The sequence below is a fragment of the Streptomyces sp. PH9007 genome (genome assembly GCF_059813725.1).
The window spans coordinates 5,228,092-5,283,315 of sequence record NZ_CM187440.1; the positions used below are offsets into that span (position 1 = coordinate 5,228,092).

The 55,224-nt window shown below is 73.0% G+C and carries 55 protein-coding genes and 1 pseudogene (2 of these 56 cut by a window edge); 25 read left to right on the forward strand and 31 right to left on the reverse strand.

Features of this window, described 5'->3' with window-relative positions:
• Positions 1–1,557 carry the 3' portion of a 1-deoxy-D-xylulose-5-phosphate synthase gene (gene dxs, locus ACTFAP_RS24085; RefSeq protein ID WP_390121700.1) on the forward strand. It extends 348 nt beyond the left edge of the window, so 1,557 of the gene's 1,905 nt are visible here — the last part of the coding sequence; its start codon lies off the left edge, out of view; the stop codon is at positions 1,555–1,557.
• 78 nt (positions 1,558–1,635) lie between these two features.
• On the opposite strand, the gene ACTFAP_RS24090 is transcribed toward dxs, so the two are convergent.
• The 7 genes from ACTFAP_RS24090 to ACTFAP_RS24120 all read right to left on the reverse strand — a co-directional run bounded on the left by ACTFAP_RS24090 (position 1,636) and on the right by ACTFAP_RS24120 (position 9,737).
• Positions 1,636–2,049 (reverse strand): VOC family protein, encoded by a 414-nt coding sequence (locus ACTFAP_RS24090; protein ID WP_390121701.1) that lies wholly within the window; start codon positions 2,047–2,049, stop codon positions 1,636–1,638.
• A 128-nt stretch (positions 2,050–2,177) separates the two neighbouring features.
• Positions 2,178–3,110 (reverse strand): LCP family protein, encoded by a 933-nt coding sequence (locus tag ACTFAP_RS24095; protein ID WP_500467364.1) that lies wholly within the window; start codon positions 3,108–3,110, stop codon positions 2,178–2,180.
• Positions 3,111–3,209: 99 nt separating this feature from the next.
• Positions 3,210–5,348, reverse strand: a complete 2,139-nt coding sequence (locus ACTFAP_RS24100) for a 3-hydroxyacyl-CoA dehydrogenase NAD-binding domain-containing protein (protein WP_500467365.1) — start codon at positions 5,346–5,348, stop codon at positions 3,210–3,212.
• 85 nt (positions 5,349–5,433) lie between these two features.
• A complete protein-coding gene (locus ACTFAP_RS24105) occupies positions 5,434–6,648 on the reverse strand; it encodes an acetyl-CoA C-acyltransferase (protein ID WP_495682290.1) in 1,215 nt (404 codons plus the stop codon).
• A gap of 247 nt (positions 6,649–6,895) precedes the next feature.
• On the reverse strand, positions 6,896–8,155 hold the full coding sequence (locus ACTFAP_RS24110) for an HRDC domain-containing protein (RefSeq protein WP_390121705.1): 1,260 nt from the start codon (positions 8,153–8,155) through the stop codon (positions 6,896–6,898).
• 136 nt (positions 8,156–8,291) lie between these two features.
• Positions 8,292–8,957 (reverse strand): response regulator transcription factor, encoded by a 666-nt coding sequence (locus tag ACTFAP_RS24115; RefSeq protein ID WP_026047480.1) that lies wholly within the window; start codon positions 8,955–8,957, stop codon positions 8,292–8,294.
• A gap of 189 nt (positions 8,958–9,146) precedes the next feature.
• On the reverse strand, positions 9,147–9,737 hold the full coding sequence (locus ACTFAP_RS24120; protein ID WP_500467366.1) for a DUF3000 domain-containing protein: 591 nt from the start codon (positions 9,735–9,737) through the stop codon (positions 9,147–9,149).
• 196 nt (positions 9,738–9,933) lie between these two features.
• Between ACTFAP_RS24120 and hemE the strand changes: the two genes are divergently transcribed.
• From hemE to hemQ, 3 genes are read left to right on the forward strand one after another with little or no spacing between them, the layout of a single operon-like run.
• Positions 9,934–10,959, forward strand: a complete 1,026-nt coding sequence (gene hemE, locus ACTFAP_RS24125; protein ID WP_451747548.1) for a uroporphyrinogen decarboxylase — start codon at positions 9,934–9,936, stop codon at positions 10,957–10,959.
• A 2-nt stretch (positions 10,960–10,961) separates the two neighbouring features.
• The gene (hemG, locus tag ACTFAP_RS24130; RefSeq protein ID WP_500467367.1) at positions 10,962–12,377 is read left to right on the forward strand and encodes a protoporphyrinogen oxidase; all 1,416 of its coding nucleotides are present in this window, start codon (positions 10,962–10,964) and stop codon (positions 12,375–12,377) included.
• Positions 12,378–12,389: 12 nt separating this feature from the next.
• A complete protein-coding gene (gene hemQ / locus ACTFAP_RS24135; protein ID WP_386541765.1) occupies positions 12,390–13,106 on the forward strand; it encodes a hydrogen peroxide-dependent heme synthase in 717 nt (238 codons plus the stop codon).
• A 10-nt stretch (positions 13,107–13,116) separates the two neighbouring features.
• Here hemQ and ACTFAP_RS24140 read toward each other — a convergent pair whose 3' ends face one another.
• Positions 13,117–13,605, reverse strand: a complete 489-nt coding sequence (locus tag ACTFAP_RS24140) for a PH domain-containing protein (RefSeq protein ID WP_500467368.1) — start codon at positions 13,603–13,605, stop codon at positions 13,117–13,119.
• Positions 13,606–13,651: 46 nt separating this feature from the next.
• Between ACTFAP_RS24140 and ACTFAP_RS24145 the strand changes: the two genes are divergently transcribed.
• Positions 13,652–14,515: an ATP-binding cassette domain-containing protein gene (locus ACTFAP_RS24145; protein ID WP_500467369.1), complete on the forward strand. Its 864-nt coding sequence runs from the start codon at positions 13,652–13,654 to the stop codon at positions 14,513–14,515.
• Positions 14,516–14,540: 25 nt separating this feature from the next.
• Entirely contained in the window at positions 14,541–15,218 is a 678-nt protein-coding gene (locus tag ACTFAP_RS24150; RefSeq protein WP_500467370.1) for an ABC transporter, read from the forward strand.
• 40 nt (positions 15,219–15,258) lie between these two features.
• Here ACTFAP_RS24150 and ACTFAP_RS24155 read toward each other — a convergent pair whose 3' ends face one another.
• Together ACTFAP_RS24155 and zapE are read right to left on the reverse strand one after the other, a co-directional pair.
• A complete protein-coding gene (locus ACTFAP_RS24155) occupies positions 15,259–16,101 on the reverse strand; it encodes a PPK2 family polyphosphate kinase (protein ID WP_495682297.1) in 843 nt (280 codons plus the stop codon).
• A gap of 75 nt (positions 16,102–16,176) precedes the next feature.
• Positions 16,177–17,274: a cell division protein ZapE gene (gene zapE, locus ACTFAP_RS24160; protein ID WP_500469550.1), complete on the reverse strand. Its 1,098-nt coding sequence runs from the start codon at positions 17,272–17,274 to the stop codon at positions 16,177–16,179.
• Between the two features lie 60 nt (positions 17,275–17,334).
• Here zapE and ACTFAP_RS24165 point away from each other — a divergent pair, with 60 nt between their 5' ends.
• The 5 genes from ACTFAP_RS24165 to ACTFAP_RS24185 all read left to right on the forward strand — a co-directional run bounded on the left by ACTFAP_RS24165 (position 17,335) and on the right by ACTFAP_RS24185 (position 21,269).
• Entirely contained in the window at positions 17,335–18,111 is a 777-nt protein-coding gene (locus ACTFAP_RS24165) for a dihydrofolate reductase family protein (RefSeq protein ID WP_495682298.1), read from the forward strand.
• Positions 18,112–18,242: 131 nt separating this feature from the next.
• Positions 18,243–18,710 (forward strand): indole-3-glycerol phosphate synthase, encoded by a 468-nt coding sequence (locus tag ACTFAP_RS24170; RefSeq protein ID WP_390121713.1) that lies wholly within the window; start codon positions 18,243–18,245, stop codon positions 18,708–18,710.
• Positions 18,711–18,819: 109 nt separating this feature from the next.
• Positions 18,820–20,223, forward strand: coding sequence for a UDP-N-acetylmuramate--L-alanine ligase (gene murC, locus ACTFAP_RS24175; RefSeq protein ID WP_495682299.1), 1,404 nt, complete (start codon positions 18,820–18,822; stop codon positions 20,221–20,223).
• A 27-nt stretch (positions 20,224–20,250) separates the two neighbouring features.
• Positions 20,251–20,676, forward strand: coding sequence for a peptide-methionine (R)-S-oxide reductase MsrB (gene msrB, locus ACTFAP_RS24180; RefSeq protein ID WP_390121715.1), 426 nt, complete (start codon positions 20,251–20,253; stop codon positions 20,674–20,676).
• Positions 20,673–21,269, forward strand: coding sequence for a short chain dehydrogenase (locus ACTFAP_RS24185; protein WP_495682300.1), 597 nt, complete (start codon positions 20,673–20,675; stop codon positions 21,267–21,269). The genes msrB and ACTFAP_RS24185 overlap by 4 nt, the downstream gene beginning before the upstream one ends.
• Here the strand turns inward: ACTFAP_RS24185 and ACTFAP_RS24190 are convergent.
• On the reverse strand, positions 21,256–22,203 hold the full coding sequence (locus ACTFAP_RS24190) for a PfkB family carbohydrate kinase (protein WP_495682301.1): 948 nt from the start codon (positions 22,201–22,203) through the stop codon (positions 21,256–21,258). The genes ACTFAP_RS24185 and ACTFAP_RS24190 overlap by 14 nt on opposite strands.
• Positions 22,204–22,367: 164 nt before the next feature.
• On the opposite strand from ACTFAP_RS24190, the gene ACTFAP_RS24195 reads away from it, so the two are divergent.
• Positions 22,368–23,474: an AAA family ATPase gene (locus ACTFAP_RS24195; protein ID WP_500467371.1), complete on the forward strand. Its 1,107-nt coding sequence runs from the start codon at positions 22,368–22,370 to the stop codon at positions 23,472–23,474.
• Positions 23,468–24,337, forward strand: coding sequence for a DUF7192 family protein (locus tag ACTFAP_RS24200; protein ID WP_500467372.1), 870 nt, complete (start codon positions 23,468–23,470; stop codon positions 24,335–24,337). The genes ACTFAP_RS24195 and ACTFAP_RS24200 overlap by 7 nt, the downstream gene beginning before the upstream one ends.
• A gap of 54 nt (positions 24,338–24,391) precedes the next feature.
• On the opposite strand, the gene treZ is transcribed toward ACTFAP_RS24200, so the two are convergent.
• On the reverse strand, positions 24,392–26,158 hold the full coding sequence (treZ, locus tag ACTFAP_RS24205) for a malto-oligosyltrehalose trehalohydrolase (protein WP_495682304.1): 1,767 nt from the start codon (positions 26,156–26,158) through the stop codon (positions 24,392–24,394).
• 28 nt (positions 26,159–26,186) lie between these two features.
• Positions 26,187–27,101, reverse strand: coding sequence for a GNAT family N-acetyltransferase (locus ACTFAP_RS24210; RefSeq protein WP_500467373.1), 915 nt, complete (start codon positions 27,099–27,101; stop codon positions 26,187–26,189).
• 226 nt (positions 27,102–27,327) lie between these two features.
• Here ACTFAP_RS24210 and ACTFAP_RS24215 point away from each other — a divergent pair, with 226 nt between their 5' ends.
• On the forward strand, positions 27,328–27,882 hold the full coding sequence (locus tag ACTFAP_RS24215) for an FHA domain-containing protein (protein ID WP_495682306.1): 555 nt from the start codon (positions 27,328–27,330) through the stop codon (positions 27,880–27,882).
• A 227-nt stretch (positions 27,883–28,109) separates the two neighbouring features.
• On the opposite strand, the gene ACTFAP_RS24220 is transcribed toward ACTFAP_RS24215, so the two are convergent.
• A complete protein-coding gene (locus ACTFAP_RS24220) occupies positions 28,110–31,067 on the reverse strand; it encodes an alpha-amylase family glycosyl hydrolase (RefSeq protein ID WP_500467374.1) in 2,958 nt (985 codons plus the stop codon).
• 123 nt (positions 31,068–31,190) lie between these two features.
• On the opposite strand from ACTFAP_RS24220, the gene ACTFAP_RS24225 reads away from it, so the two are divergent.
• From ACTFAP_RS24225 to ACTFAP_RS24235, 3 genes and pseudogenes are all read left to right on the forward strand, one after another.
• Positions 31,191–32,420: an SAV2148 family HEPN domain-containing protein gene (locus tag ACTFAP_RS24225; RefSeq protein ID WP_495682308.1), complete on the forward strand. Its 1,230-nt coding sequence runs from the start codon at positions 31,191–31,193 to the stop codon at positions 32,418–32,420.
• A 62-nt stretch (positions 32,421–32,482) separates the two neighbouring features.
• The gene (locus tag ACTFAP_RS24230; protein ID WP_495682309.1) at positions 32,483–33,577 is read left to right on the forward strand and encodes a CDP-alcohol phosphatidyltransferase family protein; all 1,095 of its coding nucleotides are present in this window, start codon (positions 32,483–32,485) and stop codon (positions 33,575–33,577) included.
• Positions 33,574–34,856 (forward strand): annotated as a pseudogene (locus ACTFAP_RS24235) (macrolide family glycosyltransferase). Before ACTFAP_RS24230 ends, ACTFAP_RS24235 begins: the two are co-directional and overlap by 4 nt.
• Here the strand turns inward: ACTFAP_RS24235 and ACTFAP_RS24240 are convergent.
• Positions 34,825–35,508: a TetR/AcrR family transcriptional regulator gene (locus tag ACTFAP_RS24240; RefSeq protein ID WP_500467375.1), complete on the reverse strand. Its 684-nt coding sequence runs from the start codon at positions 35,506–35,508 to the stop codon at positions 34,825–34,827. The pseudogene ACTFAP_RS24235 and the gene ACTFAP_RS24240 sit on opposite strands and share 32 nt — an antisense overlap.
• Here ACTFAP_RS24240 and ACTFAP_RS24245 point away from each other — a divergent pair.
• Together ACTFAP_RS24245 and ACTFAP_RS24250 are read left to right on the forward strand one after the other, a co-directional pair.
• A complete protein-coding gene (locus ACTFAP_RS24245) occupies positions 35,482–35,778 on the forward strand; it encodes a hypothetical protein (protein WP_500467376.1) in 297 nt (98 codons plus the stop codon). The genes ACTFAP_RS24240 and ACTFAP_RS24245 overlap by 27 nt on opposite strands.
• 9 nt (positions 35,779–35,787) lie before the next feature.
• Positions 35,788–36,363 (forward strand): DUF1697 domain-containing protein, encoded by a 576-nt coding sequence (locus tag ACTFAP_RS24250; RefSeq protein ID WP_500467377.1) that lies wholly within the window; start codon positions 35,788–35,790, stop codon positions 36,361–36,363.
• A gap of 119 nt (positions 36,364–36,482) precedes the next feature.
• Here ACTFAP_RS24250 and ACTFAP_RS24255 read toward each other — a convergent pair whose 3' ends face one another.
• From ACTFAP_RS24255 to ACTFAP_RS24270, 4 genes are all read right to left on the reverse strand, one after another.
• The gene (locus ACTFAP_RS24255) at positions 36,483–37,025 is read right to left on the reverse strand and encodes a GNAT family N-acetyltransferase (protein WP_500467378.1); all 543 of its coding nucleotides are present in this window, start codon (positions 37,023–37,025) and stop codon (positions 36,483–36,485) included.
• Positions 37,026–37,050: 25 nt separating this feature from the next.
• Entirely contained in the window at positions 37,051–37,476 is a 426-nt protein-coding gene (locus tag ACTFAP_RS24260; protein WP_500467379.1) for a gamma-glutamylcyclotransferase family protein, read from the reverse strand.
• A 64-nt stretch (positions 37,477–37,540) separates the two neighbouring features.
• Entirely contained in the window at positions 37,541–38,008 is a 468-nt protein-coding gene (locus ACTFAP_RS24265; RefSeq protein WP_500467380.1) for a rhodanese-like domain-containing protein, read from the reverse strand.
• A 33-nt stretch (positions 38,009–38,041) separates the two neighbouring features.
• Positions 38,042–38,524: a cysteine dioxygenase gene (locus ACTFAP_RS24270; RefSeq protein ID WP_500467381.1), complete on the reverse strand. Its 483-nt coding sequence runs from the start codon at positions 38,522–38,524 to the stop codon at positions 38,042–38,044.
• A gap of 333 nt (positions 38,525–38,857) precedes the next feature.
• Here ACTFAP_RS24270 and ACTFAP_RS24275 point away from each other — a divergent pair, with 333 nt between their 5' ends.
• From ACTFAP_RS24275 to ACTFAP_RS24285, 3 genes are all read left to right on the forward strand, one after another.
• The gene (locus ACTFAP_RS24275; RefSeq protein WP_354341493.1) at positions 38,858–38,941 is read left to right on the forward strand and encodes a putative leader peptide; all 84 of its coding nucleotides are present in this window, start codon (positions 38,858–38,860) and stop codon (positions 38,939–38,941) included.
• A gap of 205 nt (positions 38,942–39,146) precedes the next feature.
• Positions 39,147–39,710 (forward strand): NADPH-dependent FMN reductase, encoded by a 564-nt coding sequence (gene ssuE, locus ACTFAP_RS24280; RefSeq protein WP_386536863.1) that lies wholly within the window; start codon positions 39,147–39,149, stop codon positions 39,708–39,710.
• 31 nt (positions 39,711–39,741) lie between these two features.
• Positions 39,742–40,272, forward strand: a complete 531-nt coding sequence (locus ACTFAP_RS24285) for a winged helix-turn-helix domain-containing protein (protein ID WP_390121733.1) — start codon at positions 39,742–39,744, stop codon at positions 40,270–40,272.
• Here ACTFAP_RS24285 and ACTFAP_RS24290 read toward each other — a convergent pair.
• From ACTFAP_RS24290 to ACTFAP_RS24340, 11 genes are all read right to left on the reverse strand, one after another.
• A complete protein-coding gene (locus tag ACTFAP_RS24290) occupies positions 40,245–41,114 on the reverse strand; it encodes a sirohydrochlorin chelatase (protein WP_500469553.1) in 870 nt (289 codons plus the stop codon). The genes ACTFAP_RS24285 and ACTFAP_RS24290 overlap by 28 nt on opposite strands.
• The gene (locus tag ACTFAP_RS24295; protein WP_451747461.1) at positions 41,111–42,052 is read right to left on the reverse strand and encodes an ABC transporter permease; all 942 of its coding nucleotides are present in this window, start codon (positions 42,050–42,052) and stop codon (positions 41,111–41,113) included. Before ACTFAP_RS24295 ends, ACTFAP_RS24290 begins: the two co-directional genes overlap by 4 nt.
• Entirely contained in the window at positions 42,039–42,848 is an 810-nt protein-coding gene (locus tag ACTFAP_RS24300) for an ABC transporter ATP-binding protein (protein WP_500467382.1), read from the reverse strand. Before ACTFAP_RS24300 ends, ACTFAP_RS24295 begins: the two co-directional genes overlap by 14 nt.
• A 40-nt stretch (positions 42,849–42,888) precedes the next feature.
• Positions 42,889–43,995, reverse strand: coding sequence for an ABC transporter substrate-binding protein (locus ACTFAP_RS24305; protein ID WP_500467383.1), 1,107 nt, complete (start codon positions 43,993–43,995; stop codon positions 42,889–42,891).
• Between the two features lie 219 nt (positions 43,996–44,214).
• The gene (locus ACTFAP_RS24310) at positions 44,215–45,540 is read right to left on the reverse strand and encodes a sulfate adenylyltransferase subunit 1 (RefSeq protein ID WP_390121737.1); all 1,326 of its coding nucleotides are present in this window, start codon (positions 45,538–45,540) and stop codon (positions 44,215–44,217) included.
• Positions 45,540–46,451 (reverse strand): sulfate adenylyltransferase subunit CysD, encoded by a 912-nt coding sequence (gene cysD / locus ACTFAP_RS24315; RefSeq protein WP_500467384.1) that lies wholly within the window; start codon positions 46,449–46,451, stop codon positions 45,540–45,542. The genes ACTFAP_RS24310 and cysD overlap by 1 nt, the downstream gene beginning before the upstream one ends.
• Complete coding sequence (cysC, locus tag ACTFAP_RS24320; protein WP_500467385.1) at positions 46,448–47,011, reverse strand: adenylyl-sulfate kinase; 564 nt, start codon at positions 47,009–47,011, stop codon at positions 46,448–46,450. Before cysC ends, cysD begins: the two co-directional genes overlap by 4 nt.
• Before the next feature lie 61 nt (positions 47,012–47,072).
• Positions 47,073–47,774: a phosphoadenylyl-sulfate reductase gene (locus ACTFAP_RS24325; protein WP_500467386.1), complete on the reverse strand. Its 702-nt coding sequence runs from the start codon at positions 47,772–47,774 to the stop codon at positions 47,073–47,075.
• Entirely contained in the window at positions 47,771–47,950 is a 180-nt protein-coding gene (locus tag ACTFAP_RS24330) for a hypothetical protein (protein ID WP_030730543.1), read from the reverse strand. The genes ACTFAP_RS24325 and ACTFAP_RS24330 overlap by 4 nt, the downstream gene beginning before the upstream one ends.
• Positions 47,947–49,641 (reverse strand): nitrite/sulfite reductase, encoded by a 1,695-nt coding sequence (locus ACTFAP_RS24335; protein ID WP_500467387.1) that lies wholly within the window; start codon positions 49,639–49,641, stop codon positions 47,947–47,949. The genes ACTFAP_RS24330 and ACTFAP_RS24335 overlap by 4 nt, the downstream gene beginning before the upstream one ends.
• A 326-nt stretch (positions 49,642–49,967) precedes the next feature.
• Positions 49,968–50,585 carry a GNAT family N-acetyltransferase gene (locus tag ACTFAP_RS24340; protein WP_500467388.1) on the reverse strand — a complete coding sequence of 206 codons (618 nt, stop codon included), beginning with the start codon at positions 50,583–50,585 and terminating at the stop codon, positions 49,968–49,970.
• A 152-nt stretch (positions 50,586–50,737) separates the two neighbouring features.
• On the opposite strand from ACTFAP_RS24340, the gene ACTFAP_RS24345 reads away from it, so the two are divergent.
• The gene (locus tag ACTFAP_RS24345) at positions 50,738–51,937 is read left to right on the forward strand and encodes an RNA-guided endonuclease InsQ/TnpB family protein (protein ID WP_500467389.1); all 1,200 of its coding nucleotides are present in this window, start codon (positions 50,738–50,740) and stop codon (positions 51,935–51,937) included.
• Between the two features lie 55 nt (positions 51,938–51,992).
• Here the strand turns inward: ACTFAP_RS24345 and ACTFAP_RS24350 are convergent, their stop codons facing one another.
• A complete protein-coding gene (locus tag ACTFAP_RS24350) occupies positions 51,993–53,645 on the reverse strand; it encodes an acyl-CoA dehydrogenase family protein (protein WP_495682325.1) in 1,653 nt (550 codons plus the stop codon).
• Between the two features lie 17 nt (positions 53,646–53,662).
• Between ACTFAP_RS24350 and ACTFAP_RS24355 the strand changes: the two genes are divergently transcribed.
• Positions 53,663–55,123 (forward strand): YhjD/YihY/BrkB family envelope integrity protein, encoded by a 1,461-nt coding sequence (locus ACTFAP_RS24355; RefSeq protein WP_495682326.1) that lies wholly within the window; start codon positions 53,663–53,665, stop codon positions 55,121–55,123.
• A protein-coding gene (locus ACTFAP_RS24360; RefSeq protein ID WP_500467390.1) for a Sco1979 family transcriptional regulator crosses the window boundary here: on the forward strand, positions 55,098–55,224 show its 5' portion. 773 nt of this gene lie beyond the right edge of the window; 127 of the gene's 900 nt are visible here — the first part of the coding sequence; it begins with the start codon at positions 55,098–55,100; the stop codon falls past the right edge of the window. The genes ACTFAP_RS24355 and ACTFAP_RS24360 overlap by 26 nt, the downstream gene beginning before the upstream one ends.

The following is a 55,224-nucleotide window of genomic DNA, read 5'->3' on the forward strand; positions in this document are numbered from 1 at the left end:
ACGGTGCTGGGCTGGGCGGACGGCCTGGCCAAGGCCAACGAGCTGCGCGGCCGCGACCAGCACGTGGTGGCGGTCACCGGCGACGGGGCGCTCACCGGCGGCATGGCCTGGGAGGCGCTGAACAACATCGCCTCCGCCCAGGACCGCCCGCTGGTCATCGTCGTCAACGACAACGAGCGCTCGTACTCCCCGACCATCGGCGGCCTCGCCAACCACCTCGCCACGCTGCGCACCACCGAGGGCTACGAGCGCTTCCTGGCCCGCGGCAAGGAGATGCTCAACCGCACCCCGGTGGTCGGCAAGCCGCTGTACGACACGCTGCACGGCGCCAAGAAGGGCCTCAAGGACGTCATCGCCCCGCAGGGCATGTTCGAGGACCTCGGCCTGAAGTACGTCGGCCCCATCGACGGCCACGACATCACCGCCCTGGAATCGGCCCTCAAGAGCGCCAAGCGGTTCGGCGGCCCGGTGATCGTGCACTGCATCACCGAGAAGGGCCGCGGCTACCAGCCCGCCCGTGACGACGAGGCCGACCAGTTCCACGCGGTGGGCGTCATCCACCCGGACACCGGCCTGCCGGTGGCCGCCCCCGGCGCCGACTGGACCTCCGTCTTCGGCGAGGAGATCGTCAAGCTCGGCCGCGAGCGCGAGGACATCGTGGCCATCACCGCCGCGATGCTGCGGCCCGTCGGCCTCCAGGCGTTCGCCGAGGAGTTCCCGGACCGGGTCTTCGACGTCGGCATCGCCGAGCAGCACGCCGCGGTCTCCGCCGCCGGCCTGGCCACCGGCGGACTGCACCCGGTGTTCGCCGTGTACGCGACCTTCCTGAACCGCGCCTTCGACCAGCTGCTGATGGACGTGGCGCTGCACAAGCTCGGGGTCACCTTCGTGCTGGACCGCGCCGGAGTCACCGGCACCGACGGCGGCTCGCACAACGGCATGTGGGACATGTCGATCCTCCAGGTGGTGCCCGGGCTGCGGATCGCCGCCCCGCGCGACGCCGAGGAGGTGCGCCGCCAGCTGCGCGAGGCGGTGCAGGTCTCCGACGCGCCCACCGTGGTCCGTTACTCCAAGGGCTCGGTCGGCAAGAACGTGCCCGCCGTGGGCACCGTCGGCGGCATGGACGTGCTGCGGCACGCCGGCACCGACCGCCCCGATGTGCTGCTGGTGTCCATCGGCGCGCTGGCCCCCGTCGCCCTGGAGGCGGCGGCGCTGCTGGAGCAGCAGGGCATCACCTCCACCGTGGTGGACCCGCGCTGGGTCAAGCCGGTGGACGCGGCGCTGCCCGGCCTGGCGGCCGAGCACCGGGTGGTCGTCACCGTCGAGGACAACAGCCGCTCCGCGGGTGTCGGTTCGGCGATCGCGCAGGCGCTGCGCGACGCCGACGTGGACATCCCGCTGCGCGACTTCGGCATCCCCGAGCGTTTCCTGGACCACGCCTCCCGCAAGGAGATCCTGGCCGAGATCGGGCTGACCGGCCCGGACATCGCCCGGCAGGTCACCGGTCTGGTGGCGCGTGTCGACGGCCGTTACGACCCGGCCGGAGCCGGGGCCTGAGCCGTTCGGGAGGCTCGCGGTGAGGCCCTTCGAAAGGTCCCACCGCGAGCCTCCCGCCTCCCGTCGCGGGTGAACCGGTCAGCCGTTCTGCAGGGCCGCCGGGTCCATCCACATGACCTCCCACAGGTGACCGTCGGGGTCCTGGAAGCTGCGCCCGTACATCGGGCCCTCCTCCATCGGGTCCTTCGAGTGCTTCCCGCCGGCCGCCAGGGCGCGGTCGGCCAGGTCGTCCACTCCCTGCCGGGTGTCGGCCGACAGCGCGGTGATGACCGCCGCGGTCCGCTCGGTGTCCGCGAGCTCCTTGTCGGTGAACTTCGCGAAGAACGGCTTGACCAGCAGCATCACGTAGATGCTGTTCTCCTCGATCACGAAGCAGGCCGCGTTCTCGTCCGAGAACTGCTCGTTCTGGGTGAACCCGAGCCGCTTGTAGAACTCCTTGGACCGGTCGAGATCCTGGACCGGGAGATTGACGAAGATGTTCGTGTTGGCCATGGCCGTTGCCTCCTGAATCGTGCGGTCGTGGTGCCGCGGTGCGGCCCTCGTGAGTACAGACCCGGGCGCAGCGCGGAACTCATCGCCGCGCACCGGGGGATTTCCCGGCCGCCCTCCTGGGGCCGGTGTCACGGCGCCTGTCCGGCGGTGTCCTCCTCCACCGGGGCCCCGGTGCGCAGTGCCTCCCACACGCTGTCGGCCGCCGCGCCGGGGGCGGGCAGGGCGACGGTGCGCAGCTCGCCGGTGTTCGCCCCGCTCAGCCGCTGGGCGAAGTCCAGCAGGTCGGTGAGCGAGCCCAGCTCCGCGTCGGTGGTCAGCGATTTGGTGGCGGCGTCCGCCAGCCGGTAGAGCTTGGCGGGGCTGGAGAGCATGCCTTCCGAGTCGACCTCGGTGAGCAGCGCGAGCAGCATCCGTTCGCGCAGTTCGGGGTCGCCCTCGGCCGGCTGCGCGGCGCGCGCGGCCTCCAGCGCCTGCGCGCCGCTGAGGGTGTGGGTGCCGCTGTCGAGGACGAGGCCGCCGTCCGCCGCGTACACCGGCTCGGGGAGGTCGAGCGTCACTCCGCCGACCGCGTCGGCGAGCTGACCGAAGCGCGCGAAATCGACTTCCAGATAGTGGTCCATCCGGATGTCGCTCATCTTCTCGACGCTGCGGACCACGCAGCTGGGGCCGCCGAGTGCGTAGATGTCCCCGAACTCCAGTTCCCCGCCGGCCGCCTGCCCGTCCGTTCCGGCGCAGTGCGGCCGGGGCACGAGGGCGTCGCCCGGCAGGGCGACGACGGTGACCGCGCCGCCGTCGTCGGGCAGATGTACCACCATGGCGGACTGCCGGCCGGCCTCGGAGTCCGCGCTGAGCACGAGGATGTCCTGGGCGGGCTGTTCCGGGTCGGGCTGCGGCCGGTCCTGTTCGCCGAGCTCGGCGTTGATGTCGACACTGCGCAGATTGCCGTTGATCTGGCGGTAGAGCCAGAACCCCGTGCCTGCGGCGACCACCAGCAGCCCGGCCAGGGACCAGCCGAGGATGTGACGCAGCCTGCGCGACAGACGGAACGTGAGGTATGGCATGTCAACCGATGATATGTCCGGCTCGCCGGATTGCCAGGCCCCACGCGCGAAGGCGCCCGGCCGGTCCGCGGACCGGCCGGGCGCCTTCGCGCGTTCCCGTTACTGCGGTACCGAGGCCACGCCCCGGGGCAGCAGCCGCCGCCCCAGTACCCGCTCGGACACCCCGGCCCGGTCCAGGTACGGGGTGATGCCGCCCAGGTGGAACGGCCAGCCCGCACCCGTGATCAGGCACAGATCGATGTCCTGCGGCTCGGCCACCACACCCTCGTCGAGCATCAGCCCGATCTCCTCGGCGATGGCGTCCAGCGCCCGGTCCCGTACCTGCTCCTCCGTCAGCGCCGCGTCGGCCACCTCGAACAGGGCCAGCACCTCCGGGTCCAGCTCCGGGCTGCCCGACTCGTGACGGTAGAAGGTCTTCTTCCCGGCCTCCACCACCCGGCCCAGGTTCGCCGAGACCGTGAACCGGTCCGGGTACGCCCGCTCCAGGGTGCCCGCCACATGGTGCGCCACCGCGGGGCCCACCAGCTCCAGCAGCTCGATCGGCGACATCGGCAGCCCCAGCGGCGCCAGCGCCCGGTCGGCCACCGGCACCTCGGTGCCCTCGTCGATCGCCCGCAGCACCTCACCCATGAACCGGGTCAGGATGCGGTTCACCACGAACGCCGGCGCGTCCTTCACCAGCACCGAGGTCTTCTTCAGCTTCCGGCTGACCGCGAACGCCGTCGCCAGCGCCGCGTCATCGGTACGCTCCGCCCGCACGATCTCCAGCAGCGGCAGGATGGCGACCGGGTTGAAGAAGTGGAAGCCCACCACCCGCTCGGGGTGCTCCAGCTTGGCGGCCATCTCGGTGACCGACAGCGAGGAGGTGTTGGTGGCCAGGATCGCGTGCGGCGGCACCACCGCTTCCAGCTCCGCGAACACCTGCTGCTTGAGGCCCATCTCCTCGAAGACCGCCTCGATGACGAAGTCGGCGTCCGCGAAGGCGGTGGCCTTGTCCAGTGACCCGGTGACCGAGGCCTTCAGCCGGTTCGCCCGATCCTGCGTGAGCCGGCCCTTGAGCAGCAGCATGTCGATCTGCTCGTGCACCCAGCCGACACCCTTGTCCACCCGCTCCTGGTCGATGTCGGTGAGCACCACCGGCACCTCGAGACGGCGGGCGAACAGCAGTGCGAGCTGCGAGGCCATCAGCCCCGCGCCCACCACGCCGACCTTGGTGACCGGCCGGGCGAGCGACTTGTCCGGTGCCCCGGCCGGCCGCTTGGCGCGGCCCTGCACCAGGTTGAAGGCGTAGATCCCGCTGCGCAGCTCGTCGCCCTGGATGAGGTCGGCCAGCGCCCGGTCCTCGGCGTCGAACCCGGCGGCGATGTCGCCGTCGCGCACCTGGTCGATGATGTCCAGCGCCCGGTAGGCGGCCGGCGCCGCCCCGTGCACCTTGGAGTCGGCCAGCGCCCGGCCCCCCGCCACCGCCTCGTCCCAGGCCTCGCCGCGGTCCGGCTCCTGGCGCGCCACCACCAGCTCGCCGCGCAGCACGGCCGAGGTCCACACCAGCGACTGCTCCAGGAAGTCCGCGGCGTCGAACAGGGCGTCCGCGATCCCCAGCTCATGGACCTGGGGGCCCTTCAGCTGCCGGTTCTGGTTGAGGGCGTTGCCGATGATCACCGAGACGGCCCGCTCGGCGCCGATCAGCTGCGGCAGCAGCGTGCAGCCGCCCCAGCCGGGCACCAGACCGAGGAAGACCTCGGGCAGCGCGAACGCGCCGATCGCGCGGGAGACCGTCCGATAGGTGCAGTGCAGCCCGATCTCGACCCCGCCGCCCATCGCGGCGCCGTTGTAGTACGTGAAGGTGGGCACCGGCAGCGCGGACAGCCGCTTGAACACCTCGTGTCCGCCGCGCCCGATCGCCAGCGCCTCCTCGTGGGTGCGCAGCTCGCTCACGCCCTTGAGGTCGGCGCCCACCGCGAACACGAACGGCTTGCCGGTGATCCCGACCCCCACGATCGAGCCGTCGGCGGCCTCCGCCGCGACCTGGTCGATGGCCGCGTCGATGTTCGCCAGCGAACGCGGCCCGAAGGTGGTGGGCTTCTTGTGGTCGAAGCCGTTGTCGAGCGTGATCAGCGCGAACCGGCCGCCGTTCGACGGCAGATCCAGATGACGTACCTGCGCCTGGGTGACCACTTCACCCGGAAACCGCTCCGCGGCGCCCTTCAGCAGCTCGGACGTGGCGACGGTGGTGCTCACAGCATCTCCCTGTTCGCTTCTCCGCCCGCCGGGCGAAGGTACGGCATGTCGGTCGTCTGACTCCTGTCGGCCCGGCGTGCGGCGCTCACTCAACCCCCCACAGCGGGTTCTCCCAGATCACGGTGCCGCCCATGCCGAGCCCCACGCACATGGTGGTCAGCCCGTACCGGACCTGCGGCTGGTCCTCGAACTGCCGGGCGAGCTGGTTCATCAGCCGGACGCCCGAGGACGCCAGCGGATGACCGTAGGCGATCGCCCCGCCGTACTGGTTGACCCGCGGGTCGTCGTCCGCGATCCCGAAGTGGTCCAGCAGCGCCAGCACCTGCACCGCGAACGCCTCGTTGACCTCGAACAGCCCGATGTCCCCGATGGACAGGCCCGCCTTGGCCAGCGCCTTCTCGGTCGCCGGGACCGGGCCCACGCCCATCACCTCGGGGTCAACCCCGGCGAAGGCGTACGACACCAGCCGCATCCGCGTGGTCAGCCCCAGCTCCCGCGCGGAGTCCTCGTCGGCCAGCAGCGAAGCGGTCGCCCCGTCGTTCAGGCCCGCCGAGTTGCCCGCGGTGACCCGGCCGTGCGGGCGGAACGGCGTCTTGAGCCCGGCCAGCCCCTCCAGCGTGGTGCCCGGGCGCATCGGCTCGTCCTCGGTGGCCAGGCCCCAGCCCAGCTCACCGCCCTCCGGGCTGGTGCGGCGCACCGAGACCGGCACCAGGGAGTCCTGGATCTTTCCGTCCGCGTACGCCTTGGCCGCCTTCTCCTGGCTGCGCACCGCGTACGCGTCCGCCCGCGCCCTGGTGAGGTGCGGGAAGCGGTCGTGCAGGTTCTCCGCCGTCATGCCCATGAACAGTGCCGACTCGTCGACCAGCCGTTCGGAGACGAACCGCGGGTTGGGGTCCACGCCCTCACCCATCGGGTGCCGGCCCATGTGCTCCACGCCGCCGGCCACCGCCACGTCGGCGGAGCCGAACGCGATCGCCCCGGCCGCCGTGGTCACCGCCGTCATCGCGCCCGCGCACATGCGGTCGATCGAGTAGCCGGGTACGGACGAGGGCAGTCCGGCCAGGATCGCGGCGCTGCGGCCCAGCGTCAGCCCCTGGTCGCCGATCTGCGTGGTGGCGGCGATCGCCACCTCCTCCACCCGCTCGGGCGGCAGCCCGGGGTTGCGCCGCAGCAGTTCCCTGATGCACTTGATCACCAGGTCATCGGCGCGGGTCTCGTGGTAGATCCCTTTCGGGCCCGCCTTGCCGAACGGGGTGCGGACGCCGTCGACGAAGACGACATCCCTGACGGTACGGGGCACGTTGGCTCTCCTCCACGCGTGGGATCCCGGCCGGGGTCAGCCAGTACGGGGCTCGGCGACGTGCCCCGGCGGGAGTGTGCGGTCCACCACCCATGCTACTCGCGGGTAACTGCCTGGCAAGGGCGATCCGCACCTCAATGCCCACGGAATCCGCGATCCCCGGGAACGCCGGGCCGGCGACACGCCCCGGGGTACGGGAGCGCGTTCGGGCGCCGTCAGAGCCGCACGCGCCGGGGGCGCGCGCCGATCAGGCGCCGGCCGCCAGCGCCTGGGTCAGCAGCGGCACCGTCTGCTCGATCTGCCACTCCCGCGCGCCCAGCGAGCGCAGCGACTGCGCCACCAGCTCCGGCTCGGCACCGGCCGGCGGCTCCCAGCACAGCCGGCGCACCGTGTCGGGCGCCAGCAGATTCTCCTGCGGCAGCCGCAGCTCCTCCGCGTGCGCCGTCACCGCCGCCCGCGCCGCCGCCAGCCGCGCCGCCGCCGCCGGATCCTTGTCCGCCCACGACCGGGGCGGCGGGGGCCCCGTCACCGGCTGCCCCGGCTGCGGAAGCTGCGCCTCCGGCAGCCGCTTCGCCCGGTCGACCGCCGCCTGCCACTGCTGCAGCTGCCGCCGCCCCATCCGGTGCCCGAAACCGGGCAGCGCCGCCAGCGCCGTCACATCCGCCGGCACCGCCAGCGCCGCCGCCACGATCGCCGCGTCCGCCAGCACCTTGCCCGGGGACAGATCACGCCGCTGTGCCACGTGGTCGCGGGTGGTCCACAGCTCCCGCACCACCGCCAGCTGTCTGCGGCGCCGCACCTTGTGCACCCCCGAGGTGCGCCGCCAGGGGTCCTTGCGCGGCGGCGCCGGGGGAGCGGCGACGATCGCCGCGAACTCCTGGTGCGCCCACTCCAGCTTCCCCTGCTTGGTCAGCTCCTCCTCCAGCGCGTCGCGGAGATCGACGAGAAGCTCCACGTCCAGCGCCGCGTACCGCAGCCACGGCTCGGGCAGCGGACGGGAGGACCAGTCCACCGCCGAGTGCCCCTTCTCCAGGCTGTAGCCGAGCACGTTCTCCACCATGACGCCCAGACCCACCCGGGCGAACCCGGCCAGCCGGCCCGCCAGCTCGGTGTCGAACAGCTGCTCGGGAACCATTCCTATGTCGCGCAGGCACGGCAGGTCCTGGGTCGCGGCGTGCAGCACCCACTCCGTACCGGACAGCACCGAGCCCAGCGCGCTCAGATCGGGGCAGGCCACCGGGTCGATCAGGACCGTACCCGCGCCCTCGCGCCGCAGCTGCACCAGATACGCGCGCTGCCCGTACCGGTAGCCGGACGCCCGCTCCGCGTCCACTGCCACCGGCCCGCTCCCGGCCGCGAAGGCGGCCACCACCGACTCCAGCGCCGCGTCCTCGGCCGTGACCTCGGGAACACCCTCCCGGGGGGCCAGCAACGGCACCGCCGCCGGACCGGTCTCCTCGGTGGTCGGTGGGGCGGCGTCATCGGCGGTTTGCTGAGCGTCGGTCACCTGTCAAGGGTAACGGTGTGCGTACGGTGCGCGGTGTCGGACCGTATCCGACCGCAAACGCCCCGCTGCCCGCCGGCGTCCCGACCGGGACACCGCGGGCAGCGGGGCGAAGGCCGGCGGCCGGGCCGCCGGATGTTCAGTGAATGATGCCGGTGCGCAGCGCCACCGCCACCATCCCGGCCCGGTCGCCCGTGCCGAGCTTGCGGGCGATCCGTGCCAGGTGGCTCTTGACCGTCAGCGCCGACAGGCCCATGGAGACACCGATGGCCTTGTTGGACTGGCCCTCCGCCACCAGTCGCAGCACCTCCACCTCACGCCCGGACAGCTCGCGGTAGCCGCCCTGGTGGGCGGGCGCGCCCGGCGGTCGGCGGTGGTGGTGCATCCGGGCGGCGGCGCCGATCTGCGCCGCGCCGTGCCGGGCCGGCGGGCCCAGGTTGTTGCGGGTGCCGGTGACGACGTACCCCTTGACGCCGCCGGCCAGCGCGTTGCGGACGGCGCCGATGTCGTCGGCGGCGGACAGCGCCAGGCCATTGGGCCAGCCCGCCGCCCGGGTCTCCGACAGCAGGGTCAGCCCCGAACCGTCGGGCAGGTGGACATCGGCGACGCAGATGTCACGGGGATTGGCCACCCGCGGGCGCGCCTCCGCGATGGACGACGCCTCGATCACGTCGCGCACCCCCAGCGCCCACAGATGGCGGGTCACGGTGGAACGGACACGCGGGTCGGCGACGACGACCATCGCGGTGGGCTTGTTGGGGCGGTAGGCCACCAGGCTTGTGGGGTGCTCGAGGAGAACTGACACCGGGCCTCCGGGCTGGATGGGGACGGAGCCGACTTATCTGGTGAAGCCGGGGCGATCCGGATGGAAGGGTCATTGACTCCTTCGGCATGAACTCCTTGGTCCTTTAGAGAATGATCACGAACCGGTGATTCGTCGGTTTCTCCTTCGGTTCTCCTTGTCATACGGCCCGTTGTGCGCTTTCCTGCCTCCCTACACCGGGCGGGGCCCCCGCCGGCGGGGAAAAGCCGCCACCGTGCCCCCCGCCGTCTCCGGCGGCAGCCCCGCGCACTGCGCCAACAGCGCGCACCAGGCAAGGAGATGGCCGCCCGCCTCCTCCGGGTCGCGCGGGGTCCACGACGCCCGCAGCTCCACCTCGGTACGCGGTGGCCGGTCACCGAGCCCGCCGAAGAAGTACGAGCCGGCCCGGGTCACCGTGCCGCTCTCCTCCAGCGGGGCCAGACCCCGCCCCTCCAGCGCCTCCATCAGCCACGACCAGGCCACCTCGGGCAGCAGCGGATCAGCGCCCAGCTCCGGGTCCAGATCGGCCCGGGCCAGGGTCACCACCCGGAACTCCCCGCGCCAGGTGTCGTCGCCCTGCGGACTGTGCAGCAGGATGAACCGGCCGTCCGCCGTCTCCGCGCCGTCGACCGTCACCTCCGCCTCCAGGGCGTGCGCGTACGGGGCCAGCCGGCGCGGGGCCGGCATCGGCGCCAGCCGCACCTCGGGCCGCGGCCGTGCGGCGCCGAGCGCCGCCACCGCCCGCCGGAACGCGTAAGGAGCCTCAGCGCCGGGGCCGTTCATGTCTCCGGAATCCTCCGTCGGCTCAATTCGTGACGCTGCCATGGCCGGTAACCCTAGGTCCTCGCCGCGCCGATCACCGCGAGGCCACGCCGCCCGCGCCCCGTACCGCGAAGCACACCCCGGGGGTGCGGGTCAATCCGCGCGTCGTGCGAAACTTTCCCGTGTGACCCACAGCAGCCAGTCGCAGGACCGCGCCCTGACCGATTCCCCGTTTCTGCGGGCCTGCCGCCGGGAACCGGTGCCGCACACCCCGGTGTGGTTCATGCGCCAGGCCGGGCGCTCGCTGCCCGAGTACCGCAAGCTGCGGGCCGGCACCACGATGCTCGACTCCTGCGCGCGGCCCGACATGGTCACCGAGATCACCCTCCAGCCGGTGCGCCGGCACGGCGTGGACGCCGCCGTCTTCTTCAGCGACATCGTCGTCCCGCTGAAGGCCATCGGCGTCGACCTCGACATCAAGCCGGGCGTGGGCCCCGTCGTGGCGAGCCCCATCCGGGACCGTTCCGACCTGGAGCAGCTGCGGCCCCTGGAGCCCGACGACGTCCCGTACATCACCGAGGCCATCGGGCTCACCACCGCCGAGCTCGGCGCCACCCCGCTGATCGGCTTCGCCGGAGCGCCGTTCACCCTCGCCAGCTACCTCATCGAGGGCGGGCCCTCCCGCAACCACGAGCACACCAAGGCCATGATGTACGGCGACCCGCAGCTGTTCCACGCGCTGCTGGACCGGCTCGCCACTATCGCCTCGGCCTTCCTCGACGTGCAGATCAGGGCCGGCGCCTCCGCCGTCCAGCTCTTCGACTCCTGGGTGGGCGCGCTGTCCCCCGCCGACTACCGCGCCCACGTGCTGCCGCACTCCGCCAAGGTCTTCCGGGCCGTCGAGCACCACGGCGTGCCCCGCATCCACTTCGGCGTCGGCACCGGCGAACTGCTCGGGCTCATGAGCGAGGCCGGCGCCGATGTCGTCGGCGCCGACTGGCGCATCCCGCTGGACGAGGCGTCCCGCCGCATCGGCGGCGGCAAGACCGTCCAGGGCAACCTCGACCCCGCCGTGCTGTTCGCCCCGCGCGCCGCCGTCGAGGCCCAGGCACAGCGGGTGCTGGACGCCGCCGCCGGGCTGCCGGGCCACATCTTCAACCTCGGCCACGGCGTCCTGCCGGACACCGACCCGGACGCCCTGACCCGGCTGACCGAGTACGTCCACGAGCGCACCGCCCGCTGACCATGCAGGTGATCGTCATCGGCGGCGGCATCGCCGGACTCGCCGCCGCGCACCGGCTCAGCGGATCCGGCGTCCGCGTCACCGTCCTGGAGGCGGACAGCCGCTTCGGCGGCAAACTGCGCACCGGCGAGGTGGCGGGCCTGCGCGTCGACCTGGGCGCCGAATCGATCCTCGCCCGCCGCCCCGAGGCCATCGACCTCGCCGAGGCGGCCGGCCTGGGCGGCGCGCTGCACCCGCCCGCCCCCGTCGGCGCCGCGATCTGGACCGGCGGCGCGCTGCGCCCCATGCCCAAGGGCCATGTGATGGGCGTGCCCGGCACCGCCGCCGCCCTCACCGGGGTGCTCTCCGACACCGGTCTGGCCCGCATCGCCCGGGACAGCGAACTGCCACCGCTGCGGGTCGGCGAGGACGTCGGCATCGGCGCCCTGGTCGCCGAACGGATGGGCCCCGAGGTCGTGGACCGGCTGGTCGAGCCGCTGCTCGGCGGCGTCTACGCGGGCGACGCCTACCGCATCTCGCTGCGCGCCGCCGTTCCCCACCTCTACGAGGCCGCCCGCACCCACGACTCGCTGCTGGCCGCCGTGCGCGCCGTGCAGCGCCGGCAGGAGGAGGCCCGCGAGGGCAAGCCCGCGGGCCCGGTCTTCAACGGCATCGAGGGCGGCGTCGGCCGGCTCCCCGAAGCCGTCGCCGCCGCCTGCCGGGCGGCCGGCGCCACCCTGGAGAGCGGCGTCGCGGTGACCGGCCTGCGCCGTACCGCGCGCGGCTGGGCCGCCCAGCTCGCCGACGGCCGCTCGCTGACGGCGGACGGCGTGATCCTGGCCGTGCCCGCGAGCGCCGCCGCCCGGCTGCTGGCCGCCGAGGCACCGGCGGCCGGCCGTGAACTCGCCGCCCTGGACTACGCGTCGATGGCCCTGGTCACCCTCGCCTTCCGGCGCGCCGACCTGGCCCGGCTGCCGCGCGGCAGCGGCTTCCTGGTGCCCGCCGTCGACGGCCGCACCATCAAGGCCGCCACCTTCACCAGCGCCAAATGGGGCTGGGCCGCCGCGGCGGACCCCGAACTGTTCGTCCTGCGCGCCTCCATCGGCCGCTACGGGGAGAGCGCGCCGCTCCAGTGGGAGGACGCCGACCTGGTCCGCGCCGCCCTCGCCGACCTCGGCGCGGCGACCGGACTGGCGGCCGAACCCGTCGACTCGCTGGTCACCCGCTGGTACGACGGGCTGCCGCAGTACCAGGTCGGCCATGTGGCCTGGGCGGCCCGGGTGCGCGGATATCTGGCGGCACTGCCCGGAGTACGGCTGTGCGGCGCCTCGTACGACGGGATCGGCATCCCGGCGTGCGTGGCGGGCGGGACACGGGCCGCCGAGGAACTGCTGCGCACCGTGGATCCGGGCGGCCCGCGCGAGGACACAGGAGAGTAGGAGATGACGGACATGACGACTGCATCCGACAAGACCCCCAACGCGGGCAAGCGCGCCAAGGACCTCAACGAGGTCATCCGCTACACACTGTGGTCGGTGTTCCGGCTGCGCGACGTGCTGCCCGAGGACCGCGGCGGCATCGCGGAGGAGGTCACGGAGCTGTTCGAGCAGCTGGCCGGCAAGGACATCACCGTACGCGGCACGTACGACGTCTCCGGGCTGCGCGCCGACGCCGACGTGATGATCTGGTGGCACGCCGAGACCTCGGACGCCCTCCAGGACGCGTACAACCTCTTCCGCCGCACCCGCCTGGGCCGCGCGCTGGAGCCGGTGTGGTCGAACATGGCGCTGCACCGCCCCGCCGAGTTCAACAAGTCGCACATCCCGGCGTTCCTCGCCGACGAGCAGGCCCGCGACTACGTGAGCGTCTACCCGTTCGTGCGCTCCTACGACTGGTACTTGCTGCCGGACGAGGAGCGGCGCACGCTGCTGGCCGAGCACGGCAAGATGGCGCGCGGCTACCCCGACGTCCGGGCGAACACCGTCGCCTCGTTCTCGCTGGGCGACTACGAGTGGATCCTGGCCTTCGAGGCGGACGAACTGCACCGCATCGTCGACCTGATGCGCCACCTGCGCGGCTCGAAGGCGCGGCTGTACGTGCGTGAGGAGATCCCGTTCTACACCGGGCGCCGCAAGTCGGTCTCCGAGCTGGTGGCCTCGCTCGCCTGAGCGGCGTACGTCAGGGGGACGGCCGCCGGTACGGGTTGGTGGCCGTCCGCCACCGCTGGACGATCTCGTGGAACGCCTGCGGGAAACCGGGATCGGGCGCGGCGGTGTAGTCGCGCGGCGCCGCAAGCTTCAGCGGCCGGCCGTCGGTGCGGGTGACGACGATCTTCAGCTCCTCCCGCCCCGGCAACCCGCTGCGCCTGATCCCTATGTGGGCGACGTCCTGCCAGGGGCAGAAGCGGTGCCGCAGCGGGCGTGAGGTGCGGATGCCGTGGGCGTCGACGACGGTGCGGCCGAGCGCGAGCCAGATGATCCACGGGATCGCCGGGCTCATCATCACCGGGAAGCTGCACATGACCAGGACCACCGGCCACTCCCGCTCCCGCCCCGTGGCCAGCAGCACGGTGATCACCGCGAGCGACAGCAGCCCGGCGCTGCCGAGCACCCAGGCGATGATCAGTGAGGACCGGCGCTGCCGCAGCTGATATTCGATCTCCCGCACGAGGGGGAAGTGTAGGCGGGGCAGCGCGATGGCGTACCGTTCCGCCATGCGACTCGAAGGGGTGGGGCGCCGCCGGGGACGTGTGGGGCCCTGGACCCTGCGTGAGGTCGAACTGGCACTGCCGGCAGGCACGTTGATCCGCATCGAGGGCGGCAACGGCAGTGGCAAGTCCACCCTGCTGCGGCTGATCGCGGGCGTCGACCTCCCCACCACGGGCCGGATCACCGGCCGGCCGGCGCGGACCGGGTACGTTCCCGAACGCTTCCCGCCCACCCTGCCCCTGACCGCGCGCGGCTATCTGCGGCACCTGGGCCGCGTCCACGGACTGCGCGGCCGGGCCGCCGCCCGCGCCGCCGACCACTGGCTGGAGCGGCTGGGCGCGGACCCCTACGCGGACGAACCACTGCGCGAGCTGTCCAAGGGCAGCGCCCAGCGGATCGCTGTCGCCCAGGCGCTGCTGGCGGAACCCGCGCTGCTGGTCCTGGACGAGGCCTGGACCGGCCTGGACCGCGCGGCCCGGCGGACCCTGGACGAGGTGGTGGGCGAACGCGGGGCGGCCGGCGCGACGGTGGTCTTCGTGGACCACGACCCCGCCCGCCTGACGGCGGCGCGACCGCTGCGGTACGGGCTCGCCGGGGGCGCCCTGAGCGCCCTGGCGGAGCGGACCGGGGAGGGTGACCCCGCCTCCGAGGGGTGCGCCGCAGAGCCTGGCCGGGTGACGATCGAGGCCCAGGCGCCGCCCGGGGCGGCACCGCTCACCGCCGCCTGGCCCGGCGCCCCGGACCTGCGCCGGCTGCCGGACGGCACCCTGCATCTGACGGTGTCCGCGGCCCACTCGGACGCGCTGCTGCGCACCCTGCTCACCGCGGCACCCGGCTGGCACATCCGCGCCGTACGGCACCACCGTTGACCCCCGCGCCCGCCCGAGGAGAACGATGAGCGTCCTCATCGCCCTGACGCGCTATCAGCTGGCTCTGCTGCTCCGTTCGCAGCGCTGGCTGCCCCCGCTGCTGCTCTACGCGATCCTGCTGGTCATCGGCGTGTGGCCCGGCGAGCCGGTGCTGGACGGCCTGGGGTTCGCCGCCGCCGCGCTGCTGCCGGTGGCCGTGTGGCTGACCTGGGTGTGCCTCACCGGTGAGCCCGCCGCCGCACGGGCCTGCGCGGTGGCCGCGGCCGGCGCCGTACGGGTGCGGCTGGGGGCCGCGCTGGCCGGGCTGCTGGCCTCCGCCTCCCTCGGGGTGGTGGCCTGCGCCGTCGTGCTGTGGTCCGGCACGGCGCACGGCGCGGACCGCCGTACCGCCATCCCGCTGGGCTCCGCCGCCCTCGCCGCGCTGCTCGCCGTGGTGTGCTGTGCGCTGCTCGGTACGGCCGTGGGCGTGCTGGGGCAGCGGCTGCCGCGCGGCGCCGTGTGGTCCGTTCCGGTGATGTCGATCGGCGCGCTCGTCCTGCTGGTCTCCTCGGCCTCCCCGGCCAACGCGGCGGTGGGCACCCTGGTCACCGGCTCCCGGGAGGGCCGGGTGGGGCTGCCACTGCTGCCCGCCCTGCTCGCTGCCCTGATCGCGGCGGCGGTGTTCGCGGCGGTGGCCCGGCGCTCCGCGCAGCGCGCTGGCTGAACCGGCCGCGTCACCCCGTACCCGCACCACCCGCCCGGCCTCACTCGGCGAGCAGCCGGCGCCGGGCCTCCTCCACATCGAAGTCGCCGGGCGGGAAGCGCGGGTCGATCTCCCGCAGATGTTCCAGCAGCAGCCGGCTGACCGCCCAGTTGCGGTACCAGCGGCGGTTGGCCGGCACCACGTACCAGGGCGCGGCCCGGGTCGAGCAGCGTTCGAGCGCCGCCTCGTACGCCTTGCGGTAGTGCGGCCACAGGCCGCGCTCGGTGAGGTCGTTGCGGCTGAACTTCCAGTGCTTGTCGGTGCGGTCCAGGCGCCGCAGCAGCCGGTCGCGCTGTTCGTCCCGTCCGATGTGCAGGAAGACCTTCACCAGCACCAGGCCGTCGCGGGTCAGCGCCTCCTCCCAGGCGTTGATCTCCGCGTACCGCCGCGACCAGACGTCCTTGTCGACCAGGTGGTGCACCCGCACCGCCAGCACGTCCTCGTAGTGCGAGCGGTCGAAGATGCCGACCTCCCCGGCGCCCGGCAGGCCGTTGCTGATGCGCCACAGGAAGTGGTGCCCCAGCTCCTGCGGGGTGGGCGCCTTGAACGCCCTGATCCGGCAGCCGGCCGGGTTGAGATGCCCGATCACATGCTTGACGGTGCCGCCCTTGCCCGCGGTGTCCATGCCCTGGAGCACCAGCAGCACCCGGTGCCGGTCGCCGCCCGTGCTTGCCGCGAACAGCCGTTCCTGGAGGTCGGCCAGGACCGGCGCCATCGCGTCGAGCTCGGTGCGCGCCTTGGCCTTCTTGCCCTGGAATCCGGGGGTGTCGTCCGGGTCACGGCCGGCCAGCTCCGCCGTGCCGCCCGGCGTCACCCGCAGCAGATCACGCAGCTGGGTCGCCATGCCCCGATGATGGGCCCGCCCGCGCGGGCCCGCCACCGGGGCCGGACGGTGGCGGCCGGGCGGTGGCGGTGGCGGTCAGGCGGTGGGCACCAGGCGTCCGGCGTCGCGGGCCAGCGCGGTCAGCCGGGAGATGGCCCGGAAGTACTTCTTGCGGTACCCGCCGCGCAGCATCTCCTCGCCGAACAGCTCGTCGAACGGCACCCCGGACGCCAGCACCGGGACCTCCCGGTCGTACAGCCGGTCGGCGAGCACCACCAGGCGCAGCGCCGTGGACTGGTCGTCCACCGGCCGTACGCCGGTCAGCGCGACCGCCGTCAGCTCCTCGCACATCGCCCCGTACCGGCTGGGGTGCACCCGGGCCAGGTGGTCCAGCAGATCGCCGAAGTCGTCCAGCGAGGCGCCGGGGGTGGCGTACGCGGCCCGCGTCACCTCGTCGTCCGTGCGCGGCTCCGGTGCCTTGGGGAGCCCCCGGTGCCGGTAGTCCTCGCCGTCGATGCGCAGCGGCGTGAAGTGCGCCGACAGGCCCTGGATCTCGCGCAGGAAGTCAGCCGCGGCGAACCGGCCCTCGCCCAGCTTGCCGGGCAGCGTGTTGGAGGTGGCGGCCAGCGCCACGCCCTCGCCGACCAGCTTGCCCAGCAGCGAGGACACCAGCACGGTGTCGCCCGGGTCGTCCAGCTCGAACTCGTCGATGCACAGCAGCCGGTGCCCGGACAGGGTCTTCACCGTCTGCTGGAAACCGAGCGCGCCCACCAGGTTGGTCAGCTCCACGAAGGTGCCGAACGCCTTCAGCTCGGTGGGGGCGTCGGTCGCGTGCCACAGGGAGGCGAGCAGATGGGTCTTGCCGACGCCGTAGCCGCCGTCCAGGTACATACCGCGCGCGCCGGAGCGCGCCGGGGTGCGCGGAGCGCGCCGCCACAGGCCACGCCGCCCGCCGGCCTTGGCGGCCGGTGCGCCGAGCCCGGCGGCGAAGCCACTCAGCCCCTCCACCGCGGCGGCCTGGGAGGGCTGCCCGGGGTCCGGTACGTAGGTGGCGAAGCGCACCGCGTCGAAGCGCGGCGGCGGGACGAGCTCGGCCACCAGCCGGTCGGCGGGCACCTGGGGCGCGCGGTCGGCAAGCGCGGCGGGGGCGGTCGTCCCGCTGCTGGACTCGGGTATGGCGGTGCTGGACACAATCCTCCATTTTACGGGGCGTGCGCGCCGGCCGTGCTGGGACCGTATGTCACACTGCGCCCCATGCGACGCCTGCTGCCTCCCGCCCTCGATGTCCCGGATGACGCCCTCGACCGTCCGTGGGAGCCGGCCGAGCTGGCCGGGGTCTACGCCTACCCGCCGGAGCATCTGCACGGGCAGGGCTGGCTGCGCGCCAACATGGTCACCTCGGTGGACGGCGCGGCCCATCACGGCGGGCGTTCCCAGCCGCTGTCCCACCCGGCGGACATGCGGATCTTCGGGGTGCTGCGGGCGCTGGCCGATGTCGTGATCGTGGGCGCCGAGACCGTACGGCAGGAGCGTTACCGGCCCGCGCGGGAGCGTGCGGAGTTCGCCGCGCGCCGGGCGGAGGCGGGGCAGACGCCGGTGGCGGCGATCGCGGTCGTCTCGGCGAGCCTGCACCTGGATTTCTCGCTGCCGCTGTTCACGGAGCCGCTGGTGCCCACGATGCTGATCACCGGTCCCGCCGCCCCGCGGCACGGCCTGGACGCCGCCCGGGCGGCCGGCGCCGAGGTGATCACGGTGGGGGAGGGGGCCGAGGTGGATCCGCTGCGGGTGAAGTCCGAGCTGGTCAGGCGGGGCTACACCCGGCTGCTGACCGAGGGCGGCCCGCGGCTGCTGGGGGCCTTCGCCGAGGCCGGGGCGCTGGACGAGCTGTGTCTGACGACCTCGCCGCGGTACGCGGTGGGTACCGCCGGGCGGGTGATGAGCGGCCCGGGGATCGAGGTGCCGCGCGAGCTGGAGCTGACCTCGCTGCTGGAGGAGTCCGGCTTTCTGTTCGGGCGATACCGGAGGGTCTGACAATCTGCGGAATGGAACGTTCCGCTTATCCTGATGTGGGCAGACTGATGGCGCGACACCCCGTGCGTCCACGGGGAAGGATGGTTTCTGCTGCACCGGGCGGGGCCCGGCCGCGAAGAAGGGCGCTGACCATGTTCACGAGCATCCTCATGATCGAAAAGCCACTGGTGCCCACCGATGTCGAACTCGTCACCACGCTGCACGGGGACGAGGAGATGTCCTTCATCGTCCTCATGCAGCCGCGCGGCGACCAGGACCGGCTGCTGCGCGCCCTCGACGACGTGGCCCTCGGCGAATTCGGCGACGCCGGACGCGAGGCCGACGAGCCCGAGGACGAGGCCGCCCGCGAACCGGCCGAACGGGCGCTGAACCACTCCATCGCCGCCCTGCGCGAGGCCGGCGCCCACGCGGTCGGGCAACTCGTCGACAGCCACCCGTTGCAACTGCTCACCGCCGTGGTCGCCGAGACCTCGGCCGACGAGGTCATCGTCCTGACCGCACCGCACCTGGTCGAGGAGTTCTTCCACCGCGACTGGGCCTCCCGCGCCCGGCACAAGGTCGACGTGCCGGTCCTCAAACTCTTCGCCCACGCGGAGTGACCCGCGCGGTGCGCCCGCCCCCGGGCCGGAGTGCGACAATCGAGCGGCAGCGCGGACCAGGGATGATCGGCGCAGACCAGGGATGATCAGGGACAAGGGAGACACACGCATGACACCGGCGATCCCGCCCGCCATGGAACGGCCCCACTTCATCGGCATCGGCGGCGCGGGCATGTCGGGCATCGCGAAGATCCTCACCCAGCGCGGCGCCCTCGTGGCCGGCAGCGACTTCCGTGAATCGGCCACCGCCGCCGCCCTGCGCGAGCTGGGCGCCACCGTCCGCATCGGCCACGACGCCGCGCACCTGGCCGACGGCACCAGCTGCGTGATCATCTCCAGCGCCATCCGCGACGACAACCCCGAGCTGGCCGCCGCCCGCTCCCAGGGCATCCCCGTGGTGCACCGCTCCGAGGCGCTCGCCGCCCTGATGACCGACAGCCGCGCCATCGCGGTGGCCGGCACCCACGGCAAGACCACCACCACCTCCATGCTCGCCGTCGCGCTCGGCACACTGGACCTGCACCCCTCCTACGCCATCGGCGGCGACCTGGACGGCCCGGGCAGCAACGCGCACCACGGCAAGGGCGAGCTGTTCGTCGCCGAGGCGGACGAGAGCGACCGCAGCTTCCACCGCTACACCCCCGAGGTCGCGGTGATCCTCAACGTCGAGCTGGACCACCACGCCAACTACGCCTCGATGGACGAGATCTACGAGTCCTTCGAGACGTTCACCGCCGCCGTGCGCCCCGGCGGCACCCTGATCATCAACGCCGACCAGGAAGGCGCCCGCGTCCTCACCGCCCGGCTGCGCGGCCGCGAGGACCTGCGGATCGTCACCTACGGCGAGTCGGCCGAGGCGGACGTCCGCGTCCTGGACGTCGTCCCGCACGGCCTGACCAGCACCGTCACCGTACGACTGGCCGACGGCTCCGAGCTGGCCTTCGGCGTCTCCGTACCCGGCCGCCACTACGCCCACAACGCGGTGGCCGCGCTCGCCGCCGGCATCGCGGCCGGGGTCCCGGCCGCCGCACTGGCCACCGCGCTCGGCTCCTACACCGGCGTCGGCCGCCGCCTCCAGCTCAAGGGCGAGGCGGCCGGAGTGCAGGTCATCGACTCCTACGCCCACCACCCCACCGAGATGACCGCCGACCTGGAAGCGGTGCGCGGCGCGGCGGGCGAGGGCAAGGTGCTGGTCGTTTTCCAGCCGCACCTGTTCAGCCGCACCCGGGAACTGGGCACCGAGATGGGCCAGGCCCTCGCCCTGGCCGACGCCTCCGTGGTGCTGGAGATCTATCCCGCCCGCGAGGACCCCATCCCCGGCGTCACCAGCGCGCTGATCACCGACGCCGCCACCCGGCACGGCGCTCGGGTGCACCCCGAACCGGAGGGCGGCAAGGACGCCGTCCCCGAGGTCATCGCGGGAATGGCCGGGCCCGGCGATCTCGTTCTCACCATGGGAGCCGGGGACGTCACCGACCTGGGACCGAAGATCCTGGACCGGCTGGCGCGGTAATCGTTTGTGAATGAGGAGAGCGGAACCATGGGTTACGAGGTCGAGAAGACCGACGCGCAGTGGCGCGAGGAACTGAGCGACGAGGAGTACCGGGTCCTGCGCGAGGCGGGCACCGAGCGGGCCTTCACCGGCGAGTACACCGACACCAAGACCGTCGGCGTCTACAACTGCCGCGCCTGCGGCGCCGAGCTGTTCCGCTCCGGAACCAAGTTCGAGTCGCACTGCGGCTGGCCCTCGTTCTACGACCCGGCCGACAGCGACGCCGTGGAGACCAGGGTCGACACCTCCCTGCCGGGCCGCCCGCGCACCGAGGTGCTGTGCGCCACCTGCGGCTCGCACCTGGGCCACGTCTTCGAGGGCGAGGGCTACGGCACCCCCACCGACCTGCGGTACTGCATCAACTCCATCGCCATCCGGCACGTGGAGGCGGACGCGGGGACGGACGCCGGGTGACGCTCGACGTCATCGTGATCGGCGCGGGCGGCACCGTGGGTGCCGCCGTCGCCGGCGCGCTGGAGGCACACGGCCACCGGGTGGTCCGTGCCTCCCGGCGCGGCCCGGCGCGTGTGGACCTCACCGAGCCCGCCACCATCGACGCGCTGCTCGCCGCGCACGGGCCGGTGGACGCCGTGGTGTGCTGCGCCGCCAGCGGCGGCACGGCCCCGGTGGCCGGCTCCACCGACGCCGCGTTCTTCAGCGGCCTGGACGGCAAGCTCACGGGGCAGGTCGAGCTGGTCCGCAGGGCCCTGCCCCATCTGCGTGACGGCGGCTCGATCACCCTCACCAGCGGCAGCATCCCGGACACGCTGCGCGACGCGGCGCTCGGCCGCCTCATCAACGCCGGGATCGAGGCCTTCGTCCCGGCCGCCGCCAGGGAGCTGCCGCGCGGCGTACGGCTCAACACCGTCAGCCCCGGCTGGATCCGCGAGACCCTGATCGCCCTGGAGATGGACCCGGCCCCCGGCACCCCGCTGGACGAGGTCGCCGTGTGCTACCTGGAGGCCGTGGAGGGCAGCGCGCGCGGCCGGGTGTTCACGCTGGACTGACGGCCGCCGTGCCACCCCCGCCGGCCAGCTCCGCCGCCAGCTCGGCGGCGGTCATCTGCCGCTCGTGGGTGCCCACCTGGGTGCACGCGAACGCCCCCGAGACGGTGCCCGCCCGCGCGCACCGACCGAGATCCCCGCCCGCGAACAGCGTGGACAGGAACGCCGTCACGAACGCGTCGCCCGCCCCGTTGCTGTCCACCACCGGCGCCGCCGGTGTCACCGCCGGGAAGTGCCGTACGGCCCCGTCCCCCTCCCGGCTCAGCACATGGCAGCCGCGCTCCCCGTCCGTGGCCACCGCCAGCCGCGCCTTGCCCCGCTCCAGGATCAGCCGCAGCGTCTCCTCGATCCGGCCCCGCACCCCGGCCGCGCTGAGGAACACGTAGTCGGTGCGGAACGCCCAGGGATGGCTGTCCGGATTGACCCCGTCCCAGGCGTGCAGATCGGTCGAGGACGGCAGCCCGCGGCGCTCCAGCTCACCGAACAGCTCCCGGTTGAACCCGGAACGGCACACGTGCACATGGCGCGCCCGGTCCAGATGCGGCCCCACGAACTCCGGGGGCAGCAGCAGATCCGCCGGATGCCGGCCGTCGTAGAAGGAGAACCTGCGCCCCGCCTCGTCCACCAGGTTTACGCTGCGCGGGGTGCCGTGGGGCGCGGGCAGCACATCGAAGCCGAGCCCGGCGGAGGTGAAGCGGCGCCGGATCAGGTCGCCCTGGAGATCCTCGCCGAGGAAGTCCAGGAAGTGGGTGCGCAGCCCCAGCGCGTGGAAACCGAGTGCGGCGCCGGTCCCGGTGTGCGCCACGTAGTCGCGGATCGGCGGGACGTGCAGCAGGTCGGCGTCCGGCACCTCCAGACGCGGCACCCGGACGATCGTGTCCACCCCGGCGGCACCCACCACCAGTACGTCGTACGGCGGTTCGTTCGTGTTGCCCATGTCACCGATGATGCCAGCGAAACGGCTCGGGCGAGGCAGCGGCGGCCGGGGTGCGGCGGTGGCTCTCCCCTCTCCGACGGCGCCGGCCGGAGGTCCGGAATACTGCTCGGTAGCCATGACGGCCAGGTCACGGCGCCGAACAACAGGGGGAAGGGGGAACCGCCATGCGGAGGAAGACCCGTGAACAGGTGGAGCGCCTCGTACAGGAGATGGCGACCGAGCTCGCCGAACTGCGGTCTCCGGGGATACGGGAAGCGGTGCACCGGGAGGCGCAGCGGATCGGGGAAGCCGCTGCCCACGAAGCGATCGAGACCTACCGGTCCAGGATGGACAACAGGCTCCACTCCATCCGCGACACGGCGGTGAAGCAGGCCACCGAGGCCGTGCTCGACCGCACACGTCAGACACTGGAGGACGCGAACCGGACATACCTGGAGCAGGCGAAGGAGCAGGCCCGGAAGATCTTCCACGATTCCGTACCACCGGTCATCAGCGTGCAGATCGACCACGCCCCACCCGTCCAGGTGACGGAGAACTCGCACGAGGTCCTGCCGGACGTGATCCTGGTGCTCAAGGCCCGCTGCCACGCGTTGCTGGTGGGCCCGGCGGGAACGGGCAAGTCGACGATCGCGCAACAGGTGGCCAGGACACTGGACCTGGAGTTCCACGCTCTGTCGCTCGGGCCGACCACCCCGATGAGCAAGATCTTCGGCTACTACGACGCCCACGGCACCTACCACGACACCCCCTTCCGCCGTGCCTTCGAGGAGGGCGGGCTGATGCTGCTCGACGAACTCGACAGCGGCCACCCGGGGTTGCTCTCCGAACTCAACCAGGCGCTCTCCCTCGGCGTGTGCGCCTTCGCCGACGACATGGTCACGGCCCACCCCGACTTCCGGGTGATCGCGACGGCCAACACCTACGGCACCGGCCCCGACCGGCAGTACACGGGCCGTCAGGCGCTGGACGCGGCGACACTCGACCGCTTCGTCATCCTCGACGTCCCCGTGGACGAGGCGCTGGAGGAACGCCTGGCGCTCTCCCAGGCACCGACCCGCGAAGCGGAGGCGCTGGAGGTCCTGCAACTGGTGCGGAAGCTGCGGGCCACGGCGCGCGAGAAGCGACTGCCGGTGATGTTCTCACCGCGTGCCAGCATCGACTCCGCCAAACTGATCCAGGCCGGCGCCTGTGTGGAAGAAGCCGTGGAGTGGCGGGTGTTGCGTGGTATCTCGCAGGCCCACCGGTCCGCGCTGGGAGCGGACGCGTGGTGAGCGCCCCGGACACCCAGGAGAAGCGGCCCGAGACCCGGTACGAGCTGCCACCCATGTGGTCCTGGCAGGAGTTCGTGGACCGCGCCCGGGCGCCCCTCCGGGTCCCGGTCAGCCGCGCGCGCCGGGAGGACACCACCTTCGCCGACGCCGGCTGGGAGGAGACGCTCCGGATGGCCAGGGACGGGTGGTCGGCGCAGATTCCCGACATCGAGGTCAGTGTCGCGGCTCTGCGCACCCGTTCCGGCAGAATGCGGACGACCGTGCTGGTGCCCCAGTGGGACGTCACGGGCAGCGAGGTCGACATCGGCGCGTATCTCGCCGGTGAACCCGAGTGCATGATCGACGCCGTACCGCAGCGCGCCACCACGCATGGCCGGGTGGTCTCCTTCCTCATCCCCGCCTCGTACTCGCACCGCGTTCCGCACCACGTGATCCGTAACCGAGGGCTGGCCCTGAGCGCGCTGTGCTCGTCGATCATCATGGCCGGTCACAGCGTGGAGATCTGGTCCGGTTTCGGCGGCCTCGTGGCGGACTCCCGCGCCGCCGCCGTCGCCCGGGTGATCTCCCCGGCCGAACCGCTGGACATGGGCCGGCTGATCTTCGCCCTGGCCCATCCCGCCATGCTCCGCAGGCTGTGGCACGGCGTCTGGGAAACCGCGCCCGAGGAAGTGGCCCGGCTGCTCCAGGACAACCAGTTCGCCTACTCCCCTTTCACCAGTTACCACGACGACCTGCCGGACGGCATCGAGGAACCGTACGTCCTGCCGTTCCTGGAGCGGGGCGACGACCAGTGGGACACGCTGCATTCGTCCCTCGCCCGGTGCCAGGAGATCTTCGCCGACCTCGGCCTGCTGGTCGCCTGAGGGTTGTCGTCCCGGGCCGGCGGCGCGACGCCGCCGGCCCCTTTCCGGGCGCGCTCACCACGCGCCGGGCACCTCCCGGCCGTCGGCCGGGGTCAGGATCGCCGCCGACTCCGGCGGCAGCCGCAGGCCCGCCTCCGGGGCCGCCGGGGGCACGGGGTGGGTGGCCGCCAGCAGTGTGAGCGGATACCGGGGGACGGCCACGGTCGCCGGGCGGTCGGGCGCGAAATTCACCGCCACCACCAGCGGACCGTGGCACACCGTCAGCCACCGCTCGTCCTCGTCGTACCGGACCGACACCGCCGACAGCGGCTGCCCCGGCGTCAGCAGTGCGCGGCGGATCCCGATCAGCCGCCGGTGCCACCCCGTGAGCTCCCGGTGGTCCTCCCCCGCCGGATGCCGCAGCACGGAACGGTCGCGGGTCGCCGGGTCCTGCGGGTCCGGGATGTCCCCGGCGGCCCAGCCGTGCGCCGCGAACTCCGCGCGCCGCCCCTGCCGCACCGCCTCCGCCAGCGCCGGGTCCTGATGATCGGTGAAGAACTGCCACGGGGAGCCGGCCCCCCACTCCTCGCCCATGAACAGCATCGGCGTCAGCGGCCCGCACAGCACCAGCGCCGCCCCCAGCGCCGCCCGCGCCGGCCCGGCCTGCGCCGTCAGCCGGTCACCCAGCGCCCGGTTGCCGATCTGATCGTGCGTCTGCGCGTACCCCACCAGCCGGTACGCCGGCGTCGCCGCCCGTTCCAGCGCCCGCCCGTGCCCCCGGCCCCGGAACGCCGAGTAGCCGCCGTCGTGGAAGAAGCCCCCGGTCAGGGTCTTGGCCAGGGCGGCCATCGGGGCCCGCGCGAAGTCCGCGTAGTAGCCCCCCGCCTCACCCGTCAGCGCCACGTGCAGTGCGTGATGGAAGTCGTCGGTCCACTGCGCGTGCAGGCCCAGACCGTTGCGCTCACGCGGCGCGATCGTCCGTGGATCGTTGCGGTCCGACTCGGCGATCAGGAACAGCGGCCGGCCCACCTCCAGCGCCAGCGCGTCCACCGCCGCCGACAGCTCCGCCAGGAACGGCAGCGCCCGGTCGTCCGCCAGCTCGTGCACCGCGTCCAGCCGCAGCCCGTCCAGCCGGAAGTCCCGCAGGAACGCCAGCGCGCTGCCCGCGAAGTACGCCCGCACCTCGTCCGAACCGCGCCCGTCCAGGTTCACCGCCGAACCCCACGGCGTGTGGTGCCGGTCGGTGAAGTACGGGCCGAACTCCGGCAGCCGGTTGCCCGAGGGCCCCAGATGGTTGTGCACCACATCGAGGACCACGCCAAGACCCGCCCCGTGCGCCGCGTCCACCAGCCGCGCCAGCCCCTCCGGGCCCCCGTACGGCTCGTGCACCGCCCACGGCGCCACCCCGTCGTACCCCCAGCCGTGCCGCCCCGGGAACGGGCTCACCGGCAACAGCTGCACATGGGTGATGCCCAGCTCCGCCAGGCGTTCCAGCCGCTCCGCCGCCGCGTCGAACGTGCCCTCGGCCGTGAACGTACCGACATGCAGCTCGTACAGCACCGCCCCCGGCAGCCCGCGCCCCGCCCACGGATGCCGCCAGGGGTACGCCCCCGGGTCCGTCACCGCCGCAGGGCCCTCGGGGCCCTCCGGCAGCCTCCGGGCCCGGGGGTCGGGCAGCACGGGGCCCCGGGCGTCGTCCAGCACGAATCCGTAGCGGGCGCCGGGCCCGGCCGCCGCGTCCGTACGCCACCAGCCGCCCGCGTCCTCACGCAGCGGCAGCCGCGTACCCTCCAGCCACAGCCAGACCCGGCGGGCCCGTGGTGCCCACACCTCGAAGCGCATGGACACCATGCTCGGGCCCGCCCCGGCCTCACGCCAGGCAGTAGCGGTGCTGTGTCACCGGATAGCCCGCCCGGGCGAACGCCTTGGCCATCGGCACATTGCCGGTGTCGGTGGCGGCGTGGATCCGTTGCGCGCCCTCGGCGGCCAGCTGCCGGGTGCACTCCACCAGCAGGTCGTACGCGTAGCCGTGACCGCGCTGCTCCGGGACCACGCCGATGAGGCCGACCACCGGCCCGTTCGGATTGCGCGCCGGCGCCTGGAAGCCGACCGGCTCACCCTCCGGGGTGTACGCCACGCGCCACCACTCGCGCGGTGAGGGACACCAGTTCAGGAACTCCAGCTCCTGCCGGGCGGCGGCGTCGGGGCCGTCCTGCGCGATCGCCCGCAGCGCGTGGGCGTCCAGCGTGGTGCTGTGGATGCGGCGCACGATGTCCAGGACCACGTCGTCGTCGGGCTCGGGCCGGAACACCAGCCGCCCCGGCGCGTCGGGAATCCCGCACTCGGGGGTCCAGGTGTAGCGGAAACGTTCCACCAGCGGCTCGTAGCCGGCCTCGACCGCCGCCGAGATCCGTGCCCCGCCGGCCGCCCGGGCGAGCGGGTCCGAGCGCCAGCCGGGCGGCAGGATCAGCTCGTACTCGGGGAGCAGACCGCTGGCCCGCAGCAGGGCCGTGCCCGCTTCGGGGTCGGTGAAGTCGAACCAGTCCAGGGCGACCGGCTTGGTGTCGTCCGGCCCGCCCCAGTAGGCGGCGCGGGCCACGACCTCCCCGTCTCGCAGCGCCATCCAGACCCACTCGGGGCGGTACTCGCCACCCTCGGCGATCGTACGGACCACGTTGTGCGGCGGGTCGAGCAGCGCGCGGCCGACCAGACCGGCGTCGGGGAGCGAGGTGAAAAGAGTGCTGCTCTCGCCCTCGGCGAGGCAGCGGAAGACCAGATCGGTCATGAGGGAAAGGGGTCCTTCCGGATACGGAGTGCGCGTGGCTTCCGTCCGGTCAGAGAGCACGCCCGGGAACGAGGAGGCGGAAGCGGGACACGCGCGATTCGGTGACACACATGGCAAACGCCTCCTTCCTGGTCCGTGGGCGTGCCAGCACCGTACCCCGGTGCACCGGGGGAGGGCCAACGAGTTATCTGGACAGAACCAACTCCCGTCCCGGAAACTTTGTTTCATGACCTCGATCGAGTCCGGTGTGCCCTCTCCGCGGATATCCGACGCGGATCGTGAGCGTGCCCTCGGCGCGCTGCGCGAGGGCATGGTGGACGGAAGGTTGTCCCACGACACCTTCGAACGGCGGATGGAACAGGTCATGGGGGCCAGGCGTCCGGAGGAGCTCGCCCTGGCGCTGCGGGATCTGCCCGCGTGCGAGAGCCCGGCCGAACGCACCGGCTGGCTGGTGCAGACGGTGGGCCGGATCGCGTCCTTCCAGCACCGGATGTCCGCGGCGTGGCGGGCCGAGCGGCTGCCGCAACTGGTGCTGCCCACCCCGGGGCCGCACCCGCTGTCGATCGGCCGGGCGCCGGGCTCGGCGCTGCGGCTCAACGACGGGAGCGTCTCGCGTTTCCACGCGCAGCTGACGGCCGACCGGGAAGGGTGGCTGATACGGGATCTGGGCTCGGCGAACGGGACCTGGGTGAACGGCCGGCGGGTGACCGACACGCTGCCGGTGCGGCCGGGGGACGAGGTGCGCTTCGGCGCCGTCTCGTACCGCTTGAGCCTGCGGTGAGCGTGCGGTGAGCGTGCGGTGAGTCGCGGGTGAGTCCGCGGTGAGTGGGTGCTGAACCCGTGCCAGGCAAGCCGGTGGCGCCGTGGCCCGACCCGGCCGCGGAAGCCGGTCTGCCGCCCGAGCGGGGGCTGGTGGTGTGGGTCGGCAGACCGGAGTTCCGTGGGTGATCGTGCCCGTGGGAGCGCTCCCAGTGTGGGGGCAGAGCACCGGCTTGTAAAGACGGCGCGTCAGAACCCGTCCCTGCGCACCAGCAGGGCCACCGGGCGGTCGGCGAACACCTCGGCCAGCCGGGTCTTGCCCTGGTACGCGGGACGACGCGCCGTCCGGCCCGTGCCCCGGCCGGCCAGCGCGTCGTCCCAGCGTCCTGGCGGCAGCGGCAGCACGGTGCTGTCCCAGCCGCCGGCGGCCTCCAGCGTCCTGGTGAGGCGGCTGACGGCGGTGAGCACCTGCCCGGACCGGGTGAACGCCAGCGCGTGGTCCCCGGTGGGCCCCTCGGCGGTCAGCGGCTCGTAGCCGGCGCGCGCCCCGAACCACTCGGGGTGTGCGCGGCGCAGCCGCAGCGCCACCGCGGTCAGCCACAGCTTCTCGGCGGGCAGGCCGGCGTCGGCCCCCGGGGCGGTGGCGGAGCCGGGGTCGGCCGCGCCGGACAGCGGGCGGTCCGGGAGCCGCGGCGGGCGGCGGTTGTCGGGGTCCACGAGGGCCCGGTAGACGCTCTCGCCGCCCCGGTAGACGTCGGGGACCCCGGGCATCGTCAGATGCAGCAGCGCGGCCCCCAGGACGTTGGCCCGGATCTGCGGCGCCAGCTCCTGGGCGAACCGGGCCACCGCGTACCCGGGCGCGCCGCAGGGGCCGCCCCGTACGAAGCGGTCCACCGCCGCCTCGTATTCGGTGTCGGGGTCGGTCCAAGTGGTGCGCAGGGCAGCCTCGCGTGCGGCCTTGAGGGTGGCGTCCAGCAGCCGGGCCGGGTCGGGGCCCGGCGCGAGCGCGAACGCCGTCTGCCAGCAACTCCACGCCAGGTGCGGGTCCGGGGCGGACACCCCGGCGTGCGCGGCGCGTTCCGTCACCTCGGTGAGCAGTTCCGCCCACCCGAGCGGATGTTCGGTGAGCGTGGCGAGGGCGGCGCGGACATCACCGCTGCGCTTGGTGTCGTGGGTGGCGTACACGGTGCCGGTGAGTGGCCACGCGTGCTGGACACGGGCGCAGTGCGCGTGGAAGGCGGACACCGGCAGGGCGGGTTCGCCCGGGTCGCCGCCGACCTCGGCGGCGGACAGCAGTGGGGTGAACCGGTATCCGGCACAGTCCTCGACGGCCTTGGCCCGCAACGCGGAACTCACCTGGCCGAACCGCGCCCGGAAGTCCTGCGCATCGCCGTCGCCGTCGGTGGGGGTGCCGAGGCCGGTGTCCGCGCCGGCAGGTGACGTGGCGACGGGTGCGGGACGCCCGGCGTCGGGCACGGCCGTCCGCGCCCGCCCGGCCGGGTGGGGGACGGGAGGCGCCTCGGCCGGGGAAGCGCCGCCGCCGGTCCGGCCGCCGGGGTTCGGCTGCCCGGAGCCTTCGGGCGCCCACCGGGAGATCTGCGGGGCCGGCCGCACGGCCGGTTCGGCGCCGGACCCGCCGTCGCCCGGGGCCACCCGGTGGGTGGCCCGTGCGTGTGTGGTCGCGTCCGGCTCCGAAAGCGACCCGGTCCCGCCGCCCGTCGCATCCGCCGCGTCGGGTCCGGCGTCATCCCGGTCACGGAGCCTCCGTGACGTGGTGGTTCCGGCCGCCCGGTCCGGCCCGGTGGCGGAAGGCCGGGCCGGGTCCGCCCGGTCCGCCGGATCGGTTACCGGCCCGCCCGGCCCGCCCGGTGCGGTCCGGCCAGGGGGGCCGGCCGGGCCGCCCGGAGCCGCGTCGGGTCCCTGGAGGAGCGCGTGGAGCGCGTCCACCGCGCGGGCCTCCGCCGGGGTGGTGACGGCGCCCCGGGCGCTGTCCGCCGTGCGCGCGAGCAGGGCCGTGTCCTGCCGCGAGGGCGGGCGGTCCGCCGCGAGGTAGGGCCGGTAGACCGGCAGGTGCACCAGGAGTTCGGTCAGGGCGGCGCGCAGCGCCTCCGGCGGGTGCAGGCCGCCGCACAGGCGCTGCGCGGTGCGCAGGAGGCGGTCGCGTTCGGCGCACAGGTCCGCGGCGAGGATCTCGCGTGCGGCGCGCCGTACGGTCGGTTCCCAGGCGCCGCCGAGATCGGCCGGGGCGGCGGTGAACCGGCGGTGGTCGTCCGTGAGCCGGTCGGCGCCCACCGGGTCGGTGAGGACGGCGTCCACGTGGCGCAGCGCGTCGTAGCCGGTGGTGCCGGCCACCGGCCAGCCGGTGGGCAGGTGTTCGCCGGTGCCCAGGATCTTCTCGGCCGCCACCCACACGTCCGGGCCGACGCGCTGCCGCAGCCGGCGCAGGTAGCCCTCGGGGTCGGCCAGCCCGTCGGGGTGGTCGACGCGCAGTCCGCCGATCACGCCCTCCGCGACCAGCCGCAGCACCGTCGCGTGGGTGGCCTCGAAGACTGCGGGGTCCTCCACGCGTACCGCGATCAGGTCGCTGACGGTGAAGAACCGGCGGTACGTCAGCCGTGCGAGGCCGGTGCGCCACCAGCACAGCCGGTAGTGCTGCGCGTCCAGCAGCGCCGGCAGCGGCAGGGACTCGGTGCCGGGGCGCAGCGGGAAGCGGTGGTGGTCGCCGTGGCACAGCGTGCCCCCCTCCACCCGCAGCGCGTCCCACTCCTCGCGCAGGGGCGCGCCCAGCACCGGCAGGGGCAGCCGTCCGCCGCCCGCCGCCCAGTCGATGTCGAACCAGGCGGCGGCGGGGGAACCGGGGCCGTCCCGCAGGAGCTGCCACAGCGGGGCATTGAGCCGGGTGTCGGCGGGGAACGCCATGTGGTTGGGCACGATGTCGGCGATGATTCCCAGCCCGCGGGCCCGGGCCTTTTCGGCCAGGTCGCACAGGTCCTTCTCGCCGCCGAGTTCGGCGCGCACCCGGGTGTGGTCGGTCACGTCGTAGCCGTGCCGGGAGCCGGGCACGGCCTCGAGGATCGGCGACAGGTGCAGGTGGGAGACGCCGAGCGAGGCGACGTACGGCAGGAGCCGGGCCGCGGCGGCGAATCCGGCGCCGGGCTCCAGCTGGAGGCGGTAGGTCGCGGTGGGGGTCCGGGGCACCTGTGTCATGACCGCCGCCCGCTCCGACTGCCGTGTCCCACGGCGTGGTTGAGTCCGTACCGTGCTGCGCGGCCGGCCGCGCGCGCAGTAGGCTTCCTTGATCCAACGGCGGGGTGGAAGGCGGTGCAGGCGGTGAGCTCGTCCGGGCTTGAGCTGCCCTCGGGGAACGGGGGTGAGACCGCGGAGGCGCCGACCCAGGCGGTGCCCGTGCCGCGTCCCGTGGAGATCGGGGCCGATCTGGGCTGGACCGAGGCGGACTGGTCCGAGGTACGCACCCGGGTGGAGCGTGCCGGGCGGGCATATGTCTGGCTCAATCTGGTCGAACAGCGGCTGCGTTCGGTGGTGGCCGCGGTGCTGCGTCCGGTGTACGAGCCGGTGCACGGCGAGGAGTGGGAGATCGCGGCGGCCGGTCCCGCCGGGCAGGAGTGGGTGCAGCGGGCGGCGGCGCTGCGGGAGGTGAGCCGCCGCAAGGGGCTGGTGCTTGATCCGGCCGATGACACGGTGCTCGCCTTTCTGACGCTGCCTCAGTTGCGTGAACTCATGGTGCAGCACTGGCCCTGTTTCGCCCCGTATTTGGACAATCGTCGCGAGCTGGAACTGACGCTGGACGAGCTGGAGGTGGCGCGCAGCGCGGTCAGCCGCAACCGGGGGATGAGCCGGGCGGTGCTGGAACAGGCCGAGCGCGGCTGTTCCCGGCTGCTGCGGCTGCTGGACTCGGGGGTGCCCGCGGACGCCGGGCGGTTGCCGGCGGACGCGGTGGAGCGGCTGGTGGGGGACCGGTTCACGGATGTGGCGGGGGTGCATCCGGACCGGGTGCGGTTGCAGCGGCAGCTGCCGCCGGAGGAACTGTTCGGGGGCGCCAGGCGGCTGGACGCGATGGGGACGGCGCTGGGGCTGCTGGTGCAGAACTACCCGGGTCGGCGGCTGGCGCATCTGGCGGCCTCGGGGTGCCGGGTGCGGCTGCTGTTCCTGAACCCGGCGAGCGGGGCGATGCGGCGCCGGGAGCGCGAGCTGGGGCTCAAGCGCGGGGAGTTGGGGCGCTCGGTGGAGACCAACATCCTCCAGGTGCGCCGGGTGCGCAGCAAGGTGCGCGATCCCGAGGCTTTCGACATTCATGTGTTCGATGAGATCCCCCGATTCAGTGCTTATTTTGTGGACGGTGACAGCCCGGACGGGGTGGCCGTGGTTCAGTCATATCTAAGGAGAATACGGGGAATGGAAACCCCGGTTCTCGTTCTCCGGCGCGCGGGTCGGGAGATACCGCACCGAACGGACGCGGCAGCGGATGGCGAAATCACGCTTTTCGAAACCTACCGTGAAGAGTTCGAATGGGCCTGGGAGAATTCCCGGCCCGTTTCGTGACATCACGCTCCGTGTGAAAGTGGTAGCGTCTTTCAGGTCCTATTTCCGCCTGGAAGCAGACCATGCGTCACGACATTCCCCCCCTGACAGAGGTGCGCCGGACCACGCAGAAGAAACGGGACGCGTGGTGGACCGTCCTGCTGGTGGACCCGCTCGCCACCCCCCTCGTGCGCTGGACCGCGCTGTGGACCAGGATCACGCCGAATCAGATCACCTGGCTGGCCCTGTTCTTCGGTCTCGGCGCCGCCGGCTGTTTTGCCTTCGGCACCTGGAACTGGCTGCTGGTCGGCGCCCTGCTCTATCACGTGAGTTTCGTCCTGGACTGTATGGACGGGAAACTCGCCCGGCTGACCGGGACCGGCTCGGTATTCGGCGCCTGGCTCGATTATGTGTTTGACCGGATCAGGGTATTGGTGTGCGCGGTCGCCCTCATGGGTGGCCAATTCTCCCGCACCGATGATGTGATCTATCTCTGGCTGGCGCTCGCGGTGGTCTTCCTCGACATGCTGCGGTATATCGACGCGCTCCAGATCTTCAAGATCCGGCACGGGATGCGCAAGCAGATCAAGGCCCGTGCCCGCCGCGCCAGGGAAGCCGAGAACGCCACCGAACTGGCCTTCATGGAAGATCTCCTGCGGGAGAATCCGGAGGCCGACACCGATGCCGTCGCCGCTCACCACGATGGCGAAACGGACACGGCGGCCGAGGCCGCCGAGGAGCGGGCGGTGCCCGCCCAGCGCGCCTCCGCCTCCCCCTCCGCCGTGGTCCCGGTCACCGTTCCCGCCCCGCAGGGGGACGCCCGCCCCGGCCGTCCGGTGACCGCCATCGTCGATCTGCACCGGGAGTTCCGTTCCCGGTTCCCCGGCTATCTGCGCCTGCGCGCCTTCCTCCTGCGGCACCGGATCCGTACCCACCTGGTGAGCGGCATCGAGTTCCAGATGGCGGTGTTCATCGTCGCCCCGGCGCTGAACGCCGTGGTCCCGGTGACCATTGGCGCGGGCGTGCTGCTGCTCGTCTTCGAGCTGGCGATCATCTACAAGCTGCTGCTGTCCACCCGGGACTTCGCCCGCACCCTGGACTCCTTCGACGCGGCCGAGAGCCGGCGGCGTGCCCAGGAGGAGGAAGCCGCGGAGTCCGGCGCACCGGTGGCCGGCTGAGCGACCGCACCCCTCTCCTCCAGTTGCACGAGACGTATCGTCTCGTTACGCTGACGGCATGACCGCAGCCGCGCCGGCCCGCCGCGCCCACATCGCCATGTTCAGCATCCCGGCCCCGGGCCACATCTTCCCGAGCCTTGAGGTCATCCGTGAACTCGTCGCCCGGGGCCACCGTGTCACCTACGCCATCCCCGAGTCCTTCGCCGACACCGTCGCGGGAACGGGGGCCGAGCCGAAGACGTACTCCTCGCTCCTCAGCGTCGAACAGGAGTGGGGCGAGGAGTACCTGGACCAGGTGGAGCCCTTCCTGGAGGACAACATCCGGATGCTCCCCCAGCTGGCCGAGGCGTACGCGGGTGACGAGCCCGATCTGGTGCTCTTCGACATCGCCCCGTTCTGCGCCCGGATACTCGCCCGCCGCTGGCAGGTGCCGGCCGTCCAGCTCTCCCCGTGCATGGTCGGCTGGAAGGGCCTGGAAGAGGTCGTGGCCCAGCAGGAGAAGGACCTGAGGGACAGCGAGCGAGGCCGCGCCTACCTGGACCGCTTCCAGGGCTGGCTGGACGCCAACGGCTTCACCGGTTTCACGCCGCTGCGGTTCATGGCGAGCCCCGGCCGCACGCTCGCGCTCATTCCCCGGGCCATGCAGCCGAACGCCGACCTGGTGGACACCGATGTCGCCACCTTCGTCGGGGCCTGTCAGGGGACCCGTGCCCATCAGGAGGAGTGGGTACGCCCGGCGGCGGCCGGGGGCAAGCGGCTGCTGCTGATCTCCCTCGGCTCCTCCTACACCGACGAGCCGGAGTTCTACCGCGCCTGTGTGCGGGCGTTCGGCGATCTGCCCGACTGGTACGTGGTGCTCCAGATCGGCTCCAGGGTGAGCGCGGAGCAACTGGTGGACGAGGGCGAGAAGCTCCCGGGGAACATCGAGACCCACTCCTGGGTGCCGCAGCTGTCCATCCTGCGGCAGGCCGACGCGTTCATCACCCACGCGGGCATGGGCGGCAGTCAGGAAGGACTGGCCAACGCCGTCCCGATGGTCGCGGTGCCCCAGGGCGCCGACCAGTTCGGCAACGCCGAGCTGCTCGCCGGGCTCGGCGTGGCCCGGCATCTCCCGAAGGCCGAGGCGAGCGCCGAGGCCCTGCGTGCCGCCGTGCTCGACCTCGCCGGTGATCCGGAGGTCGCGGCCCGGCTGCGGGAGATCCGGCGGGGGATGGCCGCCGAGGGCGGCACCCCGCACGCCGCCGACCTCATCGAGGCGGAGCTGCCAGCAGCTCCCTGACCAGGACCGCGCCCCACCACTCCTCGATCCGCTCGGGCGGCCAGCCGCGTTCGGCGGTGAGCGTGGTGTACACGTCGATGGTGCACAGGGCGGCGTAGATGTCGATGGCCGACGGGATGTCGAGGCCCGCGCGCAGCGTGCCGTCGGGCCACGCGGCGAACACCTGCGCCCGGGTGGCGTCCCCGCGCCGCCGCCCCTCCTCGTACGCCGTCGCCAGCTCGGGCTCGGTGCGGCCCGCCTCGCGCAGCAGGAGGATAACCTCACCGGCCCGCTCGTACAGCCGCCGGTCATAGCCCGCCATCGCCGCCAGCTGCCGTACGGGATCGCCCTCCGCCGCCTCCAGTTCGGCCACCAGGCGGTCCACCCCGGCGGACAGGTCGGCGGCGTCCGCGACCGCCCGGATCAGCCCTGTCTTGTCGCCGTAGGCCGCGTAGACGGTCGGCACGGAGACCCCCGCCTCGTCCGCCACTGCCCGCACGGTGGTGGCGGCCCAGCCCTGGCCGGTGAACAGCCGGCGCGCGGCCTCGGCGATCCGGGAGCCGCCCCCGCCGCCCTGCCGGCCGTCCTGGCCCTGGGGCCCCTGACCTGGGCGCTCTCGACCGTCTTCGCGGCGGCGGCCGTCGCCGTGCTGTGGCGCGCCGAGCGTGTCCACGCCACCGCCTGGTCGCTGGTCGGCCTCGCGCTGACCGGCTTCTCCCTCGCCGGGGTGCGCGCCGGAGTGATCGGGCGCCGGCTGGGCGGGCTCGGACTGCTGGCCGCCACCCTCCACTTCGCCTCGGCCACCCTCACCCCGCTGATCACCGGCGGCGACGGTCCGCTGGGCCTGCTCGGCCTCATCGGCTGGCTGCTGTGGGTGATCTGGCTGGCCGGGTACGGCAGTGCGCTCGTCCGGCTGCGGGGCATTGTCGGTGGCGGCTCCTAAGCTGCGGGCATGACGGAAGGTACCGAACCCGGGGCCGCCCGGTTCGTGGCACTGCTGCGCGGGATCAATGTCGGCGGGCACCGCAAGGTCCCGATGGCCGATCTGCGGGCGGTGCTCACGGAACTGGGGTACGGGGCACCGCGCACGCATCTGCAGAGCGGCAACGCGGTCTTCACGGCGGCTCCGGGCGCCGACCCCGCCGCGCTGGGCCAGGAGGTGGCGGCGGCGCTGGAGCGGCGGTTCGGGTTCGCCGTGGACACCCTCGTGCTCAGCGCGGAACAACTGCGCGCCGCCGTACGGCGCTGCCCGTACGACACCGACGGGCTCGACCCGGCCAAGCTGCTGGTGCTCTTCCTCGACCGGGCCCCCGACCCCGCCGCCCTGGACCGCCTCGACCCCGGGCGCTACGCCCCCGACACCTTCCGGGCCGGTGAGCGGGAGGTTTTCGCGTACTTCCCGGACGGCATGGGGCGCAGCAAGCTCGGCGACGCCCTCGTCGGCGCGCTGAAGGGCCATGTGGCCACCGGGCGGAACTGGCGCACCGTCGGGAAGCTGCTGGAGCTGGCGGCGGCGGAGCCGGGCTGACCCCGGCCGGGGCGTCCTCCGCCTCGGTGATCGCGGCCCTGCGGCGGGTCACCCCGGGGGCCGGCGCGGCCGGCCGCAGCATCGACGCCTCACCCCCTGGGGAGGGTGACGCCGGTGGCTCAGCGGTCGGTCGCGAGCCGGGCGTGCAGTTCGACATCGTGCCGCACCCCGTCGTACCGCAGCTTCTCGCGCTGCACCCCCTCCACCGCGAACCCGGCCGCGCCGGCCACCCGGCAGGAGGCCGGATTGTCCGTCCGGTGGCCCAGTTCCAGGCGGTGCAGGCCGAGATCGGTGAAGCACCAGGCGGTCAGGGCGCGCAGGGAGGCACGCGCCACCCCGCGGCCACGGACGGCGGGCAGCGTCCAGTACGACACCCAGCCGCCGTCGTGCGCCGGGGCGAGCTGGGAGACGGCGACGCAGCCCAGCAGGGCGCCGTCCCCGGTCACCGCCCAGGAGTACCCGGTGCCGGCCGCCCGTTCGGCGGTGCGCCGCGCGATCCAGTCGGCCGCCGCCGCGTCGTCCACGGTCGGTCCGGGCGGTACGGAGCCGAACTGCCGGATCATCAGCGGCGCGGCGAACGCCTCGCGCACGGCGCGCACATCGGAGTCGGCCCACGGGCGCAGCGACAGTCCGCCGTCCGTGGTGAGCCATGTGGTGGTCACCGGCGCACGGTAGCCGCGCCCGGCGTCAGCGGGCGAGCCAATTTCCCCCCGGGATCGGGGTGCCCGTCGTGCGCAGCCGGGTGGCCAGGGGGTCCGCCGCCAGGTACGTCCAGGCGCGAGTGCCGTCCAGGACGCGGACCACCAGCCGGTCGTAGTCCGGGCCCTCCAGACGGTCCAGGGTGGCCAGTACCTCGTCGAAGGCCGGCTCCGGGACGTACATCAGCTCCCCGGTGATGGTGGCCCGGGCTCCTCGGGCGGGGGCCTCCTCGTGCCCGCCGTCCGGGACGGCCACCGCGTACGGGAAGCCTGGCCCCTCGTACAGCATCGCGCCCGCCAGGACGGCGGGCTCCTCCCGGACGGTGCGGCCGCGCAGCGTCCACGCGTAGTGGCGCTGCCCGGCGCGCAGAGTGCCGTAGACGAAGAAGGGCAGGCGTTCGGCTCGTGCGGGCATGCCGGTCATCCTGCCCGGTCCCGCTGTATCAGGGCGCCCACTGGCGGTAATCGGTCTGTACCATTTACGATGACGGACCCGCCGGGGTGGGAGAGGGACCCGGCCGGTGGTTGAGCTGCGTGTCGCCGCGTAGGGGGGAATCGCCGGTCGGGTCTGGGACGGTCACGGGCAGCCCGGCCCGCCGCCACGCCTGGAAACCGCCGGTCAGATCGGTGGCCCTGCGCAGCCCGATCGCCCGCAGCGAGGCCGCCGCCAGCGAGGAGGCGTACCCCTCGTCGCACAGCACGATCCAGTGCACATCACGCCCCGTGGCCTCCGGCACCGACGCCCCACTGGCCGGGTCGCAGCGCCACTCCAGATGATTGCGCTCGATGATCAGCGCGCCCGGGACGGTGCCGTCCGCCTCCCGCTGGAAGGCGGGCCGGGTGTCCACCAGGACCGCGCCCGCCCGCCGCGCCGCCTGCGCCGCCCGCGGGTCGAGCCGGTCCAGGCCCTCGCGCACCGCCGCCAGATGCTCGTCGATCGTCGTCATGGCTCAGCCCCAACTCCCTGTGCGTTCCCGGTCTCAGTCGTCGATCGTGTCGGTGCGGTCCAGCAGCAGCGCGCCGTCCGCCCCCAGCCGGTAGTAGTTCTGCGAGGCCAGCGCCGGGCCGTACGCGTGGACGCTGAGCGCCGGCTCGGTGCCGCGGTTGCTCACCCGGTGCACATAGCGCGGGCCGAACGACCGCAGCCCGCCCACCGGAAGCCGCCGCGCCCCCGGAAAGGTCTCCTCGCTCAGCGTCCCCTCCACCACCGTGAACGCCCCGGCCGAGCCGCCGTGGTCGTGGATCTCGGTGCCCTGGCCCGGCAGCCACGTCAGCAGCCACACCTCGTACCCCTCGGCGCGGTGCAGCCGGTGGTACCAGCGCTCGGACGAGGTGAAGCGGGCCAGCGCCCGCCACGACTCGGGCCGGGCGGCGACCCGGCGCACGGTCTCGGCCAGCCGGGCGGGGGAGAAGGGGACTTCGTCGGCTGCGGAGGAGCGGGGCGTGGCAGAGAAAACAGACATGGATGACCTCGTGCGCGGTGCCGGATGCGGTGGGCGGAATGCGGGACGCCGCGCCCACGGCTGACACCGGGCGCGACCGTCAGGGACGGCCGCGGCGACACAGCGCGCTGGCCACGCGGACAAAGTCCACGTGCTGCCTGGAGAAGAAGCGCTTGCCGGTCGACATGAGGGCCACATTGGCAGCCCACCCGCGCCCCGGTCAAGCGGCCCCCGAGTTTTCACGGACGTCATCCGGCGAAATATGACCCCCGCCCGTTTGCCGTTGTTCCAGCAATTGAGACGGAGCGGCAATACCTTGACGCCGACCGGAGGTTGCTGGCAAGCTCACGTACTGTGAGTCAAGCTGACGTTCTCGTGACGCGCCTGCACGTCGATCTGCGACGGCAGGCCAGCGCTATCTGTGCCAACGGCCACTGAACACAGCACAGCTGACCTTCTCCGGCCCGCAGTGGCCGTGAATCTCCGGCACCAGCCGCGTCTTTGAATCCCCACCGCCGGCGGGCGGTATCCCGTCATTTCTGCGGCTCCAACCGGAAATCGCGCCACCGTGCCACCCAGCCCTGCCTCGCCATGCCCGATTTCCCCGGCCCTTTTCTGGTTTTCGATGAACCCGGAGTGATTCATGACGCACATTCTCGCGGTATCGGCCAGTCCGACCAGGGAATCGCGCACCGCCGCACTGGTGCAGCACGCCATCGACCGGCTCTCGCTCACCGGATTCGACGCGGGGCACCTGGTACTGCGGGAACTGCCGGCCGAGGAACTGCTGGGCATCCGCCGGCCGGGCGCCGTGCTGCGGCGCGCGCTGGAGGATGTCGCCGTCGCGGACGGGCTGATCGTCGCCACCCCCGTGTACAAGGCGGCCTACACCGGCCTGCTGAAGACCTTCCTCGATCTGCTGCCGCAGTCGGGTCTCGCGGGCAAGACGGTGCTGCCGCTGGCCACCGGGGGCGGCTACGCCCACGTCCTGGCCATCGACTACGCGCTGCGCCCGGTGCTCACCGCACTGCGCGCCCGGCACGTGGTCGGCGGCTGTTACCAGCTGGAGGACGACATAGCCCGCCGCCCCGACGGATCCGCGCAGATCCGTCCCGAGGCCGAACTGCGCCTGTTCGACGCGATCGACGACTTCATCGAAGCGCTCCCCGCGTCCACCGCCGCCGGTTCCGCGCCCCTGCCGCAGTGACCTCAGTGACCTCTGGAAAGGCACCGACCGCATGACCGTTCAAGGCTTCGACCGCCCCATATCCGTGCAGGAGCCGATCATGCCGCAGCTGACCACACCCCTGTCAGACCTGTCCGACATGACCATCACCGTTGTCCCCGAAGGCGTGGACAGCTCCGTACCGCTGGTCGGCTACCTGGTCCTCGCTCCCGCGGGCACCCAGCTGTCCGAGCTGATCTCCCTGCCCACCGCCGCCGCCCACGCCGCCGCGCCCACCGGCCGGACCGAGCGCGGCCGGGGCATCACCATCGACGAGGACGAGCGCACCGCCCGCGTGGACGGGACGCTGCTGGAGCTCACCTACCTGGAGTTCGAGCTGCTGTCCCATCTGATGCGGCACCCGCACCGCGTGTACAGCCGCGAGCAGTTGGTCTCCACGATCTGGGGCTACGGCCCGGTCGGCGACCAGCGGACCGTGGACGTGCACGTCGCGCGGCTGCGCCGCAAGCTCGGCGCGGCGTACCGGGAGCGGATCGTGACGGTCCGGCGGGTGGGCTACAAGTACGTGCCCGCCGCGCAGTAGGCGACCGCGTTCGCCTCGTCGTACCGGCGCAGCAGCAGGGCCGCCAGCTCGGGGGCGGCACCCAGCACGGGCGCCAGGGCGTCCGCGCCGGCCTCCCGGGCCCCGGCGGCGATCCGGGCCGGCAGCCGGCCCGGCGCGATCACCAGCGGGGCGACCAGCACCCGTTCGATGCCGTCCGCGCGCAGCGCGCGGACGGCATCGGCCGTGCCGGGCGGCGCACCGGCCGCGAACGCGGGCCGCACGGCACCCCAGCCTCCGGTACACGCCCACTGGCGCGCGAGGGAGGCGACCGCTTCGATCGCCGCCGGATCGGAGGATCCGGCGGCGGCCAGCACAATGCCCGTGCGGGACCGGGCGCGGTGACCGGGCGAGGGGCACCGCGCGGTGTCCGCAACCGTCACCGGCCCGGACCGCCACGCGCCGTGGATCGCGGCGCCGGTGACGTCCGGCACCCGTACGCCGTGGCCCAGGACTTCGGCCCGGGCCAGCCGCCGTTCCAGCGCCGCGAGCAGCAGGGGATCGCGGCCCAGCACCTCCGCCCGGCGCACCGTCATGCCCGGCAACGCCCCGGCGCAGGCGGCCAGGGCGGCCGGGATGTCCGTCTTCGCGTGGTACGCCCGGGTGAGCAGCAGCGGGACGGCGGTCACCTCCCGCTCGCCGTCCCCGTACAGACCCGCCAGCGCCTCCCGGACCGGGGGGCCGTTGAACTCCAGGAAGCCCACCGTCACCCGGAGCCCGGGGCGCAGCGACCGTATCCGCGCCGCCAGCGCGTGCACGGTCGCCGCGTGCCCCGGGTCCCGGCTGCCGTGGGCGATCAGCAGCAGCGGGGCCGCGCCGGTCAGTTGTTCCTCGCCAGCAGACCGCGGCTGCGCAGCACGCGCCGCTCCAGCGGGGAGAAGAACAGCAGATCGATCGCGATCCCCACCAGCAGGATCAGGATGATGGTGGCCAGCACCCCGGACATGTTCTGCATCTGCCGGAAGCCGTCCATCAGCTGGCCGAGCCCGGTGCCCAGCTTCGCCGAGTTCACGATCAGCTCCGCCGCCATCAGCGAGCGCCAGGAGAACGCCCAGCCCTGCTTGAGACCGGCCAGATAGCCGGGCAGCGCGGCCGGCAGCAGGATGTGCCGCACACTGGTCAGCCCGCGCGCGCCCAGCATCCGCCCGGCCCGCAGATACAGCGGCGGGATCTGGTCCACGCCCGCCACGATGCCGTTCGCGATCGAGGGCACCGCGCCCAGCAGCACCACCGTGTAGATCGTGGCGTCGGTGAACCCGAACCAGATCAGCGCGGCCGGCACCCAGGCGATGGACGGCAGCGACTGGAGCCCGGTGAGGATCGGCCCGATCGCCGCCCGCACCACCTTCACCCGCGCCACCAGCAGCCCCAGCGGGGTGCCGACCGCGATGGCGATGGCGAAGCCCAGCACCCCGCGCGAGACGCTGGTCCAGATGTATCCCAGCAGGACCCCGTCCAGCCACATCTTCTCGATGGCGGCCCACACATCCAGCGGGCCCGGCAGGATGTAGTCCGGCTTGATCTCCGCCGCGTACACCAGCTGCCACACCGCCAGGACGAGCGCCACCGCCACCAGCGGCGGCACCAGCTTGCTCAGCAGCAGCCGCCCCAGCGGGGGCCGTTCGTCCGCCGCCCTGGTGTCCAGGGCGTCCAGGCCCGCTTCGAGGCCCGCCAGGTCGCCGTGCTGCCCCCCGGCCGGCTCGGCCGGCTCCGCGGTCTTCGCGGTTTTCCCGGTCCCGTCCGTCTTCTCAGTGCTGACCATGGCGCCGGATCTCCCCCCTCAGCTGGTCGGTGATGTCCACGGACAGCGCCGACACCTCGGCGTCCTCGATCCGCCGCGGCTGCGGGATGTCCACCCGCCAGGTACGGGCGATCCGCCCGGGCCGGGAGGACAGCAGTACGACGCGCTGCGCCAGCCGCACCGCCTCCCGGACGTTGTGCGTCACGAACAGCACCGAGACGCCGGTCTCGGACCAGATCCGGGTCAGCTCCTCGTGCAGCACGTCGCGGGTGATGGCGTCCAGCGCGGCGAACGGCTCGTCCATCAGCAGCAGGCTGCTGTCCTGGGCCAGCGCCCGCGCCAGCGCCACCCGCTGCCGCATACCGCCGGACAGTTCGTGCACCCGCTTGCCGTAGGAGCCGCTCAGCCGCACCAGTTCCAGCAGCCGTTCGGCCTCCGGGCGGCGCTCCGCCTTGGGCAGGCCGCGCAGCCGCAGCGCCAGCTCGATGTTCTGGCCGGCCGTCAGCCACGGGAACAGCGCGTGTTCCTGGAACATCAGGGCCGGCCGGCCCCCCGGGACCGAGATGGTCCCGGAGGTCGGCGCGTCGAGCCCGGCGACCAGGTTCAGCAACGTCGACTTGCCGCAGCCGGACGCCCCGAGCAGGGTCACGAACTCACCGGGTGCGACATCGAGTGAGATGCTGTCCAGGACGAGCTGCGCCCGCCCCGCCCGGCCGAACGACTTCGACACCTGGTCGAGCCGTACGGCCGGGGTGTCCGCGGCCCCCTCCCGGCCCGTGGGGGCCGGTGCGTCCGATGTGTTGAGTGCGGTGGCCATCGCTGTCACCTCGTGGTCGTCGAATCTGTGGGAGGGGTCGTCACTCGACACCGAGGCCGCCGTCGCTGACCGGCTCCTGGCCCTCTTCGGACAGCACCTTGTTCAGCAGCGAGAGGTCGTAGATCCCGTTCAGGTCGACCTCGTCCAGCAGCCCGGCGTTGACCGTGCTCTCGGCGCTGACGCGCAGCGAGTCGGCCAGCGGGTCGTTCAGGAACTCCACATGGTCGAAGGCCGGGTCGAGGACCTCCTGGGGCAGCTCACTGCCGCCGGGCAGGGCGGCGATGGCGGTGTTGAACTGCTCCCTGGCCTCCTCGGGGTGCTCGTTGATCCAGGCGTTGGTCCGCACCACCCCGCGGATGATGGCCTCCACGACGTCCGGGTGCTCCTCCAGGAAGCTCTGCGAGGCGATGACATGGGTGACGACGTACTGGCCGTTCTCCCACAGCTCGCCCTCGTCCAGGATCTCCACCGCTCCCTGGGCGACCAGCCGGGCGGCGGTCGGCTCGGGCACCCACGCGCCGTCGATGTCGCCGCCCTCGAAGGCGGCCGGGATCTCGGCGTTGGGGACACGGACGACGTCCACGTCGCCGGCGCCGGTCTCCGCGTCGACCTCGAAGCCCTGGTTCGCGAGGTAGCTCAGCAGCGCGACGTCCTGGGTGTTGCCCAGCTGCGGGGTGGCCAGGGTCTTGCCGGCCAGGTCATCCAGCCCGGCGACCCGGTCGGGGTTGACGACCAGGGAGGCGCCGCCGGAGGCCGCCCCGGAGACGATCCGCAGGTTGCGGCCGCCGGACTGGGCCCAGCCGTTGATGGCCGGGTTGGGGCCGATGAAGGTCACGTCGATGGAGTCGCCGTTGAGCGCCTCGATGGCGGAGGGTCCGGCGTTGAAGACGGACGGGGTGAAGCCGGTACCGCCCAGTTCCTGGTCGATCAGCCCGCCGTCCTGGAGGCCGATGACGGCGGTGGCGTGGGTGATGTTGGCGAAGTAGCCGATGTTGACGTTGTCGGTGGACAGCTTCTCGCCGGTTCTCTCCTGCGAGGTCTTGTCGCCCTCGTCGGAGGAGTTGGAGCCGTAGCCGCAGGCGGTCGCGCCGATGAGCAGCGGGGCGACGACGGCGGCGGTCAGCAGGGAGCGGCGCGCGGTGGTCAAGGGGGAGTCCTCTCGGGGGACCGGACGACGTGCCGGGGCAGCGCCGGTCGGGTGGGGAAACCTCCCGGCCGGAGGCCGGCGGAGGGTCGTGCGGGACGGGCGGCGTGGGAGCTCAGTGGCCCGCACATCGCGCGATCCCGCCGTGGCCGGCGCCCAGCGCGCCGCTGCCGACCCGGCCACCCTCCTTCGCGAAGGTCGAGAAGACGTCCTTGACCATGATCAGAAGTCCCACCCCTCCTCGTCCGCCGCCGCGCCGGTGCCGGCGGTGTCGCCGGCCGGGTCCGCGAAGGCGTCGCCCGCCATGCCGGCGGTGAGGGTGGAGCCGTCCGCCGGGTCGATCAGCAGGAACGAACCGGTGATCCGGGAGAGGGCGTACGGGTCCAGCGGCAGCGGCTCCGAGGTGCGCAGCACCACCGTGCCGATGTCGTTGGCGGCCAGCTCGCCGGGCGCCGGGTGCTGGGAGAGATCGTCCAGGGTCAGCCGCGAGGGGATCTCCTTGACGAGGGCCTTGACCGTGCGGGTGGTGTGCTTGAGCAGCACCCGGGCCCCCGGGGCCAGCGGCCGGTCGTGCAGATGGCACACGGTGGCGGTGATGTCCTGGGTGGGCAGCGGCCCGCCGCCGGAGGGCACCAGGACATCGCCGCGCGAGATGTCGAGATCGTCGTCGAGGGTCACGGTCACCGACTGCGGCGCCGCCGCCACGTCCACCGTGGTGCCCAGCGCGTCGATGCCCGCCACCGTGCTCGTCCGCCCGGAGGGCAGGACGGTGACCGGCTCGCCGACGCGCAGCACCCCGGAGGCCAGCCTCCCCGCGTACCCCCGGTAGTCGGGGTGCTCGGCGGTCTGCGGCCGGATGACGTACTGCACCGGGAAGCGGGCCGGCTCGGCGGCCGGGTCGTGGCCCACCGGAACCGTCTCCAGGTGCTCCAGCACCGTGGGGCCGCCGTACCAGTCCATGTGCGCCGAGGGGGTGACCACGTTGTCCCCGGCGAGCGCCGAGATGGGGATCGCGGTCACCTCGGGGACGCGCAGCGAGGCGGCGTACGCGGCGAACTCCCCGGCGATCGCGGCGAAGACCGGCTCGGCGTACCCGACGAGGTCCATCTTGTTGACGGCGAGGACGACATGGGGGACACGCAGCAGGGCGGCGACGGCGGCGTGCCGGCGGGTCTGCTCCACGACGCCGTTGCGGGCGTCGACCAGGACCACGGCGAGTTCGGCGGTGGAGGCACCGGTGACCATGTTGCGGGTGTACTGCACGTGCCCGGGGGTGTCGGCCAGGATGAACCGGCGGCGTGGCGTGGCGAAGTAGCGGTAGGCGACATCGATGGTGATGCCCTGCTCGCGCTCGGCGCGCAGCCCGTCGGTGAGCAGCGCCAGGTCGGGCGTCTGCTGCCCCCGGTTGCGGGAGGCGGCCTCGACGGCGGCGAGCTGGTCGGAGAGCACCGACTTGGAGTCGTGCAGCAGCCGGCCCACCAGGGTGGACTTGCCGTCGTCGACCGACCCGGCGGTGGCGAAGCGCAGCAGTGAGGTGGTGTCGGTCATCAGAAGTACCCCTCGCGTTTGCGGTCCTCCATGGCGGCCTCGGAGAGCTTGTCGTCGGCGCGGGTGGCGCCGCGCTCGGTGAGGCGGGAGGCGGCGATCTCGGCGATGACCTGCTCGATGGTCTCCGCGTCCGATTCGACGGCGCCGGTGCAGGACATGTCGCCGACCGTGCGGTAGCGCACCTGGCGGTGCTCGGTGCGTTCGCCGTCGCGCGGCCCGCCCCACTCGCCGGGGGCCAGCCACATGCCGGAGCGGGCGAACACCTCGCGGTGGTGGGCGTAGTAGATGGCGGGGATCTCGATCTTCTCCCGGCCGATGTACTGCCACACGTCCAGCTCGGTCCAGTTGGACAGCGGGAAGACCCGGACGTGCTCGCCGGGGGCGTGCCGTCCGTTGTAGAGCTGCCACAGCTCGGGGCGCTGGCGGCGCGGGTCCCAGCCGCCGAACTCGTCGCGCAGCGAGAACACCCGCTCCTTGGCGCGGGCCTTCTCCTCGTCGCGCCGGCCGCCGCCGAAGACGGCGTCGAAGCGGTGCCGGCGGATGGCGTCCAGCAGCGGAACGGTCTGCAGCGGGTTGCGGGTGCCGTCGGGGCGCTCGCGCAACTCGCCGCGGTCGATGAACTCCTGCACGGAGGCCACGTGCAGGCGCAGTCCGTGCTGGGCCACGACGCGGTCGCGGTAGGCGAGGACCTCGGGGAAGTTGTGCCCGGTGTCCACGTGCAACAGGGAGAACGGTACCGGCGCCGGGGCGAACGCCTTCAGCGCCAGGTGCAGCATGACGATGGAGTCCTTGCCGCCCGAGAAGAGGATCACCGGGCGCTCGAACTCCCCGGCCACCTCGCGGAAGATGTGCACGGACTCCGACTCCAGCACATCGAGGTGGGTCAGCGTGTACGGTTCGCCGCCGCTCATGCCAGCACCCCCCGCTCCGTCAGCAGCGCGTGCACCACGTCCGCCGATTCCGTGACGCTCCGGCCCTCGGTGGCCAGCCGCAGGTCGGGGGCGGCCGGCTCCTCGTACGGGTCGTCGACGCCGGTGAGGCCGGACAGCCGACCGGCCGCCTGCCGGGCGTACAGGCCCTTCACATCGCGCTGCGAGCAGACCTCGACGGGCGTGGCGACATGGATCTCCAGGTACGCCGTCCCGGCCGCCTCGTGCCGCTTGCGCACGGCCTCGCGGCTGTCCGCGTAGGGGGCGATGACCGGGACCACGGCCAGCACCCCGTGCGAGGCGAGGAGTTCGGCGACGAAGCCGATGCGCCGCACGTTGGTGTCCCGGTCGGCGCGGTCGAAGCCGAGCCCGGCGGAGAGGAACGTACGGATCTCGTCGCCGTCCAGCACCTCCACCCGGCGGCCCTCGTGCCCCAGCCGGGTGGCCAGGGCGCGGGCGATGGTGGTCTTGCCGGCGCTGGGCAGTCCGGTCAGCCACACGGTGGCGCCGCCGCTGCCGCGGCCGTGACCCTGCTCGCTCATCGGGTCCTCTCCTCCTGTCCCTGTCCCGTGCCTGCGCTTGTCCCTGTGTCGTGCGCCGCCATCAGCCGTGCAGCCCGCACTCGGTCTTGCCGCGCCCGGCCCAGCGCCCGGCCCGCGCGTCCTCGCCGGGGCGTACCCGGCGGGTGCACGGCGCGCAGCCGATGGAGGCGTAGCCGTCCTGGAGCAGCGGGTTGGTGAGCACCCCGTGTTCGGCGACGTAACGGTCCACGTCGTCCTGGGTCCAGCGGGCGATGGGGGAGACCTTGACCTTGCCGCGGCGCTCGTCCCAGCCGACCACCGGCGTGCCGGCGCGGGTGGGGGACTCGTCGCGGCGCAGCCCGGTGGCCCACGCCTCGTACCCGGCCAGTCCCTGCTCCAGCGGGGCCACCTTGCGCAGCGCGCAGCAGCGGTCGGGGTCGCGGTCGTGCAGCGCGGGGCCGAACTCGGCGTCCTGTTCGGCGACGGTGCGGCGCGGGGTGAGGGTGATGAGGCGGACGTCCATCACCGCTTCGACCGCGTCGCGGGTGCCGATGGTCTCCGGGAAGTGGTAGCCGGTGTCGAGGAAGACCACATCGACGCCGGAGCGCGCCCGGGAGGCGAGATGGGCGACGACGGCGTCCTCCATGGAGGAGGTCACGCAGAACCGCGGGCCGAAGGTGCCGGTGGCCCAGCGCAGGATCTCCAGCGCCGGGGCCTCCTCCAGCTCCCGGCCCGCCCGTTCGGCGAGCGCGCGCAGTTCGGTGGCGGTACGGGGGGCGCTCATATCGGTTCCTCTCCCGGCGGTCGCTGCCGCAGCCCGCTCGCCAGCAGTCCCAGGAACGACAGCCGGAAGGCGCGGTTGCAGGCCGCGCACTCCCAGGCGCCGTGCCCTTCCTCGGAGGGGCGCAGGTCCTCGTCGCCGCAGTAGGGGCAGTAGTACGGGGCGGCCCGCTCGCTCATGACAGCGCCTCCGCGTCGGCCCGCGCCGCCCACTTCGCGAACGGCTCGCCCTCGGTGCGCTGTTCCTCGAAGGCGCGCAGCACCCGCTCGATGTAGTCCGGGAGTTCGGCGGAGGTGACCTTCAGGCCGCGCACCTTGCGGCCGAAGCCGGGCTCCAGGCCCAGCGATCCGCCCAGGTGCACCTGGAATCCCTCGACCTGCCGGCCCTCGGCGTCCGTCACCAGCTGTCCCTTGAGCCCGATGTCGGCGATCTGGATGCGGGCGCAGGAGTTGGGGCAGCCGTTGATGTTGATGGTGAGCGGCTCGGTGAAGCCGGGCAGCCGGCGCTCCAGTTCGTCGATCAGGGAGGCGCCGCGGCCCTTGGTCTCCACGATCGCCAGTTTGCAGAACTCGATGCCGGTGCAGGCCATGGTGCCGCGCCGGAACGGGGAGGGCTGCGCGGCCAGGTCCAGCGCCGTCAGACCCTCGGTCAGCGAGGTGACGCGGTCCTCGGGGACGTCGAGGATGAGCATCTTCTGCTGCACGGTGGTCCGCACCCGGCCCGAGCCGTGCGACTCGGCGAGGTCGGCGATCTTCGCCAGGGTCGTCCCGTCCACCCGGCCCACCCGGGGCGCGAAGCCGACGTAGTACCGGCCGTCGCGCTGCGGGTGCACCCCGATGTGGTCGCGCCACTGGTCCACCGGGGCGGCCGGGGCGGGGCCGTCGGCCAGCCGGCGCAGCAGGTACTCGTCCTCCAGCACCTGCCGGAACTTCTCCGGACCCCAGTCGGCGATCAGGAACTTGATCCGGGCCCGGGTGCGCAGCCGCCGGTAGCCGTGGTCGCGGAAGAGGCCCACGACGCCCTCGTACACGTCGGCGACCTCCTCCAGCGGCACCCAGGCGCCCAGCCGGACCCCGATCTTGGGGTTGGTGGACAGGCCACCGCCCACCCACAGGTCGAAGCCGGGGCCGCGTTCGGGGTGCTGGACGCCGACGAACGCGATGTCGTTGACCTCGTGCGCCACGTCCTGCTGGGGGGAGCCGGAGATGGCGGCCTTGAACTTGCGCGGGAGGTTGGAGAACGCCTTGTTGCCGATGACGCGGCGCTGGATCTCCTCGATGGCGGGGGTGCCGTCGACGATCTCGTCGGCGGCGATGCCGGCCACCGGGGAGCCGACGATGACGCGCGGGGTGTCGCCGCACGCCTCGGTGGTGGACAGGCCCACGCCCTCCAGGCGGCGCCAGATCTCCGGCATGTCCTCGATGCGGATCCAGTGGTACTGGATGTTCTGCCGGTCGGTGATGTCGGCCGTGCCGCGGGCGAACTCCTGCGAGACCTCGGCGATCACGCGCAGCTGGGCGGTGGTCAGCCGGCCGCCGTCGATGCGCACCCGCAGCATGAAGTACTCGTCGTCCAGCTCCTCCGGCTCCAGGACGGCGGTCTTGCCGCCGTCGATGCCGGGGCGGCGCTGCGTGTACAGCCCCCACCAGCGCATCCGGCCGCGCAGGTCGGCGCCGTCGATGGAGTCGAACCCGCGCTGCGCGTAGATGGTTTCGATGCGCGTCCGTACGTTGAGACCGTCGTCGTCCTTCTTGGTCTGCTCGTTCGGGTTGAGCGGGGTGAAATGTCCTGCGGCCCACTGGCCTTCGCCGCGGTGGCGTCCGGCTTTGCGACGGTGGGGGGCAGCGGGCTTTTTCGCGGGCTCGGACATGCTTCTTTCGTCCTTCGGCAGGCAGCAAAGAGGCTCTGACCCACGGGGGTCCACGGAAACGTGGCGGAACGGGGCAGAGTCGACGTCGGGCGGCCGGTTGTCAGGGAGACGCACCGGGGAAGGGCGGCCGGCGCGCGGTGGCGCTCAGCAGTGCGGACACATGGCGCTGCACATGCGACCGAGGTCGATGTGGCGCCTGCTCACCAGGGCGGTTCCAGCTCGCGACATGCCGGTCAGCGTCGCACGGGCGCTGTCGGGCAGTCCAGAGTCGTCCGTGATGTGGACGGATGAGTCTCATATGCAGAGACGTGCTGGTGAGGGCCCCGTTATGCGCCCGGCCAGGGGCCGGGCTGCGCCGCGTACGGCTCCTCCTCGACCCGGGTGTTGTACAGCCGGAAACCACGCCGCCGGTAGTTCTCCAGGGCGTGTTCCCCATCCTGGGAGCAGGTGTGCACCCACACCCGCCGCGTCGGCTCGCGGTCCGGCCACCGCCCGGCCAGGTCCCAGGCGCGGGCGGTGCCCTCGGCCAGCAGCAGCCCGCCCAGGCCACGGCCCCGGAAGGCGGGCAGCAGCCCGAAGTAGCTGATCTCCACCACCCCGGCGTCCTGGGCGGTCAGTTCGACGAAGCCGCCGGGGGTGCCGCGTTCGTACACCACCCAGGTCTCCACCCCCGGCCGCTCCAGATGCGCCCGCCAGCGGGCCAGGCCCCACGGCAGCCGGTCGGTCCAGGCGACGTCCTGGCCCACCGCCGTGTACAGAAAGCGGCTGAACTCGGGGCTGGGCACCGCCGCCCGCTCGATCCGGACCTCCGCGCCGGGCGCCGGACGGCGGGCCGGGCCCGGCTCCCGCGGCTCCGTCTGCTCCAGGTACCAGGTGGTGACGGTGACACGGGCGGCGGGGGCGGCGGCGTCGTGGGCGGGGTCCGGGGACGGCGAGGTACTCATCTGATTCCTCCGTGGATACCCCTGCCTTCAGGCAGGGGAGGAAGCGGGCTCCTGTGGAGCGGGGCGAGGGACCGCGATGCGCCGTGAGGGTGGATCGCGGTGTTCTGACTCGCAGTTGAATTTTACCGATTGCCCCCAGTTAGTTTGTGAGTATGGGCATGGGCCGGGTGAAGCGGGCGTTCAAGTACCGCTTCTATCCGAGTGATGCGCAGGCGGCTGAGCTGTCGCGCACGTTCGGGTGTGTGCGGAAGGTCTACAACATGGCGCTCGCCGCCCGGACGGAGGCGTGGGCGCGGGGTGAGCGGGTGAACTACAATGCCACCTCGGCGATGTTGACGGTGTGGAAGAAGACCGAGGCGCTGGCCTTCCTGAATGAGGTGTCCTCGGTGCCGTTGCAGCAGACGCTGCGGCATTTGCAGGCTGGGTTCGCGAACTTCTTCGGGAAGCGGGCGAGGTATCCGCGGTTCAAGTCGCGGAAGCGGTCGCGGAGGTCCGCCGAGTACACCACCAGTGGTTTCCGGTTCCGTGAGGGGCGGCTCACCCTGGCGAAGATGTCCGATCCGCTGGATGTTGTGTGGTCGCGTCCGCTGCCTGAGGGGGCCGCGCCGTCCACGGTGACCGTCTCCCAGGACGCCGCGGGGCGCTGGTTCGTATCCCTGCTGTGCGAGGACGCGTCGGTGCGTTCGCTCACGGCCACGGACGCGGTGGTCGGGGTCGATGTCGGCCTGGACCACCTGCTGACCCTGTCGACCGGGGAGAAGATCACCAACCCGAGGCACGAGCGCCGCGACCGGGCCCGGCTCGCCAGGGCCCAGCGGGCGTTGTCCCGCAAGGCCAGGGGCGATGGCGCGAACCGGGTCAAGGCCCGGCGGAAGGTGGCCCGGATCCATGCCCGGATCACCGACCGGCGCCGGGATCACCTGCACAAACTGTCTACTCGGCTCGTTCGTGAGAACCAAACGATCGTGATCGAGGACCTGACCGTGCGCAACATGGTCAAGAACCGGAGCCTGGCCCGCGCCATCAGCGACGCGTCCTGGGCCGAATTCCGGGGGCTTCTGGAGTACAAGGCCGCCTGGTACGGGCGGGAAGTGATCGCGGTCGACCGTTTCTTCCCCTCCTCCAAGCTGTGCTCCGCCTGCGGCACCCTCGCCAGGGCCATGCCGCTGCACGTCCGGGAATGGACGTGCGAGAGCTGCGGCGCCTCCCATGACCGGGATGTGAACGCGGCACGCAACCTCAAGGCCGCCGGGCTGGCGGCATCGGTCTGTGGAGCCGGTGTAAGACCTCAACGGAGAACTCCGGGCGGGCACTCGGCGACGAAGCAGAAAACCCCCCGGCGCGAGCCGTAGGAATCCCCCTCGTCCACGAGGGGGAGAAAGTCAATCCATCACAGGCGTCCCACTCCTACCGGGGCAGCGCCCGCTCCACCACCGCCTCCAGGTCAAGACCCTTCGGCAGCGTCCCGAAGGCGAGCCCGCCCTCCCCGCCCAGCCGCGAGGCGCAGAACGCGTCGGCCACCGCCGCCGGGGCGTACCGGACCAGCAGCGACCCCTGTAGCACCAGCGCCAGCCGCTCCACCAGCCGCCGCGCCCGCCCCTCGATGCCCTCCAGGTCCGACAGCTCCGTCAGCACGTCCTTGATCGCCGCGTCCAGCCGGTGGTCGGCGCCGGAGGACTGCCCCACCTCGGTCAGGAACGCGTTCAGCGCCATCGGTTCACGCTGCAACGCCCGCAGCACATCGAGGGACTGCACATTGCCCGCGCCCTCCCAGATCGAGTTCAGCGGCGATTCGCGCAGCAGCCGCGGCATCCCGGACTCCTCCACGTAGCCGTTGCCGCCCAGGCACTCCAGCGCCTCCACCGTCAGCGGGGTGCAGCGCTTGGTCACCCAGTACTTGGCCGCCGGCACCGCGAGCCGCAGCAGATGCCGCTCCGAGGCGCTGCCCGCCGCCGCCCGGTCCTGCGCCGCGGCCAGCCGCATCGTCAGCGCGGTCGCCGCCTCCGACTCCAGCGCCAGGTCCGCCAGGACGTTGCGCATGAGCGGCTTGCCGATCAGCGCGCCGCCGAAGGCCGAACGGTGCGCCGCGTGGTGCACCGCCTGGGTCACCGCCTGCCGCATGATCGCCGCGGACCCGGCCACGCAGTCCAGCCGGGTCGCCGCCACCATCTCGATGATGGTGGCCACCCCGCGCCCCTCCTCGCCGACCCGCCACGCCAGGGTTGAACCGTCGAACTCCACCTCGGCGGAGGCGTTGGAACGGTTGCCCAGCTTGTCCTTCAGCCGCTGGATGAGGAAGGTGTTGCGGCTGCCGTCCGGCAGCACCCGGGGCAGCAGGAAGCAGGTGAGCCCGCCGGGCGCCTGCGCCAGCACCAGGAACATGTCCGACATCGGCGCCGAGCAGAACCACTTGTGACCGCGCAGCGCGTACGCCCCGTCCTCCTGGAGCGGTACTGCCTCGGTCGTGTTGGCCCGCACGTCCGAGCCGCCCTGCTTCTCCGTCATCCCCATCCCGGCCAGCACCCCCGCCTTGCCGGCCGCCGGGCGCAGCCCCGGCTCGTACACCGTGGAGGTCAGCAGCGGCTCCCACGCCGCGGCCAGAGCAGGCTCGGCGCGCAGCGCGGGCACCGCGGCGTGCGTCATCGACAGCGGACAGCCGTGCCCCGCCTCCACCTGCGACCACACCACGAACGCGGCGGCGCGCCGCAGGTGGCCGTCCGTACGCGGCCACGCCGCCGTCAGACCGGCGGCCACCCCGCGCTCCAGCAGCCGGTGCCAGGACGGGTGGAACTCCACCTCGTCGATCCGCTCGCCGTAACGGTCGTGGGTGCGCAGCACCGGAGGGTTCTCGTTGGCCAGCCGCCCCCACTCCTGCGCCTCCCGCGAGCCGGCCGCCCGGCCCAGCTCGCTCAACTCCGCCGCGCTGCGCGCCGCCTGCCCCGGATCACCGCTGTGGCGCTCCACCGCCTCCCGCAGCGCGGCGTCCGCGCCGAAGACGTCGTGGCCCACCAGGGGCGGAACTTGGTTGGTCACCCTGTGCGTGCTGGAGGTGGAGGTCATGCGGTTACGTTATGCGCGTGAACGCCGAACAGTCAGCACCCATACCGGAGGGACAGCGCAGGCAGCGCGCGGCGCGGCGGGGGGAAGCAGCACGGGGCACGACCGGGGAGGGGGCCGGGAGCCGGACACCGGACCCCGCGCCCGGCAGGAAGCACGACCAGCACGACAGGAATGACAGCAGGAAGGACAGCGGGAACGACAGAAAGCAGGAGAAGAAGCAGGAGAAACGGGAGCGCAGACGGCGCGGGCGCCCCTCGCGCAGCGCCGTCTACCGCAACATCCCCAAGGGCAGACTCTCCTGGCTGCTGCTGAAGGACACCGTCACCTCCTGCTCCGAGCACCGGGTGATGGGCATGGCCGCCGAGGCGGCGTTCTTCACCCTGCTCTCCCTGCCCCCGCTGCTGCTGGGCCTGATCGGGCTGCTCTCCAGCCTGGACGCGGTGGCCGGCACCACGGCCCTGCCCACCGTGCGCGGCCACATCCTGGAGCTGTCCGGGGCGATGCTCTCCGACCGGGGTGTGGACGAGGTCATCACGCCGCTGATCAACGATCTCGTCTCCGGGCCGCGCCCCGACGTGATGTCCTTCGGCTTCATCGTCGCCCTGTGGTCCGGCTCGCGGGCGATGAACGTCTTCGTCGGCACCATCACCGTCATGTACGGGCTCGATGGCCACCGCAACCCGGCCACCACCCGGCTGCTGGCGTTCTCCATGTACGTGGTCAGCATGGTGGTTGGCGCGATCGCCGTGCCCGCCATGGTGATCGGCCCCGGTGTGGTCGCCGAGTGGGTGCCGCAGCTGTCCGGCGCGCTGCGCTACACGTACTGGCCGCTCCTGCTGCTGCTGTGCGTCTCCTTCCTCACGACGCTGTACCACGTGTCGGTGCCGGTGCGGTCGCCCTGGCGCGAGGACATCCCCGGCGCGCTGGTGGCGCTGACCATCTGGGCGGCGTGCGCGTACGCCCTCAAGGCGTATCTGCGCGCGACCGTCGAGGGGCCCAGCATGTACGGGTCGCTGGCGGTGCCGGTGGCGATCCTGCTGTGGCTGGCGCTGTCCGCCTTCGCCGTGCTGGTCGGTGCCGCGCTGAACGCCGCCGTGGACCGGATCTGGCCCACCGCCACCACCGCCGCCGCCCGTGCCGAGAGTGAGCGGGCCCGCGCCGCCGCCGGGGCGGCGATGGCGGCGGCCGTCAAGTCCCGCCGTTCGCGGGCCGAGGCGCAGGGCATCCCGGAGCCGGACGACCCCATGGTGACCGCGCGCCGCTGGGCGAAGGCGTGGCAGCGCGGGGAGCTGCGGGAGGAGCTGGAGCGCCTGCGCCGGGCGGGCGACGACCGCCGCCGGCGCATCCGGGGCACCGACCGCCGGGGCGCCAAGTCGGTCACGGTGCGCGCCGGATCGCGGGGTAAGGGTTCTAGTACAGTGAGGCGTTCGCGGCTACGGCATGGGAGCGGACATGGGCGTGACAAGAGCCGTGAGTGAGCGCGCCGGGGCGCCCCTGGACGACCGCAGATCCGGGCCCACCGTCCCCCGCATGATCCTGGGTGCCAGGCTGCGCAAGTTGCGCGAGGCCCGCCGGATCA

Coding starts and splice junctions, on each gene's coding strand:
- ACTFAP_RS24090 (WP_390121701.1), bottom strand. CDS start 2,049: ATGGCCAACACGAACATCTTCGTCAATCTCCCGGTCCAGGATCTCGAC.
- ACTFAP_RS24095 (WP_500467364.1), bottom strand. CDS start 3,110: ATGCCATACCTCACGTTCCGTCTGTCGCGCAGGCTGCGTCACATCCTC.
- ACTFAP_RS24120 (WP_500467366.1), bottom strand. CDS start 9,737: ATGAACGGCCCCGGCGCTGAGGCTCCTTACGCGTTCCGGCGGGCGGTG.
- hemG (WP_500467367.1), top strand. CDS start 10,962: ATGCAGGTGATCGTCATCGGCGGCGGCATCGCCGGACTCGCCGCCGCG.
- hemQ (WP_386541765.1), top strand. CDS start 12,390: ATGACGACTGCATCCGACAAGACCCCCAACGCGGGCAAGCGCGCCAAG.
- ACTFAP_RS24145 (WP_500467369.1), top strand. CDS start 13,652: ATGCGACTCGAAGGGGTGGGGCGCCGCCGGGGACGTGTGGGGCCCTGG.
- ACTFAP_RS24150 (WP_500467370.1), top strand. CDS start 14,541: ATGAGCGTCCTCATCGCCCTGACGCGCTATCAGCTGGCTCTGCTGCTC.
- ACTFAP_RS24155 (WP_495682297.1), bottom strand. CDS start 16,101: ATGGCGACCCAGCTGCGTGATCTGCTGCGGGTGACGCCGGGCGGCACG.
- ACTFAP_RS24165 (WP_495682298.1), top strand. CDS start 17,335: ATGCGACGCCTGCTGCCTCCCGCCCTCGATGTCCCGGATGACGCCCTC.
- ACTFAP_RS24170 (WP_390121713.1), top strand. CDS start 18,243: ATGTTCACGAGCATCCTCATGATCGAAAAGCCACTGGTGCCCACCGAT.
- murC (WP_495682299.1), top strand. CDS start 18,820: ATGACACCGGCGATCCCGCCCGCCATGGAACGGCCCCACTTCATCGGC.
- msrB (WP_390121715.1), top strand. CDS start 20,251: ATGGGTTACGAGGTCGAGAAGACCGACGCGCAGTGGCGCGAGGAACTG.
- ACTFAP_RS24190 (WP_495682301.1), bottom strand. CDS start 22,203: ATGGGCAACACGAACGAACCGCCGTACGACGTACTGGTGGTGGGTGCC.
- ACTFAP_RS24195 (WP_500467371.1), top strand. CDS start 22,368: ATGCGGAGGAAGACCCGTGAACAGGTGGAGCGCCTCGTACAGGAGATG.
- treZ (WP_495682304.1), bottom strand. CDS start 26,158: ATGCGCTTCGAGGTGTGGGCACCACGGGCCCGCCGGGTCTGGCTGTGG.
- ACTFAP_RS24210 (WP_500467373.1), bottom strand. CDS start 27,101: ATGACCGATCTGGTCTTCCGCTGCCTCGCCGAGGGCGAGAGCAGCACT.
- ACTFAP_RS24215 (WP_495682306.1), top strand. CDS start 27,328: ATGACCTCGATCGAGTCCGGTGTGCCCTCTCCGCGGATATCCGACGCG.
- ACTFAP_RS24220 (WP_500467374.1), bottom strand. CDS start 31,067: ATGACACAGGTGCCCCGGACCCCCACCGCGACCTACCGCCTCCAGCTG.
- ACTFAP_RS24230 (WP_495682309.1), top strand. CDS start 32,483: ATGCGTCACGACATTCCCCCCCTGACAGAGGTGCGCCGGACCACGCAG.
- ACTFAP_RS24250 (WP_500467377.1), top strand. CDS start 35,788: ATGACGGAAGGTACCGAACCCGGGGCCGCCCGGTTCGTGGCACTGCTG.
- ACTFAP_RS24260 (WP_500467379.1), bottom strand. CDS start 37,476: ATGCCCGCACGAGCCGAACGCCTGCCCTTCTTCGTCTACGGCACTCTG.
- ACTFAP_RS24265 (WP_500467380.1), bottom strand. CDS start 38,008: ATGACGACGATCGACGAGCATCTGGCGGCGGTGCGCGAGGGCCTGGAC.
- ACTFAP_RS24270 (WP_500467381.1), bottom strand. CDS start 38,524: ATGTCTGTTTTCTCTGCCACGCCCCGCTCCTCCGCAGCCGACGAAGTC.
- ssuE (WP_386536863.1), top strand. CDS start 39,147: ATGACGCACATTCTCGCGGTATCGGCCAGTCCGACCAGGGAATCGCGC.
- ACTFAP_RS24285 (WP_390121733.1), top strand. CDS start 39,742: ATGACCGTTCAAGGCTTCGACCGCCCCATATCCGTGCAGGAGCCGATC.
- ACTFAP_RS24295 (WP_451747461.1), bottom strand. CDS start 42,052: ATGGTCAGCACTGAGAAGACGGACGGGACCGGGAAAACCGCGAAGACC.
- ACTFAP_RS24300 (WP_500467382.1), bottom strand. CDS start 42,848: ATGGCCACCGCACTCAACACATCGGACGCACCGGCCCCCACGGGCCGG.
- ACTFAP_RS24310 (WP_390121737.1), bottom strand. CDS start 45,540: ATGACCGACACCACCTCACTGCTGCGCTTCGCCACCGCCGGGTCGGTC.
- cysD (WP_500467384.1), bottom strand. CDS start 46,451: ATGAGCGGCGGCGAACCGTACACGCTGACCCACCTCGATGTGCTGGAG.
- cysC (WP_500467385.1), bottom strand. CDS start 47,011: ATGAGCGAGCAGGGTCACGGCCGCGGCAGCGGCGGCGCCACCGTGTGG.
- ACTFAP_RS24325 (WP_500467386.1), bottom strand. CDS start 47,774: ATGAGCGCCCCCCGTACCGCCACCGAACTGCGCGCGCTCGCCGAACGG.
- ACTFAP_RS24330 (WP_030730543.1), bottom strand. CDS start 47,950: ATGAGCGAGCGGGCCGCCCCGTACTACTGCCCCTACTGCGGCGACGAG.
- ACTFAP_RS24335 (WP_500467387.1), bottom strand. CDS start 49,641: ATGTCCGAGCCCGCGAAAAAGCCCGCTGCCCCCCACCGTCGCAAAGCC.
- ACTFAP_RS24340 (WP_500467388.1), bottom strand. CDS start 50,585: ATGAGTACCTCGCCGTCCCCGGACCCCGCCCACGACGCCGCCGCCCCC.
- ACTFAP_RS24345 (WP_500467389.1), top strand. CDS start 50,738: ATGGGCATGGGCCGGGTGAAGCGGGCGTTCAAGTACCGCTTCTATCCG.
- ACTFAP_RS24350 (WP_495682325.1), bottom strand. CDS start 53,645: ATGACCTCCACCTCCAGCACGCACAGGGTGACCAACCAAGTTCCGCCC.